Origin of the sequence: Serratia sp. BW106 (assembly GCF_002607755.1) — a bacterium.
Classification (GTDB): domain Bacteria; phylum Pseudomonadota; class Gammaproteobacteria; order Enterobacterales; family Enterobacteriaceae; genus Serratia; species Serratia proteamaculans.
Genome location: NZ_MCGS01000046.1, coordinates 1 through 56,495 on the forward strand (window position 1 = coordinate 1; position 56,495 = coordinate 56,495).

A 56,495-nucleotide genomic window follows, 5' to 3' on the forward strand; every position below is an offset into this window, starting at 1 on the left:
CAGTAAGTTGGAGTCATTACCAGAATGCCTTTACAATATCTTTGGGTTGTCGCGTTTTCAATGCTTGTTCAATCGACATGATATCTCCTTCGTTAATATTTTTGGTCCAGGTTTGAGAAACTGTGCAGATTCACGTTTGGACTCTGCGCTGAAATTCTTTCTTTTTACTGGGTCACCTTGCGTTGTTCTGAGGTGAGATATGACCCCAGTTAAGCTGCTCAAATTCAGTAAACCACTGCATTCTGGCACGATAGAGGGCACTGTAGTGCCCTCTGTTTCCTCTGTCTCACTCATATGCGATATGAGGAAATTTGCAGCGAGTATTACTTACATATCTTTCTACTTTACTGATATTTATCGAGATTTGTCTCTGGGCCATCCTTGACGACAGCCTGGGCTTTACTAAAGCTTTCCATCAGGCACTTGTACTCAGGGCACACATGCTCAGAAAGTATTTCAGCAAAGCGTGAACCTTCAGCACGGTTCCAGGTTCGCATTAACTCAGCAACGATAGCGAAGGTGTCAGTAGGGATCGCGCCAGCTTGCGTGACTCGAGCGATAGTGGTGTCAGTTGCCAACTTACTCCAGTTTCCTGAAGCATCGACGACACAATAAACATTGTAGCCCTCTTGTCTCGCACTCACCGCAGGGAAGGCCATACAAACGCTTGTAAGCGTGCCGGCGATGATCAGTGTCTTCCGACCCGTCTTCTTAATCTCTTCCACAAATAAAGGATTGTCCCACGTGTTTATCTGCCCGGTGCGCGGCACATATACTGCATGGGGTGCATACTGATGTATTTCTGGGATCAGTGGGCCATTGGGACCATCTGGTACAGAAGCAGTAGTGATCACCGGAATATTCAGCAATGTTGCTGTCTTCGCGATCGCTGTAACGTAATTGCGAAGATCGGGAATGGATACGTCACGAACCGTATTGAACAGCCCACTCTGGTGATCGATAAGTAAAATAACCGAATCATCTGGGTCTAGCATTCCATTGGTAGCAGCCATATTGTTCCTCTTAATATCCAATTTTTACGACGATGTACATCACCAGTTCGGTGAAAGTACTTGAGTCGGGCAATGATAAAATATATCTTGCACATCCAAACCACAACTACTTACATTTATGTTACTAGTTTCCAAAATGATACTGAGAACCTGAAATGTCTATAGCTAATAAAAAGGCAAGCTGCCCCGTCGAAATCACGTTGAAAGTCATTGGGGGGAAGTGGAAGGTACTGATCATTCATTTTCTTCTCGAGGGTACCAAAAGATTTGGTGAGCTGACGCGATGCCTTGGGCCCATATCGCCAAAAATTCTCGCTCAGCAACTGCGCGAATTAGAGGAGGATGGTCTTGTCATTAGAAAGGATTTTGGGGAAATACCTCCGAGGGTCGAGTACGCGATGTCTTCGCTTGGTAACACCCTCTCACCTATCTTGTATGCAATGGCGGACTGGGGCGATTTTTTTGAAGCCAGGCAAGAAACTGAAAAGCCAGAAATGGATATATGATGAAGAAGAGGTTGTTCTGTGGGTATGGAATGATTTTCGCAAATTTCAGCAGGGAAAAGTCATTTCCAGCTACAGAATGAAATTATTGAAAAATTATTCCTCCCTGGCATTAACAGCCTGATTTACACCTTTCACCACTCTGAATGATACATTTCCCTGCGCGCTGCTCTCGACTGTGGGATGATGTTATGGACAGTGAATAGGTATTTCCTCTGAGCCTGGATAATGCATGGAATAAGAGAAGAACTCATCATTGTTGCATGCATAACATATTGGGATGCCTACATTTTAAATTAAGATGTGGGCTGTATTTATTAGTTGAGCATTATGAGATAAAGATTATTGATGTGCTCAATCTGACTCACACGATCAGTTAAATGATTCAGTGCCAAGTGCAGAGATCTCTGCATCCCTTTCTATACTTTCATTGTCAGCTCGTAGAATACCCAAAGGGGATCCTCACGAGAGAGGATAAATGCGGAGAGGATCCTCCGCATTCGGCTATAGCTCAAAAGTTAAGCGCCGCTTTTACCAGCAGACAAAACCACCATCGACGACCAGATCAACACCGGTACAGAACGACGCGGCATCACTGGCGAGGAAGAGTGCCGGGCCAGCCATCTCCTCCACTTTTGCCATTCGCTGAATCGGCGTCTGGCTTTCAAATTCGCGGGTCTGATGGATCATCTCAGGGCGTGTGTTCATTGGCGTAGCGGTGTATCCCGGGCTGATGGAGTTGACGCGGATCCCTTTGCTGACCCATTCCATTGCGAGGCTTTTGGATAGGTGAATAACACCCGCTTTGGAGCTGTTGTAATGTGCCTGCTCAAGACCGCGATTAACAATAATGCCGGACATGGAGGCAATATTAATAATCGAGCCACCGCCTAATTCCTGCATCAGTTCGGCTTCCGCTTTACAGGAGTTCCACACGCCGGTGAGGTTAATATCGATAACCCGCTGCCATTGTTCGGTTTCCATCTCAAGTGCCGGGTTGGCGTTGGCGATGCCGGCCGCGTTAACGGCGATATTGAGGCGGCCGAAGCGGCTTTTGGCCAAGGCGACGCCAGCACGCAGATCGCTGAGTTGACGCACGTCCCCGGTATAAAAGCAGGCCTGCCCGCCAATCGATTCGATATTTTTAACGGTTTCGGCAAGGCCACCGTCTTCGCGTAGATCAAAACAAACCACCCGAGCGCCCGCGCTGGCGAGTCCGTAAGCAATCATCTGACCGATGCCGCTGCCTGCACCGGTCACGAAGGCCACGCGGTCCTGCAGACTAAACAGCTGTTGAGAAAAATTTTTTGTGATCATAGCCATCACTCTCTGAATTAATATCCCGTGGCGCAATACGGCGTAAACCGACGGGTAGGAGTATCCCGGGTTACGACTAACGCCTTCTGGGCCACTATTCTGGTTTTGTCGTCCCTGACGGGCATTACGACATAATCAGGCCGCCGTCGATGTTGATGGTTTGCCCGGTAAGGTAGCGTGCATCGTCGGATGCGAGGAAGGCCACCAGTCCGGCGACATCTTCCGGCTTACCCGCGCGCTTCATCGGAATACCTTCGACCCATTCCGCCATCAGTTCACCTTTGCCATAGCGTTTTTGTTCGGTACTCAGGGCCTCACCCCACACTCGGTCGTTGTAATCCCACATTTCGCTTTCGATAATGCCTGGGCAGAAGGCGTTGACGGTGATATTCCACGGCGCCAGTTCGTGGGCCAGGCTTTGCGTAATGCCTATAACGCCCATTTTGCTGGCAGCGTAATGTGGAGTGTAGATAAAGCCCTGACGACCCTGGCCTGAAGAGGTATTAATCAGGCTGCCGTGCTTTTGTTTCACCATGTATTTGGCGGCCTCGCGGCAGCAGAGCCAGACGCCGGTGGTGTTAACCGCCAGCACTTTCTCAAAATCAGATTTCGGCATGCGATCGTAATAATCGATGGTGATCACGCCAGCGTTCTGGATAGAAACATCGATAGTGCCGAAACGGGCTGCGGCTTGCTCGTACAACGATTGCACCTGCGCTTCATCAGTGACATCGACCTGCAATGACAGGATCTCGGCCTGGTAACTTTTGCGCAAGGTTTCTGCCGTTTCGTGAACACGCTCGGCGTTGGAGACCATCACCAGGTTTGCGCCATCGCGAGCAAAGCGCTCAGCAATACCAGCACCAATCCCACGGCATGCGCCGGTGATAACGACCGTTTTGTTATGGAAATTTCTTTGCATGTTTTTTCCCTTGTATAGGCCGGACGCAAGCGCGTGCGGCGGGGTAATGAAAGCGTATTAACTGGCGGCCTGGGCCGTGGCAAGTTTTTCCTCATGGCGACGCATCAGGATGACTTTGTTCTGTAATTTCTGCTGGAATTGGTCGACGACGACGGCGGTGACAATAACCACGCCCTTAATGACCATTTGCCAGAAATCGCTGACACCCATCATCACCATGCCGTCAGCAAGGAAGACGATGACGAAAGCACCAATAATTGAGCCCGTAACCCGCCCACGCCCACCTGCCAGCGCGGTTCCGCCCAGCACGGTGGCACCGATGGCGTCCATTTCGAACATATTGCCGGTCATTGGATGGGCCGTTTGCAGCTGTGAAGCGACGATCAGGCCAACAAATGCGGAACACAGGCCGGAGAAGGCGTAAACGAATATTTTTGCTTTAACGATCGGGACACCCGCCAGACGAGCAGCGGATTCGTTACCACCAATAGCGTAGATATAGCGCCCAAGTGGCGTTTTGGTCGTCAGCCAGTAACCCAGCAGCAGGAAACCAATCATCAACCAGATAGGCAGATAAATACCCATCAGCGTACCGGAGCCCAGAGTAGCGAAACCGGTATTGCCCAGCGCTTCTATACCGTTGAGGTTGGGGTAGGTGCTGCCGTCGTTGAACAGCAAGGCAGAGCCCCTGGCGACATACATCATGCCCAGCGTACAGATAAAGGGTGCCACGCCGAAACGGGTGATCACGGCACCGTTAATAAAGCCAACAACGATGCCGAAAATGGCCACGCAAAGAATAACTTCGGGGACGTTGAAGAAGATGACGCTGCCGGTCCATAAGGGCAGGCCGTTGGTCAATAATGCCCCGGCGACCATTCCGCAGATCCCGGCGACGGCACCGACAGAAAGGTCGATCCCTCCGGTCAGGATTACCAGCGTCATGCCGATGGCCAGCAGGCCGGTGATGGCCACGTGCTGAGTCATAATCAGCAAGTTAGATGTGGTCAGGAAATTCGGTACCATCACGCTGAAGAACGCGATAACCAGCAGCAGAGCGATAAAGGTTCTGGCCTTCAGCAGGTACATATAAATCATATATTTCTGGTTCATGATGGATTCCAGCCTGATTAATCTTGAGGTGTTGAAGCCGCGATTAATTTTTCGCGGGTAACCGCATGACGCGGTAAATCGGCGGTAATTCGGCCATCGGCCATCACCAAAATTCGATCCGCCAGCGCCATGACTTCATCCAGTTCCGATGAAGAGAACATCACTGCCAGACCTTGTTGGGCCATTTTGCCTATCAGGTGATAAACGTCAGTTTTGGCACCGACGTCGATACCGCGAGTGGGTTCATCGAGAAAAACAACCTGTGGACGTGTCATTAGGGCTTTGCCTAACACCACTTTTTGTTGATTGCCACCGCTTAAGGACGTAATCGGCAGTTCAGGGTCGCTGACTTTGATAGCGAGCTCGCGGATCATCTCTTTGACGCTGGCGTGTTCTTTTTGCGGGTTGAGCCATTTCCATGCCTGGCGAAAACCTTTCAGGCTAAAATCCGATAAGGTCATATTCGATTGAATCGACATAATCTGTACCACGCCTTCGCCCTGTCGGTCCTCGGGAACTAACGCCAGGCCTTTTTTAAGTCGGGCCTGAAACTGGGCTTTGCCAATATTTTCGCCATTAAGATGGACGCTGCCATTCTGGCAAGGCATCAGTCCTATCAGGCCTTTAAACAGCTCCGTGCGCCCGGCACCCAGCAGACCGTAAATACCGATCACTTCCCCTTTACTCAGCGTGAAGCTCACATCGTTGAGTTTATATCCGCCGCTGTGGTGTAGCGCTGTCAAACCTTCAACGGCAAGTACTGCCTCGCCTTTCTGCGCGGGCTGATAGTCGAAATTTTTTTTCTTATCACCCACCATCTGTTCGATAATCCAGGGAATGCTGGCATCGCTGACATTACGTTCACTGATAAAGCGTCCATCGCGGAAAATGGTAATGTGATCGCCAATTTCCATCAGTTCTTCCAGTCGATGGGAAATATAAATAATGGTGACACCGCGACGTTTAAGCTGCTCAATAACGTTAAACAGGATCTTAACTTCCGACTGGCTTAGTGCAGAAGTAGGTTCATCCATGATTAGTACGCGAGTGTCCTTCGACAGTGCACGTGCAATTTCGACCAACTGCTGGTGGCCGATACCTAATTCACCAAGTTGCGTATAGGGATCGACATTGAGCTCCAGTCTTTCCAGTAATTTTTTGGCTAACTCATATTGATATTTTTCGTTGATTTTCCCTTTCTGAAAAAACTCGTTAGCCATGAAGATATTATCCATGATGTTCATGTTCGGGAATAAATTTAATTCCTGAAAAATGATGCTGATTCCCTTTTTTTCGGCCTGGTGAGTCGAGCTAAGGGAAACCGGGGTACCATCAAGAATAATTTGACCGGAGGAAGGGGTTTCAACGCCAGCAAGCATTTTCATCATGGTGGATTTACCCGCACCATTCTCTCCGATCAGAACGTTTACTTTATTTCGATAGACCCGGTAGCTCACGTTATCTAAGGCCACGACCCCTGGATAGACGCGGGATAACTCACGGGTTTCGATAATAACTTCAGATTCGACTGGTTGGGGAGTGACGAGTTCTTGCTGTGGCATTTTATTTCCCTCCCAAACGAACAATTTTCGCTGGCGTAATATCAGGAATGGTTTGCGGAATATCCCAGGCCGAGAATACGCCATACACTTGCGTAGCTTCGCCCGTTTTAACTTGTGCCGCTTGAATCATTTTTACCGCATGTTCGTTAATGGCCTGGCCATATTCGCCAAACAGAACCTGGTCGTTAAAGTCCTGATAACTGGTACCCTGGTAGGCGTCGCGTAACAGCGTGCCGCGCAGCGTTGGGCCAATTTGCACCACAACATTGCTGCCGCCGGTATCCTGAATCGTCATTTTTCCGCTACGGGAAGTCGAGTCAATATGGGTGATATTGCCTTCAACCTTGACGTAAAAAATGCACGGATTCTCATCCTGAGCGCGATAGCCTAATGTTTTGCAAGCGCTATCAATATCTTTAGCCGCGCGTAAGGCTGTCATTAACTCGGCGACGGGACGGGCCTGAGAAACGATCTGTGGAACCACTTTGTCTTGCCACGTCTGATCGATATTCGCCATATGCGGATTGGGCGGGGATTTAAGATCGGCCAGCTCTTGCTGAGAGACTATACGACAGCCTCCAAGCGCAAGAACGGCCAGTGCCAGCCAGGTTTTTTTATACATAAACTCTCCTATACGCCCCCGAAGGGGCGCAACAACCCGAACTCAGGACTTGATGTTGAAGTCCTGAACTTTGTCTGCATTGTCTTTGGTGATCAGAATGCCGCGGAACATAACGCGTTGTTTTGCCGGTTTTTCACCTTTTTGCAGGTAGTTATCGAGGTCGGTAACACCCTGAGCAGCAATCGCCTGAGCCTGGAGCATCACCGTGGCTTGCAGGGTTCCGGCTTTAACGGCATCGCGTTCATCGTTGCTGCCATCAATACCGACAACCACAACATCGGTGCGATTCGCGGCTTTCAGCGCGGCAATAACGCCCAGTGCGACAGGGCCGTTGCCGCAAATTACGCCTTTCACGTCAGGATGCGCCTGCAGAATGCTGTCCATAATGCGTTTGCCGTCGATTAACGTCCCTTTGGCATCTTGTTTCGCGACGTTGACCATATCCGGGTATTGGTCGATGACCTGATGGAAAGATTTAGAACGGGTAACGCAGTTATTGTCAGCAAGGTTACAGGTCAGTTCGGCATATTTTCCTTTTTCCGTCATCTTCTCAACAAATACGTTGGCGACTTCAGAACCAGCCTGGAAGTTATTATGGGTGATTTGTTCAAGCGCGACGTCATCAACAGGAATTTCCCTGTTGATTAAGATCACCGGAATACCTGCTTTCTTTGCTTTCTCAATTGCCGCGACGCTGGCGGTTGAGTCGGCATTATCAAGGATAATCCCCTGAACTTTTTTACCGATGGCTGTATCAATCAGTTCATTCTGTTTTTTTACATCTTCACCATGCGACAGAATTGTGGTTTGGTATCCCAGTTCTTTTGCTTTCTCGCTGGCACCTTTGGCTTCAGAAGCGTAATACGGATTATCCAGCGAATTTACCATGATCATAATGGTGCCTTTTTCCACTGCCTGGGCAGTAAAAGAAAAAGCGGTCAGGGTAGCAACAGTTAAAAGCGTTAAACGTAATTTCATGACAATGTTCTCTCTTGGTTGTTATTGTCGGGTACGGTGAAACAACGTAAGGCCTGAATATCAAGTTTATGGGTGAGGGGCTCCTTTGGTTGATGATTAAGGTTCGTCGCACACGAAGATTCCCTGGTGGGTGTCAGGTGGACGATGCCGGTTTCCATAATGTTCTGTTCACCGCATGGCGCCACTCCTGCCATCTTTTTTGCAGGCGCTGGTGGCGGGCCATGTCGGGAATAAATTCACTGTGTTCGGTTAAAAAGCCCTTCAGGTCGGTAATCGATCCTGGCGTGAGGGCTTTGCGGGCGAGTAGGGCGGCACCAATCGCCGAAAGTTCGGCAACATTGCTGCGCATCACCGGGCAACCCAGCAGGTCTGCCTGGTACTGCATTAACCAGTCATTTTTCGTTGGGCCACCGTCGACCATTAATGCTGTTAAGTGAAAGTCTTCCTGCTGGCGCATGGCGACAACCACATCGGCGATTTGATAGGTAATTGACTCCAGTGCAGCACGAATCAGATGCGCGCGTTTGACACCACGGCTCAGGCCGCAAATCACGCCGCGAGCGCTGTCATCCCACCACGGCGCGCCAAGGCCGGTTAATGCAGGCACAAAATAGACGCCCAACGTAGATTCCACGGAGGCGGGCAGGGTATTGAGTTCGTGAGCCAGTTCGGCATCGGAAAGCTCGCTCAAGCCCGTGCTGTCAGCCATCCACGCAACGGCATCACCGGTATGTGGGATATTGCCCTCCAGCCCATAGGTGATGCGATCGCCATCGTGCCAGGCAATGGTGGTGGCCAGCGCGTCAATGTCGCATTTTGCCGATTGCACCGGTGCCATCACCGAGGAGCCTGTCCCATAGGTGGCTTTAACGCAGCCCAGTTCGCCGAGGGCGTGACCAAACAGCGCGGCATGGGAGTCTCCCACCATCGCCATCACCGGAATACCATCCGGGATCGCGTTTAGCCCGCGGGTATAACCAAATAATCCGCTGGAAGGTTTAATCTCCGGCAGTGCGGCAAGAGGGATCTGGAACAGCGCCAGCATCTCGTTGTCCCACTGCCCGGTTTGCAGGTTCAGCAACTGGGTGCGTGCGGCATTGGAGTGATCGCAATAGAACGCCTCACCCTGGGTTAAATTCCACAGCAGCCAGCTATCGATGGTGCCAAGGCAGATTTCTCCGCGTTCTGCGAGCTGGCGGCCTTCAGGAAGAGACTCCAGCAACCAGCGCATTTTTGAGGCAGAGAACAGGGGGGCGATCGGCAGTCCGGTGGCGGTTTTAATTCGCTGTTCTTTGTTCTCGCAACGCAGTTCATCGCAAAAAGCGGCGCTGCGGGTACACTGCCAGGAGATGGCGGCGTTAATCGGTTTACCGCTCTGGCGATACCAGCCAATGGCGGTCTCGCGCTGATTGCTGACAGCTAATGCAGCAACGTTTTCTGCGCCAACGTATTCAACGGCTTTAGCGATAACGTCGAGTGAGGCTTCAACCAATAGCTCGCCCGACTGCTCGACCCAGCCGTCGCGCGGCGTTTGAATTGCCAGCGGCTGAGAGAATTTCACCACAATGTGGCCGCGGCTATCGAGTACGACGGCTTTGGCGTTAGTGGTGCCTTCGTCCAGTGCAATGATGAACTCTTTACGTGTTGCCTGCATTAGGTCGTCTCCTGAGTCACACTTTGTCCTGGCGCGGAGGGGGAAGGGAAGGCATTCCTCGTTCTCGCATTGCTGCCTGGCAGGCCATGATGTGACAATTCGTTTTCACTTATTTAATCACTGAATATATATTCGATAGTGATTATTTATTTAATACCTTAGCCAGAAAGTTACCGTCGGGCTACAGGAAAAGTTATCAATTGTGCTGGCAATCACACTTATCCGATCGATGACGCTTGCGGATGTGGGTGAAAGAGAGTGAGGGTGGGGGTGATTATAACATTGAAATATATGTGTTTATTTTCTATGCCTTTACGCTCGGGATAAAGCGTAAAGGTTTTGAGAAAGTGTTTGGCTGGGAAGTTAACCGGCGACAAGCAGGCGCGCGGTTGGGTAGTCCGTGATTAAAACATCGATGTAACCACCCGAGAGCGCGCCTTTGATAGCGGCAACTTTATCGGAGCCACCGGCAAGGGCAACCACATTAGGGCACTTTTTCACTTTCTCCAGCGCCATGCCGATAACAGGATCTTCATCATCGCGTAACACAGCCTGGCCGTTCTTATCGTAGTAGTGCAAACAGATGTCGCCGACCGCCCCACGTTCCGCCAACACCTGAAGCATATCTTCGTGGTAGTAGTTTCCTGAAGTTTTGAGCAGTTGCGAGGGTTCGAGGATGCCAATACCGACGATGGCAATATCGACTTCATCGAAGCGAGCAATCACATTGGCGACATCTTTACTGGCAACGAGACGATTTTTTTCCTCCGTCGAGCCTTCAATGCTCTGGGAGGGCAGCAGCCAGGCATCACAGTTCAGATGTTGCGCCAGGGTTTGGGTGAGGATGGTAGCCTGCACGTTACCGTTAGGCCCCACGCCGCCCAGTAGTTGAATAACACCGTTAGCCTTCAGGTTTTGGGCGTGAACCTCATCGACCATGGCGCGGATTGTTGAGCTCCAGGAAGAGACGCCAATCAGATCTTTCGGCCGTAATCGCGTTTCCAGATAGTGGGCGGCGGCAGAACCGATGGCGCGCTTAATGGTGTGATCGTTGGCATCCTCTTCGGTATCCACCACGATGGCTTGTTTAATTCCGTAGCGATCCTCAAGACCTTTTTCAAGATTCAGGAAAATATTCGATGGCTGAACAACGCTAATTTTGACCACGCCTTCCTTTTGGCAACGCGTAATTGCTCGGGAGATAAATGACTGAGAAAGCGAGAGAAGTTGAGCAATATCGGACTGCTTTTGTCCTTCAAGATAGTAAAGCGTGGCAATCTTAACTAATAGCCGTTGTTCATCCTGCTTAGCCATATATTTCCCCGAAAATCATTTACGTGCAGCCATTATGTTAGAGCTCTTTATCATACGCGAAAAGAAAAGACATTTAAGTGTGATGAATATCTAACTTTCACCAATACTCAAAATCAGCTATGGACAAAAACAGAACGGCGATTGCATAATTGAATAAAGAATCGTTATTGAATATATATTCATTGGTGATTCCAGGTCAACTGAAAAAGTATCCAGGCGCAGATAAGCCTGGTGGTAAGGAGGCAGAATGTTCCTGAGTATGATGCAGCGGCGGAAGCCTTGCGATGCCTTGTCTGGGGATATCTGGTTTTTTTAGTCCCTGACGGAATAAATATTCCAAGTTGAAAATAAATTCAGAGGTATTAAATGAATCCCTATAGCTATGATGTCCCGGCACTTGAGCGTAAAGCCCGCGCCATACGTCGCCATATCGTCAGATTGAATGCCAACAGCCCTGCCGGTGGGCATACCGGAGCCGACCTGTCTCAGGTTGAACTGATCACTGCACTCTACTTTCGCATTCTGAATGTTGCGCCAGAACGTATTGCTGACGACCAGCGCGATATTTACATCCAGTCCAAAGGCCACGCGGTGGGATGCTACTACTGCGTGTTGGCCGAAGCGGGTTTCTTCCCCGTTGACTGGCTGGAGACCTATCAGCATCCGAACTCCCATCTTCCTGGCCACCCGGTTCGGCAGAAAACCCCAGGTATCGAACTCAACACCGGCGCGCTGGGCCACGGCTTGCCGGTTGCCGTGGGGCTGGCGCTGGCTGCGAAAAAAAGTAATAGCGCCCGCCGCATCTTTTTAATTACCGGCGATGGCGAACTGACTGAAGGCAGTAACTGGGAGGCGGCCTTGGCTGCAGCACACTACGGGCTCGATAACCTGGTTATCATTAATGACAAGAACAACCTCCAGTTGGCAGGGCCGACCCACGAAATTATGAACACCGATCCGCTGGCCGATAAATGGAAAGCCTTCGGCATGACGGTGACCGAGTGCCAGGGAAATGACATGGCGTCGGTGGTTGCGACGCTGGAAGGCCTGAAACAGGAAGGTAAACCCAACGTTATTATCGCCAATACCACGAAAGGTGCCGGTATCTCCTTTATCCAGGGGCGCCCGGAATGGCATCACCGGGTACCGAAAGGCGAAGAAATTGCACTGGCACTGGAGGAACTGAAAGATGAGTAATGCAGAACACCTGGCGAGCGTAATGGTTCAAGCGTTTATTGATGCAGTTGAAAGCGGTATTGATCTGGTACCGGTGGTGGCTGACTCAACGTCAACGGCAAAGATTGCCCCTTTTATTAAACAATTCCCAGGCCGCCTGGTTAACGTAGGGATCGCCGAGCAGAGCATGGTCGGAACGGCGGCCGGGCTGGCGCTGGGCGGGAAAGTGGCGGTGACCTGTAATGCCGCACCCTTCCTGATCTCTCGCGCCAATGAGCAAATTAAAGTCGACGTTTGCTACAACAATACTAACGTCAAACTGTTCGGTCTCAACGCAGGGGCCAGCTATGGCCCGCTGGCGAGTACCCACCACGCGATTGACGATCTGGCAGTGATGCGCGGTTTCGGCAATATTCAGATTTTCGCGCCCTCTTCACCGCGAGAATGTCGGCAGATTATCGATTATGCCATTCGCTATCAGGGGCCGGTTTATATTCGCCTCGATGGCAAGGCGCTGCCGGAACTGCATGATGAAAATTATCAGTTTGTGCCGGGGGCCGTGGTGACGCTGCGCGAAGGTGAAGATATTGCGCTGGTAGCAACCGGATCGACGGTACATGAAGTTGTCGATGCTGCGCAAAGGCTTGCCGACGCGGGGATTCAGGCCAAAGTGGTCAGCGTCCCTTCAATTCGTCCTTGCGATACGGCAGCGTTGCTGCTGGCACTGAAACCATGCAAAGCGGTGATCACGGTTGAAGAACATAACGTGAATGGCGGGTTGGGGAGTCTGGTTGCGGAAGTGCTGGCCGAAGCGGGTGTCGGCATTCCGCTCAAGCGTTTGGGGATCCCTGATGGAGAATATGCGGCGGCGGCCGATCGCGGCTGGCTGCGTCAGCACCACGGTTTTGATGCAGCCGCTATTGCTGTACTGGCGCAGAAGATGCACTAATTTTGCAATAACAACCAGCGCGGGCAACCGCGCGGTTTTTTGCGTTTATGACGTACAGAGTGTCCTCACAAGGTCGTCGATCTTAGCCGGTCATCGAACCAAAAAGCGCCCCGACGCCTGATGAAACCCCCATTGCCAGGGCGCTCCAGAAAGTAATGCGAATAATGCCGGGGCCTATCGGCGCCCCGCCGGCTTTAGCGGCAATACCGCCAAGAATGGCCAGAGAAACCAATGCGGAAAGGGCAATGGCGGGGATTGCCCACAGGATCGTGACCATCGCGGCGACCAACAGAGGCAGTATTGCCCCAACCGAGAAACTCATGGCTGAGGCCAACGCGGCCTGCAAGGGGCGGGCGGTAGTGATTTCCGATATGCCCAACTCCTCACGCGCGTGTGCGGCCAAAGCGTCATGGCTCATCAGTTTTTCTGCCACTTGCTTCGCCAGCGCGACGTCCAGGCCACGATGAACATAAATTGACGTTAACTCGCGGAATTCCCCCTGAAAATCGGCATCCAGCTCGGCCTGTTCTTCTGCCAGAGCGGCTTTCTCGGTGTCTGACTGAGAAGACACCGAGACATATTCACCGGTTGCCATCGACATTGCGCCCGCGACCAAACCGGCAATGCCGGTCAACAGAATACTTTGGTGGGTGACATTGGCGGATGCCACTCCCAGCAGCAAGCTTGCAGTAGAAACAATGCCATCGTTCGCGCCAAGGACAGCCGCTCTGAGCCAGCCTATCTTTTCTATACTGTGTCGTTCTCTGTGCATCATGGCGCTCCCATTTTACATCCTGCTGATTCAACCGGTCTGTTTTGCTGGGCTAAGGGGGTTGGTCAGCAAGCAAAGTTCGGAAACTCTGGTTTAGCCTGCCACGGTTTTTCGGACGATTAATGCCTGGAGAGTGGTCGCATTAATTCCAGCACTTTTAATGGTGGTGGGTTTTAGTTGCGTCTAATTGTGGTTCACCCCGTCAGATAAGTGGATGACGCCAACGATACCACTCAATTTTCGCATTAACGGCGGCCAGGCGTTGAGGCACTACTTTTCGTCAGGAAGGAAATAGTGGCCGCATTTGGGGCAAATCAGGGTGATGTTTTTACGCACTTTACGGCTATTTTGTTCAAAAGCGTGAGCGCATTCTGGACAAGTGACTTTTACCGTTGTGCTGCTGAACATCTTAAGGGCATCAAAGATAGACATATCTTTCACCGGGTAGATGTAGGGAACTTCATTCTAGCATTCGGCACCCTTAATAGCCCTTTATTGATTGTTTATTAATCATTTTTGTGAGCGCGGCGGGGGGATTGTGGTGCAGCCTGCGCAAGCGGGCATAGGGTAAAAATGTCACATTTCCATCGGGCGTTACATCTGCCAGAGCAAACTTACTCAGGGATGACAGTTCTATACATTGGGATTGGTAGTGTAGTCCTACCCGATGATGTTGTGTGTTATCCATTCCCTGTAGTGTATTACCCCATCCCTGTTAAGTTTATCCCGCCTGGTGCGGGATTTTTTTTATCTGCGCTCAATCGTCAAACCGCCAAACATAATGTCGTGTGTAGCCTGTAGCGCCAGAAAATCATGGGGGAAACCCAGTTCAATAGCGCTTGCCGTTTCCAGGCGTTGCCACTGCTCTTCTGTCAGCCTGACCTCCAGCGCCCCCAGGTTATCTTCCAGCTGTGCCAGCGTGCGTGCACCGATGATCGGGGCCGTCACTGCCGGATTGCGGAGTGTCCAGGCCAGGGCCACTTGAGAAGGGCTAAAACCCGCCTCCCTGGCCAGCGCCAATACCGTTTCGGCAATGGTAATATTGCGCTCGGTCAGCATCCCCTTGTTGCGAACCATGGCACGTCGGGTGCCGCTCTCTTCCCCCTGCGCTTGCAAATCCTGCCGACTGTATTTTCCGCTCAATATGCCACCGGACAGCGGTGACCATGGAATGACGCCAAGGCCCAGCTCTTGCGCCATCGGGACCAGTTCGCGCTCTACGGTACGTTCCAACAGGCTGTATTCAATCTGCAGGCCAATCAACGGCGACCAACCGCGCAAATCCGCCAGCGTCTGCATTCTGGCGGCCTGCCAGGCGGGCAGATCCGAAACGGCCAGATATAACACTTTGCCGGCACGCACCAGATCGTCCATGGCGCGCATGATCTCCTCCGCCGGGGTGGTGGCGTCCCAGGCGTGCAGATACAGCAGGTCGATATAATCGGTATTCAGGCGTCGCAGGCTTTCCTCCACTGAGCGCACCATGCTTTTACGGTGGTTGCCGCCAGAATTTGGATTATCGGGCTGCATGGGGAGCGTGTATTTGGTGGCGATCACCAGACGGTCGCGGCGCCCGGTGGCAAATTCTCCAATAAATCGTTCAGAACTGCCTTCGGTATAGCGGTTAGCGGTATCAATAAAATTGCCGCCACGTTCGACATAAACGTCGAACAGCCGACGAGCTTCCGCCTGTTCTGCGCCCCAGCCCCAATCGGTGCCGAAGGTCATAGTGCCGAGCGCCAGCGGCGAAACGCGCAGGCCAGAGCGGCCCAGCAGGCGGTAATGGTTCAGGGCCAGTGATGTCAGCATGGGTATTTCCTCTGTGGTTTTGTTCAATCATAGGCCCCACCGGGAGTGTATTGAATACGCTATAATCTTCATGAATTATTAAGTGCAGGAGACATAATGAGAGGAAGTGACTTCGCGGAGTTGCGCGCTTTTACCGCCATTGTTGAACATGGCAGTTTTACCCGTGCCGCAGCGCAATCTGGAAACCCGGTTGGGCGTGCGCCTGCTGAATCGCACCACGCGAAGTGTCGCGCTGACCCAAGCGGGGGAATTGTTGTTGGCGCGTCTCTCACCGGCGATGGCGGAGATTGAGGCCGCCGTGACGCAGACCGCCGCGTTGCGTTTGCAGCCGGCGGGCACCCTGCGGCTTAATGCTTCCAGTCTGGCGGCGATCCAGTATTTGGCTCCGCTGTTGGCCCCGTTCAATGCACATTATCCCGATATTGTGGTGGATCTGAGTGTGGAGGATCGGCTGGTGGATATGGTGTCCGCGGGTTTTGACGCGGGCGTGCGGCTGCATGAGCGACTGGAGAAAGATATGGTGGCCGTCGCGCTGGGGGGCGAGCAACGAATGTGCGTGGTCGCCTCGCCAGCCTATTTGGCGCGTTATGGTTCGCCGCAAACTCCCGATGCGCTACGTCAGCACCGTTGCCTGAATACTCGCTGGCCAACCAACGGCAGTCTTTATCGTTGGGAATTCGAGCGCGGTGGCGAAAAGCTGGAGATCGCGGTGGAGGGACCGCTAATTGTGAACGAGCCGCAGGTGTTGGTGCGTGCCGCCACGGATGGGCTGGGGATTGCCTATTTGTTTGAGAGTCAGGTGGCAGATGCACTGAGCGACGGCCGTTTGCTGCCGTTGCTGGCGGCCTGGACGCCACCGTTTCCCGGTTTCTATCTTTATTACCCCGCCAACCGGCAAATGCCGCGGCCGCTGCGCGCATTTATTGATTTCGCCCGGCAGCAGGGTCCGCAGGCAATGGGCGTATGATCGGCGCCCGGTTTTTTTGAATAACTCTGTCAGATAAATTTGGTATTCACCCCAAGGCCAGTTGATTAGATTGGATCAGAGTATCCTCGGGTGCCGTGGGCACCCTACTGCAACGATCAGGGAGTTCCTTATGGCGAAGACAGTGGTAATTTTTCATTCCGGCTACGGCCACACCGAGCGTTTGGCAAAGGTTGTTGCCGAGGGCGCTGAAGCGGAACTGATCGCTATCGATCAGGAAGGCAATATCAGCGACGAAGCCTGGCAGAAACTGGACGAGGCGGATGCCATCATCTTTGGCTCACCGACCTATATGGGCGGTCCGTCCTGGCAATTCAAAAAGTTTGCCGATGCCAGTTCGAAAGCCTGGTTTAGCCGTAAATGGCAGGACAAGGTTTTCGGTGGGTTTACCAACAGTGCCAGCCTGAACGGCGATAAGCAGGTCACGCTGATCGCTCTGCAAACCCTGGCCTCGCAGCATGGCGGCCTGTGGGTCAGCCTGGGACTGATGCCGGCGAACACCAAATCGGCGCAGCGTACCGATATAAACAATCTGGGGGGCTCGGTAGGGCTGCTGGTACAGACGCCTGCCGACGCTGGCGTGGATGAAATGTTGTCTGGCGATTTGGAAACTGCCAGCCTATACGGCCAACGTGTCGCGGGCTTTGCTGCCAAACTGGCTTAATCAGTATTACTCTTTCGCTCATTTTTTCTACACAATTGCCGCGTAAAGTGGCGAATGTTATTAGCCTGCTTGGGCTAACACTGCATTTCGTACAAATATTCCCGGTTCCTAGACCGGGTTTTTTGTTGCTAAGGTGGGCTTAAGCTTCCGGCGATACAATGAGCAGCAGCACAGGCATGCAATGGCTGTGTCGTAACTGTCAATTAGCTGCTCTTCAAGCGAGCCCGCACTGTGCGGGCTTTTTTTATATTTTCATTTTTAATTGCTGTCGGGAGTATCTTGCTGGAAAATAATAGCCAACAGAATAGTTTGTGCGACAAGTAAATACCCTTTTTATTATTATGGTTTTTACGGTGTGCTGATTAACGATGGTTTAGGCTATGCTGATAGATATCTTTGAACATTATTTCCGGAGGGATGAAAATTCGTTCCGTAGTAAACGATGCCGGTGAGGGGTTGAGTTAAGAACATTCCGTTAAATAGCCGAGAATGTATCTTTGTGACTGATCTTCCTGTATTTTTTAAGTCTGCTTTTGTTTTTCATGTCATTCGCATCATGCCGGGCGAGGGAATATGCATAGAATTGCTCTGGTTATTATAAATACATGGGTTAGACGATGAACGCCAGAATAAGCGACAGACATGGCTTGCCTGCTGCTATCCCGTTGATTACGCTTTTTCTACTGGCATTTTTGCTTTCCCTACTGGGTATTTTTACCCGGCCAATAGGATCACTTTCCCTGTTTTGGCCGGTGAATGCGATTTTACTCGGTTTGCTATTACGTAAACCCGCCTATGCTACGCCGGCCGGTTGGCTGATCACCTATATTGGGATGATCGCTGCCGATTTAGCCAACGGCGAGAGCCTGTCGCTGGCGATGTGGCTGAATGCCTGCAATATGTCCCTGATTGCCACCGGTTACGGCGTGATGTTGCTGCTGCCAAAGTCGCAGCGCAGGATGGGCAAGCCCCAGACGATCCTTTATATGTTTACCGCCAGCCTAAGCAGCGCGGCGGTGGCGTCGACCTTATCGATACTGCGTAGTGAAAGCCTGTATAACAACACGGCCGTTATCGCCTGGCTGGCGTGGTTCAGTGAACAGTTCTCGACCAACCTGTTGTTGTTGCCGGTATTGCTGGCTGCCCCGCGTCTCAAACAGCTGTTGCGAATGCAGATCAACTGGCAACTGCGTGCCAGTATGCCGCTGCTGGCGCTGTTATTTTCACTGGTGTTTAGCGTGTATATCGGTGGACCGGGGGCGATTGCCTTCCCGATCCCGGCATTGCTGTGGTGCGCGGTGCGTTATCAGCTGTTTACGGTGACCTTGTTGACGCTGCTGACCGGCATGACCGAGATCAGCAGTATTTCCGCCAATTTGATGCTGTATGAAACGCCGAACAACCACAATGCCTTCCTCGATACGCTGATGTCGGCGCGTCTGGGGATCGCCATGCTGGTAATGGGACCACTGATCCTTGCCAGTTCAATTGCCGTTAACCGTAAGCTGCTGCGGCGGCTGGAGCACAGTGCCAATCACGACTTTCTGACCGGCGTACTGGCGCGCAACGCGCTGACGCGTAAGGCCGGCGAGTTGCTGGAGCATAAGCATAAATCGAAAGAAGCGGTGTCGCTGCTGCTGATCGATATTGACCATTTTAAACAGATCAACGACACCCACGGCCACCTGGTGGGCGATCAGGTGTTGGCTTCATTCGCCCATATCGTGCGGCGCGAGTTACGTCACGATCAGCTATTTGGCCGTTTGGGGGGGGAGGAGTTCGCGATTATTCTGCCAAGAGCGCTAGCGGCGCAGGGCGTGGCACTGGCAGAACATTTACGGCAATTGGTACAAAAAGCCGATTTGCACCCTGGCGGTAAGGCACCGTTGAATATCACTATCAGCGTTGGCGTCGCCAGTCTGGCGATGAATGAAGTGAAATCGTGGGAACAACTGATGAATATGGCGGATATCGCGCTTTATCGCGCCAAGTCGCAGGGGCGTAACCGGGTGGAGTCGTTTAACGTGGTGAGCGGCAACAGCGTCGGGCACATCATGTTCAAATAAGCGGCTTCAGTTCTGCTTGGGTTCAAACTCGGTGCCGCAGTTTGGGCAGATCAACATGACATTTTGCCGCAGCGTCGCGCATTTTTGGGTGGTGACGTAGGCGCATTTGGGGCAGGCGATTTTGGTAGAGCGGTTGATAAAGCCTTTAACACTGCTGGTATCAGACATAATAAAATGGCCTGTGTCAGGTGAAAGCCCACGCTAACACAGGTGGTATCAAATTGCTTAGAATGTTTTTTATACGCCTGAAAAGGGTTTACAGACTTTTCAGCACTTTCAGCGTTTCATCCATGTCGATCTCATGTTCCGAGAAGGTATGGGTATCGTTCTGGAAGGTGGTGATGGTCAGCATGCGCAGCGTTTGCATGGTCTGCGGCGCTTCTTCGGACTGTGGGCGAATGCGGTTCATCAACAGGCCGACCGACAGCACGGTATTTTCTTTATCCACGTCCGCTTTCACCGGCACTTCTTTGGTGAAGGTGTTGAAGGATTTGATGCTGGTGATCTTGATTCTTTCGTTGGCGATGATGATGTACTTGCTCGACGCCAGCACCTTGACCGCAAACGCCGACGGGCCTTTGGTGTTGTTGGTCGGTTCGAAAGTCACCGCCGCGTTTTTCTTAATCAGCTCCGGGTTCTGTACTTTAATCACGTGAAAATAACGATTTTCCCCGTTCTCATCGGTAATAAAGCCGAAGCCTTTGTCTTCAAAAAAAGTCGTTATCTTGCCGTTCATCATCATTCTCATAAAGTCGCTCAATACAGTGCTTATGATAGCGCGGAATGCCTTGCAGTGACAGATTGCGTGCCCGGCATTTGATAATGCGATTACGGCATTTAGCGGGTTTGTGGCCACATGCTATTTTCTTTCTGACTTTATTCAATTCTGAAAGGGAAAATCGATGGGCATTAAACGGCTTAACCATGCGGTGCTGTATGTCAGCGACGTGCAGCAGAGTGCGGATTTTTATCATCAGGTGCTGGGATTTAAGCTCAAACCCTCCAACAGTCCGGATAAAGCGGTGTTTACCCAGGCGGCCGATTCGGATAACGATCACGATTTGGCGTTGTTCAGCAAGAATCTGGGGCAGCAACGGGCCGGGGTGTTTCGTGCCAACGGTGAGCCGCCGGCGGAAAACGAGCCACCGGCCGGGTTGTACCATTTGGCCTGGGAAGTCGACAGCCTGGACGAACTTGAACGCATTCGCGACCAGTTGGCGCAGCGTGGCATTCTTGGGCTGGAAGAAGATCATGGCGTGCACAAGAGCATTTATGGCCACGATCCGGATGGGCTACTGTTTGAAGTCACCTGGTTTATTCCTCCGGCGTTACTGACCGAGCAGGATCGCAATCAGCGTGGCATCAAACCGCTGGATTTTGCCGCCGAAAAACGCCGGTTCGCGTTGGTCTAACGGAGCGGGGCGCAGGCTGGCGCCCCGTCGGTCACAGCACTTTATTGAGGAAGTTGATGGTACGATGGTGTTGCGGATGGTTCAGCACCCGGCGGGCGTCGCCCTGCTCGACGATTTGCCCATCGACCATGAACACAATCTGATCCGCAGCCTCGCGCGCAAAGCCAATTTCATGAGTGACTACCACCAGCGTTACCCCCAGATCCGCCAGCCCCTTGATCACGTCCAACACTTCGCCGACCAGTTCCGGATCCAGTGCTGAAGTCGGTTCATCAAACAAAATCACCTTCGGGTTCAGCGCCAAAGCGCGGGCAATGGCGATGCGTTGTTGCTGGCCGCCGGACAGATGGCGCGGGTAGGCGTCTGCCTTGTGACGCAGGCCGACGGTATCCAACAGCTGATAAGCCACCTCTTTAGCCTCGGCCCGCGAGTAAATCTTATGCACCACCGGTGCTTCAATGATGTTCTCCAGTACCGTCAGGTGAGGGAACAGATTGAAGTTTTGGAACACATAGCCGACGTTGATACGCTGCTTGAGAATGGCATTCTCTTTGAGCTCATACAGCTTGTCCCCCTTGCGCCGGTAGCCCACATAGTCGCCGTCGATACGGATAAAACCTTCGTCGACACGCTCCAGGTGGTTGATGGTTCGCAGCAGGGTAGACTTGCCGGAACCGGATGGCCCGAGGATCACCGTAACGGTACCCGGCTGCAACGTCAGGCTGACGTCGTCCAGTGCCTTGTGTTTACCGAAAAACTTGCTCACGTTGCTGATTTCAATCAGGCCGCGCGCCGGTACCGGAACGATGCTGTGCACCGGCGCTTCGCGCAGGGCATAATAATCAATGGCTTCGGACATGGGATCCTCCTAACGTTTTAACCAGCCGGCCAGTTTCTGCCATGGCGTGAGTGGCAATTCGCGCAATGCGCCCCGGGCGAAATAGCGCTCAATGTAATACTGAATGACCGACAGCGCGGTGGTGATGAACAGGTACCAGACCGTGGCGACCATCAGCAGCGGTATCACCTGCTGGGTGCGGTTGTAGATCACCTGAATGGTATAAAACAGTTCCGGCAGCGCCAGCACGTAGACAATCGAGGTCCCCTTCGCCAGGCTGATAATTTCATTGAAGCCGGTTGGGATGATGGAGCGCAGCGCCTGCGGCAAAATAATGCGGAAAGTGCGGCGATAGCCCGGCAACCCGAGTGCCGCCGCTGCCTCATGTTGACCGTACTCGACCCCAATAATGCCGCCACGGATAATTTCTGCGGTATAGGCCGACTGCACCAACGTCAGTCCCAGCACCGCGACCGAGAACTGGCTGAGAATATCAATGGTCGGATAGCTGGCGAACACCAGTGAGGTAAAGGGAATGCCCAGTGAAATGGAGTCGTACAGATAAGAGAAGTTATACAGAATGATCAGCACCAGGATCAGCGGCAGCGAACGGAACAGCCAGATATAACCCCATGCCAACGACGCCAGCAGGTAAGAGCGTGATAGTCGCGCCAGTGCCAGCAGCGTACCGAAGATAATACTGAACAACGTGCCGAGCAGCGTCAGCAGCAGGGTTTGCCCCAGCCCGGACAGGACCGCAGGCGCAAAGAACCATTCGGCGAAGACCCCCCATTCCCAGCGCTCGTTGGCCGCCACTGACTGGACTATTGCCGCCAGAATAAACACCGAAAACAACGCGCCCACCAGCCGCAGCGGGTAGCGGGCGGGAACCACTTTTAATACTTCTTGCTTGGACATGACCATTCTCCTGAAACAGATAAAAGGGTTAACAAGGGGACGCGGGCCCCTAGGCAATCTTCCTTTCCGGTGCACAACAGAGTGCGTCCGCTGTTATCAGGCTTTTGCGAAATGGCAGCCGGCCATCGTAGGGCGGGCGGCTGTAAACTTCACTGTCGACGCTGGGATCGAACTGTGGCTGGTAGCCGTTGCTTAAATACAGGCCCACCGCCTCCGGCTGACGAAAGCCGGTGGTCAGATAGAGTTGGTGGTAACCCTGTTCCTGCGCCAGCGTTTCCAACTGCTGCAATACCCGTTGTGCCAGACCCTGACGACGCAGATCGGTCCGTGTCCAGATGCGCTTCAACTCGGCAGTCTGTAAATCGTAGCGTTTGAAGGCCCCCATGGCGATCGGCTCCCCGGCGCGCAGCAGCACGATAAAGGCGCCTTGCGGCGGGGCGTACAAATCCAGCGCTTCCTGTTCCTGGTCACCAAAATAGTCGCCGTAGCGTTGGCGATATTCACCGAATAGCCCTGCGATCACCGGCTGGACCAGCGGATCGTTCGGCAGCGTTTGGATAAAAACGTCGTTTGCCATCTGTGTGCTCCTAATCGCCCAGGTCGTTGCGTTTGGCGGGCAGGACGCTAAAGGTTGTTCGCATAGCGGATATCCCTGAAGAAATATTCTTGTTATTGAGTAAATTGGTTTGGTGGCAGCTTCAGGCCAAGGTGGTCACGCAAGGTGTTGCCGCTGTAATCGCTGCGGAACAGGCCGCGCTGCTGCAGGATCGGCACCACGCGATCGACAAAATGACCGAATGAATTTGGCGTGCCACCGCTAATGATGAAACCGTCGGCAGCCTGGGTGTCGAACCAGTTTTGCAGGCCGTCTGCCACCGCTTCCGGCGTGCCGCCAAATACCGGGCGTGGGGAGGCGGCTTCCAGCGCCACTTCGCGCAGCGTCAGATTGCGTTCGCGGGCATTGCGCTTAATGGCGTCGGTGGTGCTGCGGAAACTGTTTTGTCCCAGTTCGCCGACGTCCGGGAAGGGCTCATCCAACGGATGGCGGGCGAAGTCATAGTGTTCAAAGTAACGGCCAAGGTAGTTGAGGGCGTTTTCGATACTGACCAGGCGCGCGGTTTCCCAATACTGACGTTCCACGTCTTCATTGTCGTCACCGACAATCACACTGACACCCTGGAAGATCCGCAGGTCATCCGGTTCACGGCCTTGTTCCACCAACTGTTTTTTGACGTCCTGATAAAACACCTGCGCCTGTTGCTGGCTTTCATGGTGGGTGAAAATGGCATCCGCGTGTTTGGCTGCCAGCTGCTTGCCGTCTTCCGAGGCGCCGGCCTGGAACATAATCGGCCGCCCTTGTGGCGTACGGCCAATATTCAGTGGCCCCTGTACCGAGAAGAACTCCCCCTGGTGATTCAGGGTATGCAGTTTACCGGCGCTGAAAAACTCACCGCTGTTCTTGTTGCGTACAAAGGCATCGCTTTCCCACGAGTCCCATAACCCTTTGGTGACGTCGAGGTATTCGCTGGCAATGCGGTAGCGCAGGCTGTGTTCCGGGTGCTCGGTGCGCGAGAAGTTCTTTGCCGAGCCTTCCAGCGGTGAGGTCACTACGTTCCAGCCGGCCCGGCCTTTACTGAGGTGATCGAGGCTGGCGAACTGGCGCGCTACGGTAAAGGGATCGCTGTATGAGGTGGATAACGTGCCCACCAGCCCGATTTTATCGGTGGCGGCGGACAGCGCGGCGAGCAGGGTTAGCGGTTCGAAACGATTGAGAAAATGTGGAATGGATTTCTCATTGATATATAAACCGTCGGCCACAAACACGAAATCCAATTTACCCTGTTCGGCTTTTTTTGCCGTGGCAATATTAAAATCAAGATTAATACTGGCATCGGCAGTGGCATCCGGATGTCGCCAGGCAGACATATTTCCCGATGCGCCATGCAAAATGGCGCCAAGGCGCAATTGTCGTTGTTCTTTCGCACTGTTGCTCATTGCTTTCACCCTGTTAAGTGCCGGTGTGGCGCTATCTTTAGAGCCCCACTATTGACGAGCACTCTCAGGATGTAAAACAACAAAACAGCATATTCAAATGTTGAAATTAGCAAATATAACCAAAGGGGAAATAATAACTCGCAGCGCAGAATTCACTGCACCGCGAATTAAAATCAGGTGGGCTTTATGCCTTGCTGGTGGCTTTTTCCGGGGCGGTGGCTAATTGCTGCAGCGTGCGTTCTGCCAACAGATCAAAATATTGTGAGGCCGGGAAAATCGCCTGTTCATCCGGGTTGAAGCGCGGGTGGTGCAGGCCGAACTCACTCGCCGAGCCGATACTGACAAACACCCCTGGTACGTGGTGCAGATAAAGCGCAAAGTCTTCTCCGCCCATCTGCAGTTCAGCCTCTTCTACCCGGTAACCGGCTTCGGCGGCGACGGTTTTACTGAAGGCGGCCCAGCGTGCATCGTTGACCACCGCCGGTGGCCCGGCCTGCCAGCGCAGTTCTGCCTGTGCGCCCAGCGAAGCGGCTACGCCGTTAATCACCTGACGGATTTTATCCGGCACCTGGCGACGGACCTGATCGTTATGGGTACGTACCGTACCTTCCAGCTCCACGGTCTGTGGCAGGACATTCCAGGTATTCCCCCCCTCGATGCGCGTAACACTGACCACCAACGACTCTAGTGAACTGAAGCTGCGGCTGGGCAGGGTTTGCAACGCGTTGACAATCTGGCTGGCGGTGACGATGGTGTCCACCCCTTGCTCCGGCTTGGCGGCATGGGCACCTTTGCCGGTGATCAGGATTTGGAAACGATCGACGTTAGCGTAAAACGCGCCGGCGCGGGTGGCAAAAGTACCGGTGGGCAGTTCCGGCGCGTTGTGCAGACCGAAGACCGCAGCCACGTTATCCAGTGCCCCGGCGTCGATCAGGTGCTGGGCACCGTTGAAGGTTTCCTCCGCTGGCTGGAAGAATATACGCACCGTGCCGGGCAGGGAGGCCTCACGCGCTTTCAATAAATGCGCGGCCCCCAACATCACCGAGGTATGAAAGTCATGTCCGCAGGCGTGCATCACGCCGCTGTTTTGCGAAGTGAATGGCACACCGGAAATTTCTTCTATCGGCAGGGCATCAATATCCCCACGCAACGCAATGATCGGCCCTTTACCACTGCCGATTTCGGCCACCACGCCGGTTTTCAGCCCCAGCGGCAGAATACGGATACCGGCCTCTTCCAGCCAACGGGTCAGGCGGGCGGTAGTGGCAAATTCGTGGTTGGACAGCTCAGGGTTCTGATGCAGTTCACGGCGGTAGGCGACGATTTTTTCGGCCAGTTGGCTGGTCATAGTCTTGGCTCACAGTGGTTAGTAAGCTCTAACCCTAGTGCAGGGCAGCCGGAAGCAAAAAGACTATCTGGTTATATTTCATAGCGATTGTGTCTGCATCGCGTCGTCAATGCGCGTTGACGGTAGATGAAACAGGCGTTCGACCGCTGTTCGCCGGGGTTTAAAGAGGATTGGACTGCCCGGGAGCCGATGACCCAGAGGGTGAACGCTTTACAGCGGAGGTGGCGGACTTTTTCACTTTTTATCGTTTTTATGTGATCCAGGTTGTGGACAAAAACCCGTCTAATTGCTGTACTGTATTGGACACACGTTTTGTGTCTTTCATTCACGTTAAAGGTAAGTTTGATGTCTAAGATTAAAGGTAGCGTTAAGTGGTTTAATGAATCCAAGGGCTTCGGCTTCATTACTCCGGAAGATGGTAGCAAGGACGTTTTCGTTCACTTCTCTGCCATCGCTAGCAATGGTTTCAAAACTCTTGCTGAAGGCCAGCGTGTAGAATTTGAAATCACGAACGGTGCCAAAGGCCCATCTGCTGCTAACGTTATCGCTATCTAATGCTACAGCCGAAATTCTTAAAACCCGCTCACTGAGCGGGTTTTTTATTGCCTTTTTTACCGTCGTTCTATGCCTGCGTTTTGCGTACCAGCAGGGTAAACAGCGTAATGGCGACGGCGTAACAGCCGACAATGGTCAGCGCCATCGACACGCTGGAAGTGCCCCCCAGACCGGTGAGCGGCACGCTGCAGGCGCCGAGAGCAAACATGCTCACGCCAATCAGCGCAGAGGCGCTACCTGCTTTGTCGCCCTGGCTTTGCATCGCCAAAGACGAGGCGGTAGGGCCGACAATGCCGATCACCGCCACCGAGAAGAACAGCGGTACCATCAACAGCGCCAACGGCGCGTGCAGACCGGCGGCCAGCAGCAACAGCAGCGAAGAAACCGCCGCCAGGGTTAATCCCCCTTTCAGTACCTTCCTTTCGCCAAAATGGATGCTCAGGCGGCTGGCGATCTGCGCCGAGATAATCAGCCCGACGCCGTTAATGGCGAAGCACAGGCTGAACATCTGCGGGCTGAGGCCATAAATCTGCTGCAGCACGAAGGGAGAGGCGCCGATATAGGCGAACATCCCGGCCATCACAAACCCTTGCGTCAGGCACAGGCCCATAAACTGGCGCTGGGTCAGTAATCCGCCCAATGACCGCAGCATGGCTAAAATGCCGCCCTGGCTGCGACGCTCGGCGGGCAGTGACTCTTGTAACTTCAGGCTGGCGAGAGTAAACAGCAACACGGCGATAGCCGCCAGTACGCCGAAAATTCCACGCCAGTCCATAAACTGCAACATGGCGCCACCCAGCACCGGTGCAATGATCGGTGCCAGACCGTTGACCAACATCAGCAGAGCAAAAAAACGCGTCAGTTCGTGTCCGGAATAAAGGTCACGGGCAATCGCACGAGAAATAACTGCACCGCCGGCACCGGCCAACCCTTGCAACAGGCGAGCGATCAGTAATTGGTCGATATTCGGCGCCAGTGCGCACCACAGCGAGGCGAACAGCAGCAGCGCCAGTGACAGTAGCAGTGGGCGCATACGGCCGAGCTTGTCGCTGTAGGGGCCGAAAATCAGCTGACCGACGCCCAACCCGAGCAGGCCCGCAGTCAGGCTGAGCTGAGCGGTGGCAGTAGAGGTATTCAGCTCACCGGCCATTTCCGGCAGGGCGGGCAGGTAGAGATCGATGCACAGCGGGCCCAGTGAGGCGAGCAGGCCAAGCACCAGCGCGTACACCAGACGTTGTCTGGCGAGTTGTTTGGTCATGAGGATTAAGGTTTCCTGAACAGGTGAGAGATAGCTTGTTGGTATAAGCCGTTCAGCAGGCTGACGTCGGCTTTTTGTGTGGTGAGTATGCGATAACCGGTGCCTTCGCTTAACACGGCGATAAACTCCACTCTGGCGGCGATTTCCTGCTCGCTGAAGTGCGGGTAGATCCGCCGCAGGCTTTGGCAAACATGGTGGAATAACCGGGTTTCGGCATCGCTGAGCATTTTTGCCACTGTCGGGTTACGGGTGGCTTCGGCGGTGACCTCCAGCATCAGCATATGGTCGGTTTCGCTTTCTCCGGGCTGTTGAAACAGGGTGCGCGCCGCCAGGGTGCCAGCGATCAGGTTGATATGATCGCCAAGATCTTCCAGCCGCCGCATTTTACTGGCGATGATGCGGTTAACGATCTCTTCGATAATCGCATCTTTGTTGTCGAAATAGCGGTAGATCTGACCAACGCTAAGCTGAGAACCCTGTGCGATTTCCGCCATGCTGGCGGCGTGAAAACCGTGCTGGCGAAAACAGAGTTTTGCGGCTTCGACAATCTGATCGCGGCGGGCCTGTACTTTGGCCTGCCTGCTGTCGCTGGTGGATATCATGTCCCGGTCCTTTGCCAAATGAAATGCGGCTCGCTTTCTGGGTGCGAACGTTCATTCTCAATTGTAATGCAACCATGGCAATAGGCAAGAGCGCAACTGTAAAGGTGGGATTTGCGGGCCCGAACTTAGGCGAACAGATAAACCTTGATGAAGGCACCCACAATCAGCAGGCACAGCAGGGTGGCGGTCACTTCAGCGGCAGTTTTCGGCAGGCTAAACATCTGAGTTCTCATCCAGTGGGGATACTGGATGAGATTATGCTCAGTGCAGATTAAGGAAACATTAAGAAGCCGAAATTAATTATTGCCCGTTAATCCAGACCACCAGCATAAACGCCAGCAGGGTCATCGCCAGCGAGCCCGCCAGATTGAGCAGCATATTGGTCAGCGCCCAGGCGAAGCGGCCATCCTGCAGTAAATACACCACCTCCAGAGAAAAGGTGGAAAAGGTGGTCAACCCGCCGCAGAAACCGGTGGTGATCAGCAACTTCCAGGTGGGATCCAGGTGTGTCATACGGGTGAAGATGGCGATAGCCAAACCAATAATAAAACCGCCCAGCAGATTCACCGCCAGCGTCCCCAGCGGGATGTGCGCGTTAAGCGGATTCATCTTCATGCTTATGGCCCAGCGCAGGACGCTACCCAAACCGCCGCCAATAAAAACTGCCAGTAAAGAACTCAACATGGTCGAAACTGCCTTTCATTAATTAGGGAGTCAAACTCAGAAAGGTTCAGGCGCAATGCTACGCACCTCTCTGAGAGGTTACGTAGACATCATCAGCCTGTGAAGGCGGTTTTGGAGGAATGTCATCTCCGTCGATCGGCGCTGCTGTTTGCCGCGCAGGCGGGATCTTACACCCGGTGCCGTCTGTTTTGTAGTATCAAAAGTGACGAGACAGCAGAAATTGTCACTCCTGGCCTCAGTGGCCGGGCACGGCCAGCTCCAGGCGGTTGCGACCGTTGTTCTTCGCCCGGTACAGCGCGTTGTCGGCGGCTTTTAACCAGTCCAGATAGCCGTTCATATCGCCGTGATAATCCGCAATACCGGCACTGATGTTCAGTTTTAGCTGTGGCGCTTCGCGGAAAATAATGTCGTTTAGCCGTTCCTGAATACGCAACAGCGCAATGCTGGCCTGTTCGGCGCTGGTGTTCGGCAACACGGCACCAAACTCGTCGCCGCCGTAGCGTCCGACAATATCCACGGCGCGCAGGCCAATTAGCAACTCCTCCGCCAGTACCGCCAGTGCCTCGTCACCCAGCGCATGGCCGAAGGTGTCGTTGATGGTTTTAAAGCGATCGATATCCATCAGGATCAGGGTCGCGCTGTGCTGATAGCGGCGACAGCTGTCAAATTGGTGATGCAGTAGATGCTCCCAATGACGGCGGTTGTACAGCCCGGTCAGGCCATCACGCATACTGATACGCAGCAATTCCTGCTTTTTCTCCGCCAGGCGCTTGGCGGTGCGGTAGGTCACTAATCCCAATAGGGTCGGATAGAGATAGATCATGGGCAGACATAGATAAATCTGCAGCGGCGTGCTTTGTGGCTGAAAAGGGAAACCCAACAAGGCGCTGATTGCCAGCGCGCTGATGGCTTGAACAATCAATCCTTTAAAGAACAAAGATTTGCCAGCGGAAGCGATATTGTTCATGCCCATCATCGACAGGATGACCACCGACGGTAAGGCATTGAAGGCCATTGTCGCCACCCACAGCCCACCGAAAAACGAATCGATCAGCAGGTTACGGATTTCAGCCTTGAAGGGCATGGCGGAACGGCGTGCCCATTGGTAGGCGAGGTGCGGCCAGACAAAACCGTGGAAAATCAGCAGCCCCCACAGCCAGGGTGCGGTCTGCTGTGAGGAGAGCACCGAGAACACGCAGATAAAACCGACCCCCAGGCCGACGATGCGTGGCAGGTAAGTGCGTCTGGCGAAGCTGAGGCCGGAACGTCTGGTATCAATGACTGATGGCGTATACATCCGGCAACTCCATAATGAGCAGGAGGACAGCGTACCATGCAGCCGGAAAACTCAGAATAGTCTGAAGCGTGTGCGACGTATTTAACCTTGCTTATTGGCGCAGGATCTCACTCTGTTACATGTTGCTGTTGTTTTGGCACAGGGAAAGTAGGTAAATATCCTCAGGCAAGGTTTGTTTTCTCGCTGCGTCCGCAGCGCTATATGAATAAGAAGGTGAGTATGGAAGGGATCAGTATTACCAAACTTCTGGTGATTGCGGTGTTGATCGTTTTGCTGTTCGGTACCAGCAAACTGCGTACTTTGGGCGCTGATTTGGGTGCTGCACTGAAGGGCTTCAAAAAGGCCGTGGGCGATGACACGACTCCGCCAGCGGCAACCACGGCTGAAAGTCAGCCCAACCCGCAGAGCGTCGAAAAGAAAGACGTTTAATTTCGTCTTCTGCCAGGCAATAAAAAACGGATGCCGCATGGACATCCGTTTTTTGCCGTTCCCGTCGTTGAAAACGTAACAAATAATTACTTCACTTCCATCCCTTTTGCCTGCAAGTCGGCATGGTAGGACGAACGGACAAACGGGCCGCAGGCGGCATGGGTAAAGCCCATCGCCATCGCTTCTTCTTTCATTTCATCGAATTCGGCCGGGCTGACGTAACGCTGTACCGGCAGGTGATGACGGCTTGGCTGCAAGTACTGACCCAGGGTCAACATGGTGACGCCGTGGCGACGCAGATCGCGCATCACTTCAACGATTTCCGCATTGGTTTCCCCCAGACCGACCATCAGGCCTGACTTGGTTGGAATGTGCGGATGGGCTTCTTTAAACCGCTCCAGCAGCTTCAATGACCACTCGTAGTTAGCGCCAGGGCGAACCTGACGGTAAACACGCGGTACGTTTTCCAGGTTGTGGTTGAACACATCCGGTGGCGTTTCGGTCAGGATTTCCAGTGCACGATCCATACGGCCGCGGAAGTCTGGTACCAGCGTTTCAATCTTGATGGTCGGGTTCTTGACGCGGATAGCCGCGATACAGTCGGCAAAGTGCTGGGCACCGCCGTCGCGCAGATCGTCGCGGTCAACCGAGGTGATCACCACATAACGCAGGCCCATATCGGCGATGGTCTGAGCCAGTTTTTCCGGCTCGTTGGCATCTGGCGCCACCGGGCGGCCGTGGGCCACGTCGCAGAACGGGCAGCGGCGGGTACAGATAGCGCCCAGGATCATAAAGGTGGCGGTACCGTGGTTGAAGCACTCAGACAGGTTCGGACAGGAAGCTTCTTCGCACACCGAATGCAGACCGTTTTTACGCATTGCGGCTTTAATGCCCTGAATGCGCGTAGAGTCGGCAGGGAGTTTGATTTTCATCCACTCGGGTTTACGTAACAGCTCCTGCCGTTCTGTGACCACCGTTTTTACCGGGATCAACGCCATTTTGTCTGCATCGCGGTATTTGACGCCGCGTTCCATCTGAATTGGTTTACTCATAATCGTGCAGGTTCCAGTTACGAAGCTCGACCTTCGGGTAGCCGAGTAAATGAACAAATTCCTGTACCAGGACTGGGTGTACGTCTTCTATGCCAACACCGGGCACCAGCGCGCTGACCTGCGCCATCTGCATACCGGCGTAACCGCAAGGGTTGATACGCTGGAAGGGGGTGAGATCCATGGCCACATTCAGGGCCAGGCCGTGGAATGAACTGCCTTTACGGATCCGCAAACCCAACGAACAGATTTTTTGCTCCCCCACATAAACACCGGGCGCATCAGGACGGGCACGCGATTCAATGTGAAAGTGGGCGAGGGTATTAATAACGGTATCTTCGATAGCCGTGACCAGTTGGCGAACGCCAACCTTGTTGCGTTTCAGATCGACCATCACATACATCACCTGCTGGCCCGGCCCGTGATAGGTCACCTGGCCACCGCGATCGCTCTGGATCACCGGAATATCGCCCGGCATCAACAGATGCTCCGCTTTCCCGGCCTGGCCCTGGGTAAACACGGGCTGATGCTGAACCAGCCACAGCTCATCGGGCGTGGTTTCGGTGCGGCGATCGGTGAAGTTGTGCATGGCTTGGGATACAGGCTCATAGGGCTGCAACCCCAGCTGACGCAAAATGATCTTGTCTGGTTGCAAAAGAGTCATCGTCAGGTTACAGAAGTGGTGTTGCCATTATACCGGGCGCTCTGGCCGGCGACCAGCGTTTCGCTGACCAAAAATGCGCAACCCGGGCAGAGAATGCTCTGTCCCGGGCTGAAATGCAGGGGTTTGTGCTGGAATTACAGCACCATGCGGACAATTTCAATGTTGCCCAACTCATCATATAAGGTTTCCACCTGGTCGATATGGGTGGCGGTGATGGTGATGGACACGGAGTGGTAATTGCCTTTGCTGCTAGGTTTAACCTGCGGGTTGTAATCCCCGGGAGCATGGCGCTGCACCACTTCAACCACCTGGTCTACCAGCTCGGGTTGTGCCAGGCCCATTACTTTGTAGGTAAATGAGCAAGGGAATTCGAGCAGTTCGTTCAGTTTAGTTTTCATGTGCGCTCCAGAGTGCGGCTATCGATATAGCGATTCTATAAATTATAACTCCCGCCGGAGCGGGAGTTAATGTTAATCAGTATATGGGGGCGATTTCGCCCATTTCAACTGTTAACCGAACCAGTGGTGGAACATCAGTTTGATGTAATCCACGATACGGCTGAAGAAACCGCCTTCTTTCACTTCGTTCATCACCACCAGTGGGCGCTGATCGATGGTTTTGCCATCCAGCTGGAAGTTGATGCTGCCGACAACCTGGTTTTTCGCCAGTGGCGCATGAATTTCCGGGGTGTTCAATACGTAGCTGGCTTTGAGATCTTTCATCCGGCCGCGTGGGATAGTCAGGTAAACGTCTTTGTCTACGCCAAGCTCAACGCGATCCGCATCGCCGAACCATACCGGCTCAGAGGCAAACTCTTTGCCTACTTTCAATGGCGCAACGGTTTCGAAGAAGCGGAAGCCCCAGGTCAGCAGTTTCTTGCTCTCGGTTTCACGGCCTTTATAAGTACGACCGCCCAGCACCGCAGAGATCAGACGCATCTGGCCTTCGGTGGCAGATGCGACCAGGTTGTAGCCTGCTGCATCGGTATGACCGGTTTTGATGCCGTCGACGTTCAGGCTGGTATCCCACAGCAGACCGTTACGGTTCATCTGGCGGATATTGTTGAAGGTGAATTCTTTTTCTTTATAAATCGCGTACTCGTCCGGCACGTCGCGGATCAGCGCCTGGCCGATCAACGCCATATCGCGCGCCGAGCTGTACTGACCCTGTGCATCCAGGCCATGTACCGTCTGGAAGTGGGTGTTCTGCAGGCCCAGCTTACTGACGTAGGTGTTCATCAGGTTAACGAACGCGTCCTGGCTGCCGGCCACATAGTCGGCCATCGCCACACAGGCGTCGTTACCGGACTGCAGGTTGATACCGCGGGTCAGCTTGGAGACCGGCACGCGGTCGCCTGGCTTCAGGAACATCAGTGAAGACCCTTTGAATACCGGGTTGCCGGTTGCCCAGGCATCTTGTCCCACGGTAACCAGATCTTCCTGACCGATCTTGCCTGCTTTCAATGCCTGGCCGATGACGTAACTGGTCATCATTTTGGTCAGGCTGGCAGGATCGCGGCGGGCGTCGGCGTTCATTTCCGCCAAAACTTTACCGGAGTTGTAATCAATCAGGACGTAGGCTTCCGCATCGATCTGCGGTACCCCTGGGATCATGGTTTTGATATTAACGTCATCGGCATGCGCAACGGAGGTTGCACTCATCGCGATAACGGTGCCGAGCGCTATGCTCTTGATTAAGCTGAAAGAGGTTACTTGTTTCATGATCGAGACTACAACATCCATGAGGGTAAAATTAAAAACGAGCCACACTATAACAGATGAGATCCCGGCAGGCATTAGCCAATCCTCTGACTAATCGCGCTTTATTGGCTTTAGCTGAAAGAAAATGTTTCAGCTATAGGAACGCTTATCAACCGCGTTCGCCTGCCGGAGAGTTGTTTTAAGGTGCGGCAGTGACAAAAGATTGTTGCTGCGCTTCGCTGGCCAGACGCTGCTGCAGTTCGGCAGCTTGCTGACGGCTGCTGAACGGGCCTAACTGCACGCGGTAAACGCTGCCGTTGGCGGCGACTTTACCCGGTACGCCAAACTTTTGGCTCAGGCTTTGTTGCCAGCTTTGGGCGCGTTCGGCACTGCTCAATGCGCCAACCTGCACCACATAGCTGCCACCCGTAGAAGCATTGGCGGCGACGGCGGCGGTCGCTGCAACCGGTGCGGCAATGGCTGCGGCACTGACGGCAGGTTCAGGCTCTGAGCCCTCCAGTACACCGACCGGGACGGCGCTTGGCGCACCCAGGAAACCGCTACGGCTATTGCCGGCAGTGGCGGCCGGGGCGTTGTCGCCGGTGTTCAGGCTGCTGTTGTCAATCGGGTGTACTGCAGCACCGTTGGGAACCGGAACATCCTGTTGCATCGGGGTTCCCATGCTGCTGGCTCCGAGTTCCGGGCGTGCGGGCAGAGCATAGCTTTGTTTGGCGACGGTAGTTCCAATGGTGCCTGGGCCGCTCAGAGTACCGTCCGGTGCCACGTTGATGAAATCAACCTTGACCTTGGTGTTGTTGGACAGGTTCAGACGGTCGGCGACGGCTTTCGACAGATCGATAATGCGGCCCTGGGTGTACGGCCCGCGATCGTTAACTCGCACCACCAGTTGGCGGCCGTTGGCCAGGTTGGTCACACGCACGTAACTAGGAATTGGCAACGTCGGGTGTGCGGCCGTCAGGCCGTTAGGATCGAACTGTTCCCCTAGCGCAGTGGTGTTGCCCCGGGCTTCTTCACCATAGGAGCTGGCCAGACCGGTCTGTGAGAAGTTCTGCGGATCTTTGACGATGCGGTAAGTGTCGCCATTAACCTTATAATCCTGCATGTTATTAGGGTTATAGGGTTCATATTGAGGCTCAACGCCACCGATTTCCACCACCGGCCCGTTATACGGCTGCTGCGGTGGTGCTTGCTGTTCCGTGGTCGGGGCGGTACAGGCGGAAAGCAATACCGCGACGACGCCGACCCAAAGCCATTCCTTACGCATTACTCACCCCTTATAAACTCTTGGACATCATTTTTCGATGCGTGTGGATCGACATGATAATGCCGAACCCAGCCATAAGCACAATCAGCGCCGAACCCCCGTAGCTGACCAGAGGCAAAGGTACGCCAACTACCGGCAAAATACCACTGACCATACCAATGTTAACAAACACATAAACGAACAAAATCAGCATCAGACCGCCGACCATAACCCGGCCGAAGGTGGTTTGTGCCTTGGCGGCGATCATCAGCCCGCGGATAATCACCAGCAGGTATAGCGCCAATAACACCAGCACCCCGATCAGCCCCAGCTCTTCGGCCAATACCGCGAAGATAAAGTCGGTGTGACGTTCCGGCAGGAATTCCAACTGTGACTGGGTGCCGTGCAGCCAGCCTTTGCCGGACAGGCCGCCGGAGCCGATGGCGATTTTTGACTGAATAATATGGTAACCGGCACCAAGCGGGTCGGTTTCCGGATCGAGTAGCATCATGACGCGGTCGCGCTGATAGCCGTGCATCAGGAAGAACCACAGCACCGGGATAAAGGCCGCCAACAGTACGGCGGCCACGGCGATCAGCTTCCAGCTCATACCGGACAGGAACAGCACGAACAGGCCGGAGGCGGCGATCAGAATCGAGGTCCCCAGATCCGGCTGTGCGGCCACCAGCAGGGTCGGCAGGAAAATCAGCACCAGTGCAATGGCGGTATTCTTCAGTGAAGGTGGGCAGACGTCGCGGTTCATAAAGCGCGCCACCATCAGCGGCACGGCGATTTTAGCGATCTCGGACGGCTGGAAGCGCACAAAGCCAAGATCCAGCCAGCGCTGTGCGCCTTTACTGATCTGGCCGAAAGCGTCCACCAAAATCAGCAGGATCACGCAGAAAATATATAAATACGGTGCCCAGCTTTCATAAACTCGCGGTGGGATCTGTGCCATCACGGCCATCACGATCAGCCCCATCACGATCTGGCCGATCTTGCGCTCCATCATGCCGATATCCTGACCGCTGGCGCTCCACATCACGAACGCGCTGTAGACCAGCAGGGCCAGAATTAATACCAGGAATGTGGGGTCGATATGGATTTTGGTCCAGATCGAGCCCTTTTGTTGGCTTTCAGTCATGTTCTACCTTAATCACCTTCTACACCAGGCGGCAGTGGGGCCGCATCCGGTAATTGCGTATTGTTGTCGCCCAGCAAAATATGGTCGAGGATCTGACGAGTAATCGTCCCGACCGCCGGACCTGCGCCGCCGTTTTCCAGAATGATGGCGACCGAGACCGTCGGATTATCGTAAGGTGCGAAGGCCGTCATCAGTTTATGGTCACGCAGGTGCTCTGCGAGTTTGTGGGCGTTATAGGTTTCGTAACCGAATACCTGTGCGGTACCCGATTTCGCCGCGGCTTTATATGGCGTACCTGCAAAGTACTTGCGTGCCGTGCCGTTCGGACGGTTGGCCACGCCATACATGCCATCTTTGGCAATTTCCCAGAAGCCGGAATGAATATCGCCGATCTGCTTGCTTTCTTCCTGAATGAAAGGCACCAGCGCACCATTGATTCTGGTGCTCTGCAGCAGGTGCGGCGTTTTGACATTACCGTCGTTAATCAGTGTGGTCAGTGCCTTGGCCATCTGGATCGGTGTTGCGGTCCAGTAGCCCTGGCCGATGCCCACAGGAATGGTGTCGCCCTGATACCAGGGTTTTTTATAGCGCTTGAATTTCCAGTCGCGGGTCGGCATCAGGCCTGAACGCTCTTCGGACAGATCAATGCCGGTATATTCGCCATACCCGAACTTGGTCAGCCAGGTCGACAGGCGATCGATACCCATATCGTAGGCGACCTGATAGAAGAAGGTATCCGCTGACTCTTCCAGGGCTTTGGTGACGTTCAGGCGGCCATGGCCCCACTTTTTCCAGTCACGGAAGCGTTTTTCCGAGCCGGGCAATTGCCACCAGCCGGGATCGAACAGGGTGGTATTTTTGGTGATCACCCCGGCGCTGAGCGCCGAGACGGAAATGTAGGGTTTCACCGTTGAGGCCGGTGGGTATAGCCCCTGCGTGGCGCGGTTAATCAACGGCCGGTTCGGATCGTTGAGCAGCCCCTGATAGTCTTTACTGGAGATGCCATCGACGAACAGGTTCGGATCATAGCTGGGGTTGGACACCATCGCCAGAATGCCGCCGGTGCGCGGATCGCTCACCACCACTGCCGCGCGACTGCCGACCAGCAACTGCTCGATATAGCGTTGCAGGTTGAGATCCAGCGTCAGGTAAACGTCCTGACCGGCGGACGGGGGTTGTTCATGCAGTTGGCGGATCACCCGGCCGCGGTTGTTGACTTCAACCTCTTCGTAGCCGGTTTTGCCGTGCAGGGTATCTTCGTAATAACGTTCGATACCCAGCTTGCCGATATCGTGGGTGGCGGCGTAGTTGGCCAGCTTGCTCTCTTTATCCAGGCGTTCGACATCGCGGTCGTTGATCTTCGACACGTAGCCGATCACGTGGGTCAGGGCGGAGCCATACGGGTAGTAGCGACGCTGGTAGCCTTTGACCTCGACGCCGGGGAAGCGGAACTGGTTAACCGCAAACCGTGCTACCTGAACTTCATTCAGGGCGGTTTTCACCGGAATGGAGACGAAACGGCGCGAGCGCTTGCGCTCTTTCTCGAAGTTGGTGATGTCTTCGTCGGTCAGATCGACCACCGGACGCAGTGCCTGCAGCGTGGCCTTCAGGTCATCGACCTTTTCCGGCATCAGCTCCAGTTGGTAAATGGTGCGGTTGAGCGCCAGCGGAGTGCCGTTGCGATCATAGATAATGCCGCGACTGGGCGCGATCGGCACCAGTTTGATGCGGTTTTCGTTGGAACGGGTGCGGTAATCCTCAAAGCGGACGATTTGCAGGTTATACAGATTGGCGATGAGGGTGCCGGTCAGCACCAGGATGACAAAGAACGCCACCAGGGCGCGGCGTACAAACAGGGCGGATTCAGCCGTATAGTCGCGAAAAGGGTTACGTTCTATTTTCATCCCGCTGCTTTATTTCACTCTGTCACGGTTACCACCGGTTATTCCCGGTGGTAAGGATGATTTGTTGTAATACTCCAGGCGCGATAGAGGCTTTCAGCCACCAGAACGCGCACTAAAGGATGCGGCAATGTCAATGGTGAGAGCGACCAACTTTGTTCTGCTGCGGCCTTGCACGCCGGTGCCAGCCCTTCCGGGCCGCCAATCAGCAGGCTGACGTTGCGGCCGTCCTGCTTCCAGCGTTCGAGCTGCTGCGCTAACTGCGGCGTTTCCCACGGCGTACCGGGGATATCCAGCGTGACAATGCGATTGCCTTTGCCTACCGCCGCCAGCATCTGTTCGCCTTCCTTTTCCAGAATGCGTTTGATATCGGCATTCTTGCCGCGCTTGCCCGCCGGGATTTCGGTCAGCTCAAACGGCATATCTTTCGGAAAGCGATGCAGATAATCCATAAAGCCGGTCTGCACCCAGTCTGGCATTTTAGTGCCGACCGCTACCAGTTGCAGTTTCACCGCTTAGCTCCAGAGTTTTTCCAGCTCGTACAGACGACGGCTTTCTTCTTGCATTACGTGGACGATCACTTCGCCCAGGTCAACCACTATCCAGTCGGAAGCTTCCTGGCCTTTCATGCCAAACAGTTCCATGCCCGCAGAACGGGATTCTTGTACCAGATGGTTGGCGATCGACATCACGTGACGGGTAGAAGTACCGGTGCAGATGATCATGCAATCGGTGATGCTGGATTTACCCTGTACATCCAGAGCGATAATGTCTTGGCCTTTCAGGTCATCAATTTTATCGATGACGAAATCTTGGAGCGCTTTACCTTGCAAAGGTTCCCCCTCGGGAGTGTTCTGTTCATTCGACTGCGGCGGGCAACTGCCCGTTTTGCGGCCTGAATCAATGATAAGTCGGCAGGATGCCGCTGAAAGCCAGCTGGTGACTGCCCGGCCAGCTAAGGTTTCCGGGGTTTTCAGCGAATACCTGAAAAATAGCGGCGCAGTATATCATGCGGCTCTCGCTAGCGATATAAACCCTGTAACTCGATATAGCGCTGTACCGAACGCGGCAACAGGTCGTCGCAGTCGAGGCCCTGATGGCGTCGCTGGCGGATTTCCGTCGCTGAAATTTCCAGCTGCGGCGTATCGGCCAGGTAGATATAGCCCTGTGGTTGCAGGCTCAGCAGCGCAGCATCGGTCACCTGATGCTGTTCCAGCCACTGCTGCAGTTCCGGTGTGTCCATCCGGTCGTTGTAGCCAGGGCGCGCCAGCACCAGCAGGTGACAGGTCTCCAGCAGCGATTGCCAGCGGTGCCACTTGTGCAACGTCAACAGCGAGTCCTGGCCAATAATAAACGCCAGCGGCAATGCAGCGCCACGTTCTTTACGAATGGCTTCCAGCGTCTCTATGGTGTAGGACGGCGTGGTGCGGTGCAGTTCGCGATCGTCAACCGCAAACAGCGGGTTGCCGGCGATCGCCAGTTCAACCATCTTTAACCGTTGCTGAGCGTTAGCCTCGGGCTGAGGGCGGTGCGGCGGCACGTGGTTGGGCAGCAGTGTGACCCGGTTCAGGCCAACCTCGGCGGCCAGCGCTTCCACCGGCCGCAGATGGCCGTAATGGATCGGGTCAAAGGTGCCGCCAAACAGGGCGTGCAGGACGGTGGTGTCTTGCGGATTAGTGGGCATCTGAAAAACTCGTGGCCAGAGGTTTGCCGCACAGCAGCATCGACAGGGTTTCCAGTTCCGACCAGACCGACTGGCCGTAATCCTGCTTAAGGGTAATTTCAATCTGCGCCAGCAGATGAACCGCTTGCCGCAGCTGGGCAGCGGATAACCGTTGTAATGCCTGGGTGACCAGGTTACGGCGGTTTTGCCAGACCTTGTACTGGTCAAACAGCGTACGCAGCGGCACTGACGCCATGCGCCGTTGCAGGTTCAGTAACTGCAGCAATTCACGCTGCAGGGTGCGCAGCAGGATCACCGGTTCGACATCTTCCTGCTGCATCTGCTGCAGGATATGCCAGGCGCGCTTGCTTTTGCCCGCCAGCAGGGCGTCCAGCCAGTGGAATGGCGTGAAGTGCGCGGCGTCATTGACCGCCAGTTCAACGCGCGGCAGGGTAAGCTTGCCGTCCGGGTGCAGCAGCGACAACCGTTCCAACGCCTGCGACAGCGCCAGCAGGTTGCCTTCGTAGCAATAACACATCAGTTGATTGGCCGCGTCGTCCAGTTCCAGCTTCATGGCTTTGGCGCGTTGCGCTACCCAGCGGGGTAACTGGGCCTGTTCCGGCGTCTGGCAACTTACGTAAGCGCCATGCGGGCTGAGTGCTTTGAACCAGGCGCTGTTTTCCTGCGCTTTGGTCAGGCGTGGCCCACGCAGCATCAGTAAAATGTCGTCATGCAGCAGAGCGGCCAGCTTAATCAGCTGTTCGCCGATCGGGGCGGTCGGTCCGTTATCGGGGAAGATCAGCAGCAGCGTCTGACGGCTGGCGAACAGGCTCATGGCCTGACAGATGCTGAAAATGGCGTCCCAGTCGGTATGGGCGTCGAGCGAAATGCTGTAGTGCTCGGTGAATTGCTGTTGCTGTGCCGTTTGGCGGATCAGATCCTGACTCTCCTGCAACAGCAGCGGCTCATTGCCACTCAATAAATAACAAGCGCGCAGCCCCTCTCGGAGCTGCGCGGCAAGTTGTTCAGGGTAAATACGGATCATTGATCGACGCGACTTGCCGCTTTTTCACCAGCGGCAGCAGCTTTTTGCTGAGTTTCTTCTTCCGCTGCGTGTACCGTTAGCAGTTTACGCACCAGTTGCTGGGCGGCCTGGTCACGCATTTCCTGGCGAATAATGTCCTGTTCGGAATCTTTTGCCAGTGCGGTCAGCGGGTTATCGAAGAACGAACGGAACACTTTCACGTTCAGTGGATACAGATCGTGACCCGGGATCAGCACCTGTGCCTGGACCGACAGTACCATCTGGTACTCAGCGGTTTTACCGTCCTGGAAGATCGAGGCGGTATCCTGGCTTTCAGTGGCGCCAATGATGCGCAGGGAAGGGAGATCCTTACGTTTTGCATCTTTGACAATGGTCACGTCGCTCAGACGTAATTGTTCACGCACCGAGCGGGTCAGCGGACCATAAGGGTCTGAGCTGTCCAGAATCAGCGTTTTCATTTCCGAGGGTACCTGCGTGGTGCCACGCAGGTGAAAACCGCAGCCGGCGGTGACCAGCACCGCCAACCCCAGCAACAGCGTCAGAATACGTTGTCGCACAATTCCTCCTTGTGTTAACCCACAACCAGGTTAAGCAATTTGCCCGGAACATAGATCACTTTACGAACCGTAACCCCGTCCAGATATTTAGCGACCAGATGTTCCTCAGCGGCGCGCGCACGCACCTGTTCTTCGGTTGCATCGGCTGCCACAGTGATTTTAGCGCGAACCTTGCCGTTGACCTGTACCACCACCAGCTTGGAGTCTTCGACCATGGCTTGCTCGTCGGCTTGCGGCCAGGCTGCGGTATCCACATCGCCTTCACCGCCCAACGCCTGCCACAGTGAGAAGCACACGTGCGGGGTGAACGGATACAGCATGCGAACCACAGACAGCAGCGCTTCCTGCAGCAGGGCGCGATCTTGCTCGCTTTCTTGCGGTGCACGGGCCAGCTTGTTCATCAGTTCCATCACGGCGGCAATCGCGGTGTTGAAGGTCTGACGGCGGCCGATATCGTCGGTCACTTTGGCGATGGTTTTGTGCAGATCGCGGCGCAGTGCTTTCTGGTCTTCGGTCAGCGTTGCTACGTTCAGCGGCTGCACTGCCCCTTTCTCCAGGTGTTCGTAGGCCAGTTTCCAGACGCGTTTCAGGAAGCGGTTTGCCCCTTCTACGCCGGACTCTTGCCATTCCAGCGTCATTTCTGCCGGCGAGGCGAACATCATGAACAGACGCACGGTGTCTGCACCGTATTTCTCAACCATCACCTGTGGGTCGATGCCGTTGTTTTTCGACTTCGACATTTTGCTCATGCCAGCATAGACCAGTTCACGACCTTGTGGATCGGTGGCTTTGATAATGCGGCCTTTGTCATCGCGCTCAACGGTGGCGTCGACTGGGGAAACCCAGACGCGTTCGCCGCTGTTGCCGCTGTAATAGAAGGCGTCTGCCAGTACCATGCCCTGACACAGCAGGCGTTTTGCCGGCTCGTCGGAATCGACCAGGCCCGCGTCACGCAGCAGCTTGTGGAAGAAGCGGAAGTACATCAGGTGCATGATGGCGTGTTCGATACCCCCGACATACTGATCCACCGGCAGCCAGTAGTTGGCGGCGGCTGGATCCAGCATGCCCTCGTCGTACTGCGGGCAGGTGTAGCGCGCGTAGTACCAGGAAGACTCCATAAAGGTGTCGAAGGTGTCGGTTTCACGTAGCGCCGGCTGGCCGTTAACGGTGGTTTTCGCCCACTCGGGATCGGCCTTGATTGGGCTGGTAATACCGTCCATCACCACGTCTTCCGGCAGGATCACCGGCAGTTGGTCTTCCGGGGTTGGCATTACGGTGCCGTCTTCCAGCGTGACCATGGGGATTGGTGCACCCCAGTAACGTTGGCGAGAAACACCCCAGTCACGCAGACGGTAGTTAACCTTGCGCTGGCCGACGCCTTTGGCGACCAGTTTGTCGGCAATGGCGTTGAAACCGGCCTGGTGATCCAGGCCGTCAAACTCGCCGGAATTGAACAGCGCGCCTTTCTCGGTCATCGCTTCGGCCAGGACATCCGGTTGGCTGCCGTCGAGTGTGAGTACGACCGGCGTGATCGGCAAACCGTATTTGGTGGCGAACTCCCAGTCACGTTGGTCGTGAGCCGGAACCGCCATGACCGCGCCGGTGCCGTATTCCATCAGCACGAAGTTGGCGACCCAAATCGGCACTTGCTCACCGGACAGCGGATGGATGGCGAACAGGCCGGTCGGCATGCCTTTCTTCTCCATCGTCGCCATTTCGGCTTCGGCCACTTTGGTGTTGCGGCATTCTTCGATAAATTCAGCCAGCGCCGGGTTGTTCACCGCGCCTTGCTGCGCCAACGGGTGACCCGCAGCGACGGCGACATAGGTGGCACCCATAAAGGTGTCTGGACGGGTGGTGTAAACGGTCAGTTTCTCTTCGCTGCCCGCTACATCAAAGGTGATATCCACCCCTTCGGAACGGCCAATCCAGTTACGCTGCATGGTTTTCACCTGCTCTGGCCAGCTTTCCAGCGTATCCAGATCGTTCAGCAGTTGGTCGGCGTAAGCGGTGATTTTGATAAACCACTGTGGGATCTCTTTACGCTCTACCTTGGTGTCACAGCGCCAGCAGCAGCCGTCGATAACCTGTTCGTTGGCCAGCACGGTCAGATCGTGTGGGCACCAGTTCACCGCAGAAGTCTTCTTGTAGACCATGCCTTTTTCGTACAGCTTGGTGAAGAACCACTGTTCCCAACGGTAGTAATCCGGATCGCAGGTAGCGATCTCGCGATCCCAGTCATAGCCGAAGCCCAGCAGTTTTAGCTGGTTCTTCATGTATTCGATGTTGTCGTAGGTCCACGGGGCCGGTGCGGTGTTGTTCTTGACCGCAGCGCCTTCCGCCGGCAGGCCGAACGCATCCCAGCCGATCGGCTGTAGTACGTTTTTGCCTAGCATGCGCTGATAGCGCGAGATCACGTCGCCGATAGTGTAGTTACGAACGTGTCCCATGTGCAGACGGCCTGATGGGTATGGCAGCATGGATAGGCAGTAATACTTTTCCTTGCTCGCATCTTCGGTAACCTTGAAAGTCTGCTTCTCTTGCCAGTGAAGCTGTACGTTCGATTCTATGTCTTCTGGACGGTATTGCTCTTGCATGGCGGCTGGTGGTCCTGTAGGTGTAAAACAGCTACATCCGTAGCATTCTGTTGAGTACTTATAGATCCGCATAGCATAGCTGATAAGACCTCCCGGCAACAACACCAAGCGCCCGACTCGACGTATTTAAAAAATCCCCGCCATGATATGACTCACATCTTGAGGATCCCGTGCCTTGCCAAGTGACATCAGCAATTTACGGCTAAAATGATAAGGGATAGTTTGAAGAGGTAAGTCCCGTCACGTAAGTTCATCGAGGAGAGATTATGAACAAGGTTGCTCAGTACTACCGCGAATTGGTGGCATCTCTGACCGAACGCTTGAAAAATGGCGAACGTGATATTGACTCGCTGGTCGCGAGCGCTGAAAAACGGCTGAACGAAGCGGGTGAGCTGACGCGCGATGAAGTGGAGCTGGTGACCCTGGCGGTACGGCGCGATCTGGAAGAATTCGCTCGCAGTTATCAGGAAAGCCGGGAAGAATTTACCGACAGTGTTTTTATGCGGGTGATTAAAGAGAGCCTGTGGCAGGAACTGGCGGACATTACCGACAAAACCCAGTTGGAATGGCGCGAAGTGTTCAAGGACGTCAGCCATCATGGCGTTTACCACAGCGGTGAAGTGGTTGGGCTGGGGAATCTGGTGTGCGAGCAGTGCCACCATCATATGGCGTTTTACACGCCGGAAGTGCTGCCGCTGTGTCCGAAATGCGGCCACGACCAGTTTCAGCGTCGGCCTTTCGAACCTTAAGTTCTCCGCACCCTGGCCTTCTCCTGAGTGGAAAGGGCCGGGGCAGGGAGATCGTCATTAACCGAAAAGCTTTTTCATCAGGTTACTGAGAAAACCGCCGCCAGTCGGGGCCGTTGCCCGTTCAGGCTCGCTTGTGAGGGCGGTGTATACGGTTGCAGGGACTTTCTGTGCCACCGCGATACGGCTGTCCTGTGCCGCTTTTTCTGCCGCTTCCGGCCCGTAAGCAAACCCTTCCGCCAGCACGAATTCCACGTCCGTAATACCGATAAAGCCCAAGAACAGCTTCAGATAAGGCGTGATCAGGTCGGTTGGCGTCTCGGCGTGGATACCGCCACGGCTGGAGATTACGATCGCTTTCTTGCCGGTGACCAGGCCTTCGGATCCTTCAGAGGTATAACGGAAAGTTTGGCCGGCGCGTGCTATCAGGTCGAAGTAAATTTTCAACTGGGTCGGGATGTTAAAGTTGTACATCGGTGCGCTGATGATCAGGGTGTCATGCGATTTCAGTTCGGCAATCAGCTCATCGGAAAGTGCCAGCGTCTGTTGCTGATAGGGGGTTAAGGGTTTATCCCCGGCACTAAAACCGCCGATCACTTCACCGTTCAGTTCTGGCAGAGTGGGGTTGGCCAAATCGCGGAAGGTAAAGGTGTCACTTGGGTGCGCTTCTTGCCACTGTTGAACAAAAAAATCGACCAATTTTCCAGACTGGGAGTAATCGCCCAGAATACTTGATTTCAGGACCAGTATACGACTCATGCGGTTATCTCCAGGCTTGTTCTAAGGGCGTCAGCAATGCTGTGCGTTTAACAGCATCTTAGAGGCAAGCCGGGATCAGTGATAGCGTAAAAATTCGCTCAGTTAAATCAAAAAAATTGAACATTAGGGCGCATCTTGCGCCCCAGTGGGTCAGTAACGCGCAACGCGTTCAGCCAGCAGGCTGATAAACCCTTCACGATCGATAGCGGTCAGCACTTCCACGTTGGCCGCTTTGCCGGTTTGCTGGAATACATCTACTACCGTCATGCCCTGGGTGTATTCCCCTTTGGTTTCCACCCCGACCCAGCGTTCGATACTGCTAAACAACTGAGGGGCCAGCAGCCAGGCGATGGTGCAGGGGTCGTGCATTGCGGCACCCGGTAACCCACGTGGGTGGCTGAGATACAGCGGCAGGTAGAAGTCGAGCATTTCGGCCACCGCCTGTGCCACCGGGTTGTCAATTTGGCGGATACGTTCGATATCTTGTGGTAGCACCAGAGCCTGGTGGGTGACGTTCAACCCGGCCATGGTCAAGGGCACGCCGGACTTCAGTACCATCTCGGCGGCTTCGGGATCGACAAAAATATTAAATTCCGCCACCGGGGTGGTATTACCGGCGTTCATGCCACCGCCCATAAAGACGATGCGCTCGATGTTGCCTTTCAGTTCGGGGTGCTGGGCCAGCAGCAGGGCGATATTGGTCATCGGGCCGGTGACCACCAGGGTGATCGGTTCCGGGCTGCTGCGCAGTAGGCTGGCGATCAGCTCGACGGCGCTTTGCCCGACCGGCTTGATGGTGGGCGTCGGCAGGTGGGTATTGCCCATGCCGGTTTTGCCGTGGACGTAGTCGGCAATCACCAGCTCACGCATCAGTGGGGCGGCGGCACCGGCCGCGACAGGGATGTCTTCACGCTTCATCAGCGTCAGCAGGCCGAGCGCGTTATGCAGGGTTTTCTCCGGCGTCTGGTTGCCGGCAGAGGTGGTGATGGCTTTAACGTCCAGTTCCGCTGAGCTCAGTGCCATGGCGAGGGCAATGGCGTCGTCGAGGCCGGGATCGCAATCGATAATGATAGGGCGTGGCATATGTATCTCCTTGTAGTTATGCTGCGAGCATCGGATCAAAACCAGGGAGAAACAAGCGCTTTTAGTGCCGGGAAGGGGGAGATGCGCCCCGAATGGAGCGCATGCATATTGAGGCAAGTGTTGTTTTTTTACCTGAGATACCCGGGCCTAGCGCACCGAGGGGCGCTCCGGCAGCTAAAGCTGCTACGACCCCTTCGGCACGCTCTCCCTAATAACGGGCACGAGCGCATCAGATAAATCAGTGCAGGATTTTTGCCAGGAAGTCTTTGGCGCGCTCAGACTCAGGGTTGTTGAAGAAGTCGTCTTTATTGCGGTCTTCGACAATTTTGCCTTCATCCATAAAGATCACCCGGTTGGCCACCTTGCGGGCAAAGCCCATTTCGTGGGTCACCACCATCATGGTCATGCCTTCGTTCGCCAGTTCGACCATCACGTCGAGCACTTCGTTGATCATTTCCGGATCGAGTGCCGAGGTCGGTTCATCGAACAGCATGGCGATGGGATCCATACACAGCGCACGGGCGATAGCCACACGCTGCTGCTGACCACCGGAAAGCTGCCCAGGGAACTTGTTGGCGTGGGCGGTCAGGCCGACGCGCTCCAGCAACTTCAGGCCTTTCTCGCGGGAAGCGGCTTTATCACGCTTGAGCACTTTTACCTGTGCCAGCGTCAGGTTGTCGATGATCGACAGGTGCGGGAACAGCTCAAAGTGCTGGAACACCATGCCGACCTTGGAACGCAGCTGCGCCAGGTTGGTTTTCTTGTTGTTGACCGGCGTCCCGTTCACCTGGATATCGCCCTGCTGGATTGGCTCCAGGCCGTTGACGGTTTTGATCAGGGTAGATTTGCCCGAGCCTGAAGGACCGCAGACTACCACCACTTCGCCTTTTTTGACTTCGGTGGTGCAATCGGTCAGAACCTGAAAGTGACCGTACCACTTAGAAACATTTTTCAGGGATATCATCAAACAGTCCTTTTCTTCAAATAGCTTACCAGCGCCGAGGCGGCGAGACTGATAACAAAATAGACAAAGCCGGCGAACAGGATCATTTCAACCTGGGTGCCGTCGCGCTCGCCGATGGTTGAGGCGGTACGGAAGAAGTCAGCCAGGCTCAGTACGTACACCAGCGAGGTATCCTGGAACAGTACGATGCCCTGGGTCAGCAGCAGTGGCACCATGGCGCGGAATGCCTGCGGCAAAATAACCAGCTTCATTGACTGCCAGTGGGTCATGCCCAGAGCCAGTGCGGCGGAAGACTGGCCGCGCGAGATGCTGATAATACCGGCACGGATAATTTCCGAGTAATAGGCCGCTTCAAACAGGGAAAAGGCTACCATAGCCGAGATCAGGCGAATATCAGTTTTCGGCGACAGCCCCAGAACTTGTTGTAATAAGCTTGGAACCACCAGATAAAACCACAGCAGTACCATCACCAGCGGCACTGAGCGGAACAGGTTGACGTACAGGGCGGCGAACCAGCTGATTGGCTTGATCGGCGACAAACGCATTACCGCCAAAATGGTGCCCCAAAGGATACCGAAGACGATGGCGGTCACGGTGATCTTCAGCGTGATGAACAGACCCTGCAGCAGATAAGGGAAGCTTGGGACAATCGATGCCCAGTCAAATTCGTACATTATTTACTCCCCATATTGCCGGGCAACTGCACTTTTCTCTCTACCAGCCGCATAAACAGCATGATCACGGCGTTGATGGCGATATAAGCCAGCGTAATCGCGGTAAAGGATTCATAGGCGTGCGCCGAGTAATCCAGCAATTTACCGGCCTGGGCAGCCATGTCGACCAGTCCGATGGTGGAAGCGATGGCGGAGTTTTTCACCAGGTTAAGCATTTCCGAGGTCATCGGCGGCACAATCACCCGGTAGGCGTTCGGCAACAGCACGTAGCGATAGGTTTGCGGCAGCGTCAGGCCCATGGCCAGTCCGGCGGCTCTCTGACCGCGTGGCAGTGACTGAATGGCAGCACGTACCTGTTCGCACACGCGAGCAGCGGTGAACAGCCCGAGGCACAGCATCGAAGAAACGAAGAACTGCACGTTAGGATCGAGTTCGGTTTTGAACCACATGCCGATATTCACCGGCAGCAATTCAGGGATCACCAGATACCAGGTAAAGAATTGCACGATCAGCGGCACGTTACGGAAAAGTTCGACGTAACAGGTACCGAGGGTGGAAAGAAAGCGGTTAGGTACGGTACGCAAAATACCGAATAGCGAACCGACAAAGAAAGCGATAATCCATGCACAGACGGAGAGGGCCACCGTGACCTGAAAGCCGGACCAAATCCAGCCGAGGTAGGTGGTATTCCCAAACGGGGCCTGCTGCAGGAAGATACCCCAGTTCCAATCTATTGACATAACAAACTCCGTTAAGCGGGCGCAGAGCGCCTAAAGATTGATGACTATTCAGCGCCAATGGCACCGCGGCCAGTCGGGCTGACTTATCTGTGCGGGCATCGGTGGTGCGTTATGGGGAAAATGCGGGAGGGGAACGACCTCCCGCATGCCTGTCTGTCCCAGTCATCAACAGAGCCAGGTTGGCCTGGCGCCTGTTTTATTAGTTCAGTGCTTTGTCGTTAGGCTCTTTGAACAGTTGCTTCATATCGTCTGACAGTTCGAAGTTCATGTTGAGGTTCTTCGGTGGGATAGGCTGTTTGAACCACTTATCAAACCATTTGGCCGCTTCACCTGAAGTCTGAGCCTGAGCGATGGTGTCATCGACCAGTTTTTTGAACTCAGGATCGTCTTTACGCAGCATACAGCCGTAGGCTTCTTTCGACTGTGGCGTGGCGATGATTTCCCATTGGTCCGGTTTCTTCGCTTTCGCGCGTTCACCCGCCAGCAGAGCGTCATCCATCATAAAGGCGACGGCGCGGCCGCTTTCCAGGGTGCGGAATGAATCACCGTGGTCTTTGGCGCTGATGATGCGCATGTTCATTTTGTTGCTGTCGTTCAGTTTATTCAGCAGTACTTCTGAGGTAGTACCGGATGTCACCACCACGGCTTTACCGGCCAGATCTTTGAAATCTTTGATGTCAGACCCTTTTTTCACCAGCAGACGGGTACCGACCACGAAGATGGTGTCAGAGAAGGCGGCCTGTTTCTGGCGTTCAAGGTTGTTGGTGGTCGAGCCGCACTCGAAGTCAAAGGTGCCGTTTTGCAGCAGTGGAATACGGTTCTGCGAGGTGATCGGCAGCATTTTGACCTGCAGATCCGGAGCGTTCAGTTTTTTCTTAACCGCTTCAACGATTTGGTTGGAGTAGTCCTGGGAGTAACCCACAACTTTCTGCTGGTTGTCGTAGTAGGAGAACGGCACTGACGATTCGCGGTGGCCGACAACGATCACTCCGTTGTCTTTGATTTTCTTCAGCGTACCGGTCAGTTCTTCCGCATGGGCTACGTTAGCCGCCATACCGATCAGCAGTAACGATAACGCCAATTTACGCATTTGCATGGTCCAACTCCTTTGCTGTTGTGGTAGCTCAAATTCAAAGAGCATCAGATTCTAAATGGAGATTTATTGCTCAAGTATAAAGATAGTCCTAGAACAGATAACCGTTAGAAAATAGCCGATTGTGAACAGATTGAAACTAAAATGTTTCATTTTTTGAGACGCCACGCGCACCAAATTAATGCAACAAAATATCAATGCACCCTTATGGTGCCAGTGATGCTCTCAGGTTGTGCACGGATGCGACGAAACGTCAGCAAAAGTAAATCGGTTCTAAATCACGGAGTAATTAAAGCAAGGAGTGTGCCAGAAGCATTGATTTGGCAATGATTTTGGACCGGTGGGGGAAACAGCGGGGCGCGCGGATGGCAACGCCCCGGGGGATTATTTACGACGCAGGCCGAGGACCAGCGCCAGACCGCCGAGCAGCAGGGTGATGATCCACAATGGCGTGGCGCCAAAGCGGGCATAAGGGGTAATGCCGGTGGTTGGGGTCATTTTCACCTCCAGCACCTTGCGAGTGAACTGAGGGATCTCTGCAATCACTTCACCATTGGCATCGACAGCGGCAGTCACGCCGTTGTTGGTGCTGCGCAACAGGGGTCTGCCCAACTCCAGTGCACGCATGCGCGCCATCTGGAAGTGCTGCCACGGGCCGATGGAATGGCCAAACCAGGCATCGTTGGAGATGGTCAGCAGGAAGTTGGTGTCCGGGCGGAAGTTATCGCGCACCTGCTGGCCGAGGACAATTTCATAACAAATCGCCGCCGTCAGGTTATAGCCCTTCACGCTGAGCTGTGGCTGGACGTAATCGCCGCGGCTGAATGAGGACATCGGCAGGTCGAAGAAGGGGGCCAGTGGCCGCAGCAGCGTTTCCATCGGCACAAACTCGCCGAACGGCACCAGATGGTGCTTGTTATAGCGGTCTTTGGCCGGATAAGTGTACGGCGTCGGTTCACCCAGCACGATGGCACTGTTGTAAATTTGCTGGCCCTGTGGGGTGGCGCGGACGTCAACAATGCCGGTGATCAGACTGCTGTTTTTGGCTCGCATCAGGTCGTCCATCATGGTCAGGAAACCGTTCTGGCTGGCTTCGTAATCCGGGATGGCAGATTCCGGCCAAATGATGATCGGCGCTTTGCCCATATAAGGACGGGTTTCATCCAGATAGGTTTGCAGCGTACTGACCAGCGCTTTGGGATCCCACTTCATCGACTGAGCGATATTGCCCTGCACCATGGCGACGTTGACCGCCTTGTCCGGCTGTGGGGTATACCAGTGCAACTGGCGCAGCGGCCACGGTAACAGCAACAGGGCGACAGCTACCACCGCCGGCGTGATGCGGCGTTGATTGATGGCATATACCAGCAGCCCGGCGATCGCCATCAGCATAAAGGTGATGGTATCTACTCCCAGCAGCGGCGCCACGCCTTTCAGCGGGCCGTTGAGCTGGCTGTAGCCGAACTGCAACCAAGGGAAACCGGTCAGCACCCAGCCGCGCAGAAACTCAGTGACCTGCCACAGCACCGGTGCGGCAATCGCCAGACGGTACCAACTGGTGGTTGGCCAAAGGCGTGCCAGCAAGCCGGCGAACAGCCCGGTATACAGCGACAGATAGGCGGCGAGCAGCGCCACCAGGAAAATATTGACGGAGAACGGCATGCCGCCGAAGTCGGCAATGCTGACGTAAACCCAGTTGATCCCGGTACCGAACAGGCCGAAACCCCAGCAGAAGCCGAGCAGAGCAGACTGTTTGGTGGTGCGATTGAGGGTAACTGCCAACAGGCCGAACAGGGAGACAATGGCCGCTGGCCAGATATCGTAAGGAGAAAACGCCAGCGTGCCGCTGGCACCAGTCAACAGCGCCAGCAGGGCGCGAACCCACTGGCGATCAAGGTAAGAGGCTTTAGCCATGTTCGATTTATTCTTCCAGTTTCGGTTGCGGAGAATCGTCCGGAATTTTTACATGAACCTGGATGATACGTCGACTGTCGGCCATCGCAACTTTAAATAAGTAACCTTCGATTTCAATGGTTTCCCCCCGTGCTGGCAGGTGACCGAAGGCTTGCATGACCAGGCCACCGATGGTGTCGACCTCGTCATCGCTGAAGTGGGTACCGAAGGCTTCGTTGAAGTCTTCAATCGGTGCCAGCGCGCGCACGGTATACATATGACGGCTGAGCTGGCGGATATCCACATCGTCCTCGTCGTCATACTCATCTTCAATTTCGCCGACAATCAGTTCCAGAATGTCTTCGATGGTGACCAGGCCGGACACACCGCCGAATTCGTCAATGACAATCGCCATGTGATAACGCTGGGAGCGGAACTCCTTCAGCATCCGATCGACCCGCTTGCTTTCCGGCACCACCACTGCGGTACGCAGCACCTTGTCGATGCTGAACTCCTCGGTTTCTGCGCGCATAAACGGCAGCAGATCCTTGGCCATCAGGATGCCTTCGATGTGATCTTTATCTTCGCTGATCACCGGGAAGCGCGAGTGGGCGGATTCGATAATCACGTCCAGGCACTCTTCCAGCGTTTGGTTACGCTTGAGCGTCACCATCTGGGAGCGCGGGATCATGATGTCGCGCACGCGCTGTTCGGCGATATCCATCACGCCTTCCAGCATGTCTCGGGTATCGGGATCGATCAGGTCGTTTTGCTCGGAATCACGGATCAGCTCTACCAGATCGCCACGGTTTTTAGGTTCGCCGTGGAACAGCTGGTTAAGGATAAGAGTAAAGAACCCCTTCTTGGGACTGGGGCTGTCATTGCTTTGTGAATGGTCGTCGCTCATGGCGTTTTAGTTAATATCACTCATGTCAGAGTTAGGGGAGTCAGCGACAGCCCCATACAGGGGCTGTGGGGAAATCAACTGACGTCAGAGGGGGTCTTTTTCCGCCAGGTACGGGTCCGGGTAACCCAGTCCGTGCATGATTTCGGTTTCCAAAGACTCCATTTCTTCGGCTTCATCGTCTTCGATGTGGTCATACCCTAGCAGATGAAGGCTGCCGTGAACAACCATATGCGCCCAGTGGGCCTCCAGCGCCTTGTCTTGCTCAACGGCTTCACGCTCAACCACCTGCCGACAGATGATCAAATCGCCCAGCAGCGGCAGCTCGATGCCCGGAGGGGCTTCGAAGGGGAATGACAGCACGTTGGTCGGTTTGTCCATGCCACGATAGGTCAGGTTCAGTTCATTGCTTTCGGCCTCGTCCACCAGGCGAATGGTCACCTCGGCCTCTTCCTGAAACTGCGGCAGCACGCCTTCCAGCCAGTGCTGGAAGGTGGCTTCGTCCGGCAAGCCGCTGTTGTCTGCACAGGCCAGCTGCAGATCCAAAATCACCTGACTCATCGTGTCTCCTGCTCGGAGGCGAGGGTCGCCTCACGTTGACGTTGTTCTGCAATCGCATCTTTGCGCTTTTGTTCGGCGGCTTCCCAGGCTTCATAGGCGATTACCACGCGGGCGACCACCGGATGACGCACCACGTCTTCGCTATGGAAGAAGTTGAAGCTCAGTTCTTCGACGTCCGATAGCACTTCTATCGCGTGACGCAGGCCGGATTTTTGGTTGCGCGGCAGGTCTATCTGCGTCACGTCACCGGTAATCACCGCCTTTGAGTTAAAGCCGATGCGCGTCAGGAACATTTTCATCTGTTCGATGGTGGTGTTCTGGCTCTCATCAAGGATGATAAACGCGTCGTTCAGGGTGCGACCGCGCATATAGGCCAGCGGCGCAACTTCAATCACGTTACGTTCAATCAACTTCTCCACGCGCTCGAAGCCCAGCATTTCAAACAGGGCGTCGTACAGCGGGCGCAGGTAAGGATCGACCTTCTGGCTCAGATCCCCCGGCAGGAAGCCCAGTTTTTCACCGGCTTCGACCGCTGGGCGGGTCAGCATAATGCGCCGTACGTCCTGGCGTTCCAGCGCGTCTACCGCAGCGGCAACCGCCAGGTAGGTCTTGCCGGTACCGGCCGGGCCAATGCCGAAGGTAATGTCATGGTCGAGAATATGGGCGATGTACTGCGCCTGGTTTGGCGTCCGTGGTTTCACCATGCCGCGTTTGGTTTTGATGGTGACCGCTTTGCCGTAATCCGGCACGCTGTCGGCAACCTGTTCCTGCACCCGGCTTTCTTTGATCGCCAGATGGATCTGTTCCGGATCGATATCCGGGATCACGCCGCGAATGGGGGAAGTGTCCACATACAGGTGGCGCAGAATATCGGCGGCGGCTACCACGCACAGGTTCTTGCCAACCAGCTTAAAACGATTGTCACGACGGTTGATCTCAATGCCCAACCGGCGTTCGAGTTGTTTGATATTGTCATCAAACGGGCCGCACAGGCTGAGCAATCGCTGATTGTCTGCCGGCTCTAACAAAATTTCTTGTGTTGCGACGTTCAAACTATTCCTCAAGGCTCATATCGGGCCTGGTTGATTTTCGGTACGCGCATTCAGGGCAAGCCCTGAGGTTCTCTACCTTGAATTATTCATGGTGCGAAGCACGGGCGCAAGTTTACCCATGATCTATCTGTGCGCCGACGGTGTAATTCAAGGGGCGGCAGAGGAAAAACGCGGCCAAAACAGCCGCGTACTGACTTGAGAATAGGGGCCGGGGATCAGTTCTTTTTCACGAACTCGGATTTCAGCTTCATTTGGCCAAAGCCATCGATCTTGCAGTCGATGTTGTGGTCGCCTTCCACCAGACGGATGTTCTTCACCTTGGTGCCAATTTTCAGCATCGAAGAGCTGCCTTTGACCTTCAGATCTTTCACTACGGTCACGGCGTCGCCGTCGGCCAGCAGGTTGCCGTTGGCATCTTTGACAATCAGGGCATCGTTGTCTTCTGCCGGGGCGCTGTCGCTCCACTCATGGGCGCACTCAGGGCAGATAAACAGGTTGTTGTCCTGATAGGTGTATTCGGAATTGCACTTCGGGCAGTGTGGGAGTTGCATGCTATGTCGCCTCTTTAATCATCAAAAAAATAAAAAAAAGAAAAATTGCCGGGCGTATGGCCCGACAGAGAAATAATAAGGATAACCGTTATCGTGGCGGCGGGAAGCGCGGCCGCCACGTTTAGCGCCAGGAGGAAACTGCGTCAGGGTTGGTAAATGCCGACACCCAGCGCATTCTCTTTGCGGGTACGGGCAATCACCGACTGCGGGGATTCATGTACGCGCAGGTCCATCTGCTGTTCGGTACGCACCACTGCGCCACGCAGTGAATTGGTCAAGATTTCGGTGATTTCCACATCAACGAACTGGCCGATCATATCCGGCGTGCCTTCAAAGTTGACCATGCGGTTACAGGCGGTACGGCCCGCCAGCTCCATCACGCTTTTACGTGAGGTGCCTTCCACCAGAATGCGCTGTACGGTGCCGAGCATCCGGCGACTGAACTGCAGCACCTGCTGGTTGATGCGATCCTGCAGGATATACAGGCGCTGTTTCTTTTCGTCTTCGCTGACGTCGTCCACCATATCGGCCGCCGGGGTGCCAGGGCGCGACGAGTAGATAAAGCTGAAGCTGGTGTCGAAGTTAATCTCGGCAATCAGGTTCATGGTCTGTTCGAAGTCGGCCTGGGTTTCCCCTGGGAAGCCGATAATAAAATCAGAGCTGAGCTGGATGTCCGGCCGCGCCTTGCGCATTTTGCGAATGATCGCTTTGTATTCCAGTGCGGTGTGCGCGCGCTTCATCATGGTCAGTATGCGGTCTGAGCCGCTCTGTACCGGCAGATGCAGGAAACTGACCAACTCCGGAGTGTCTTCATACACCGCGATGATATCGTCGGTGAATTCAATCGGATGACTGGTGGTGTAACGGATACGGTCGATCCCGTCGATGGCTGCCACCAGGCGCAACAGTTCGGCAAATGAACAGATGTCGCCGTCGTAGGTAGCACCGCGATAGGCATTAACGTTCTGGCCAAGCAGGTTGACTTCACGCACGCCTTGCGCCGCCAGTTGGGCGACTTCGAACAGCACGTCATCGCTTGGACGGCTCACTTCTTCACCGCGAGTGTAAGGCACCACGCAGAAGGTACAGTATTTGTTGCAGCCTTCCATAATGGAGACAAAGGCGGTTGGGCCTTC

General features: G+C 54.4%; 57 protein-coding genes, 1 pseudogene and 1 riboswitch (1 of these 59 running past the window's edge). Of the genes and pseudogenes, 10 read left to right on the forward strand and 48 right to left on the reverse strand.

Annotation, left to right across the window (positions count from 1 at the left end; all coding sequences use genetic code 11):
• Nucleotides 1–344 precede the first annotated feature (344 nt).
• Nucleotides 345–1,013: an isochorismatase family protein gene (locus BEI65_RS23905; RefSeq protein ID WP_099065383.1), complete on the reverse strand. Its 669-nt coding sequence runs from the start codon at nt 1,011–1,013 to the stop codon at nt 345–347.
• Nucleotides 1,014–1,168: 155 nt separating this feature from the next.
• On the opposite strand from BEI65_RS23905, the gene BEI65_RS23910 reads away from it, so the two are divergent.
• Entirely contained in the window at nt 1,169–1,519 is a 351-nt protein-coding gene (locus BEI65_RS23910) for a helix-turn-helix domain-containing protein (RefSeq protein WP_099065384.1), read from the forward strand.
• Between the two features lie 528 nt (nt 1,520–2,047).
• Here BEI65_RS23910 and BEI65_RS23915 read toward each other — a convergent pair.
• The 8 genes from BEI65_RS23915 to BEI65_RS23950 form a co-directional block, all read right to left on the reverse strand.
• The gene (locus tag BEI65_RS23915) at nt 2,048–2,833 is read right to left on the reverse strand and encodes an SDR family oxidoreductase (protein WP_099065385.1); all 786 of its coding nucleotides are present in this window, start codon (nt 2,831–2,833) and stop codon (nt 2,048–2,050) included.
• 124 nt (nt 2,834–2,957) lie between these two features.
• Nucleotides 2,958–3,755, reverse strand: a complete 798-nt coding sequence (locus tag BEI65_RS23920) for an SDR family oxidoreductase (protein ID WP_099065386.1) — start codon at nt 3,753–3,755, stop codon at nt 2,958–2,960.
• A 57-nt stretch (nt 3,756–3,812) separates the two neighbouring features.
• Nucleotides 3,813–4,868: an ABC transporter permease gene (locus tag BEI65_RS23925; RefSeq protein WP_099065387.1), complete on the reverse strand. Its 1,056-nt coding sequence runs from the start codon at nt 4,866–4,868 to the stop codon at nt 3,813–3,815.
• 17 nt (nt 4,869–4,885) lie between these two features.
• Nucleotides 4,886–6,430 carry a sugar ABC transporter ATP-binding protein gene (locus BEI65_RS23930; protein WP_099065388.1) on the reverse strand — a complete coding sequence of 515 codons (1,545 nt, stop codon included), beginning with the start codon at nt 6,428–6,430 and terminating at the stop codon, nt 4,886–4,888.
• Nucleotide 6,431: 1 nt separating this feature from the next.
• Complete coding sequence (locus BEI65_RS23935) at nt 6,432–7,052, reverse strand: DUF2291 family protein (RefSeq protein WP_099065389.1); 621 nt, start codon at nt 7,050–7,052, stop codon at nt 6,432–6,434.
• 42 nt (nt 7,053–7,094) lie between these two features.
• Nucleotides 7,095–8,030 (reverse strand): D-ribose ABC transporter substrate-binding protein, encoded by a 936-nt coding sequence (locus BEI65_RS23940; protein ID WP_099065390.1) that lies wholly within the window; start codon nt 8,028–8,030, stop codon nt 7,095–7,097.
• A gap of 133 nt (nt 8,031–8,163) precedes the next feature.
• Nucleotides 8,164–9,684: an FGGY family carbohydrate kinase gene (locus BEI65_RS23945; RefSeq protein ID WP_099065391.1), complete on the reverse strand. Its 1,521-nt coding sequence runs from the start codon at nt 9,682–9,684 to the stop codon at nt 8,164–8,166.
• A 363-nt stretch (nt 9,685–10,047) separates the two neighbouring features.
• Nucleotides 10,048–10,998 (reverse strand): sugar-binding transcriptional regulator, encoded by a 951-nt coding sequence (locus BEI65_RS23950; RefSeq protein WP_099065392.1) that lies wholly within the window; start codon nt 10,996–10,998, stop codon nt 10,048–10,050.
• Nucleotides 10,999–11,364: 366 nt separating this feature from the next.
• Here BEI65_RS23950 and BEI65_RS23955 point away from each other — a divergent pair, with 366 nt between their 5' ends.
• Both BEI65_RS23955 and BEI65_RS23960 read left to right on the forward strand, forming a co-directional pair.
• Nucleotides 11,365–12,195 carry a transketolase gene (locus tag BEI65_RS23955; RefSeq protein ID WP_099065393.1) on the forward strand — a complete coding sequence of 277 codons (831 nt, stop codon included), beginning with the start codon at nt 11,365–11,367 and terminating at the stop codon, nt 12,193–12,195.
• The gene (locus BEI65_RS23960; protein WP_099065394.1) at nt 12,188–13,123 is read left to right on the forward strand and encodes a transketolase family protein; all 936 of its coding nucleotides are present in this window, start codon (nt 12,188–12,190) and stop codon (nt 13,121–13,123) included. Before BEI65_RS23955 ends, BEI65_RS23960 begins: the two co-directional genes overlap by 8 nt.
• An 82-nt stretch (nt 13,124–13,205) precedes the next feature.
• On the opposite strand, the gene BEI65_RS23965 is transcribed toward BEI65_RS23960, so the two are convergent.
• The 3 genes from BEI65_RS23965 to BEI65_RS23970 all read right to left on the reverse strand — a co-directional run bounded on the left by BEI65_RS23965 (nt 13,206) and on the right by BEI65_RS23970 (nt 15,704).
• The gene (locus BEI65_RS23965) at nt 13,206–13,895 is read right to left on the reverse strand and encodes a VIT family protein (RefSeq protein ID WP_099065426.1); all 690 of its coding nucleotides are present in this window, start codon (nt 13,893–13,895) and stop codon (nt 13,206–13,208) included.
• Between the two features lie 270 nt (nt 13,896–14,165).
• Complete coding sequence (locus BEI65_RS27285; RefSeq protein WP_218165635.1) at nt 14,166–14,327, reverse strand: YnfU family zinc-binding protein; 162 nt, start codon at nt 14,325–14,327, stop codon at nt 14,166–14,168.
• A 315-nt stretch (nt 14,328–14,642) separates the two neighbouring features.
• Nucleotides 14,643–15,704 carry an aldo/keto reductase gene (locus BEI65_RS23970; protein WP_099065395.1) on the reverse strand — a complete coding sequence of 354 codons (1,062 nt, stop codon included), beginning with the start codon at nt 15,702–15,704 and terminating at the stop codon, nt 14,643–14,645.
• A gap of 96 nt (nt 15,705–15,800) precedes the next feature.
• Here BEI65_RS23970 and BEI65_RS23975 point away from each other — a divergent pair.
• The 3 genes and pseudogenes from BEI65_RS23975 to BEI65_RS23985 all read left to right on the forward strand — a co-directional run bounded on the left by BEI65_RS23975 (nt 15,801) and on the right by BEI65_RS23985 (nt 19,419).
• Nucleotides 15,801–16,671, forward strand: a pseudogene (locus BEI65_RS23975) (LysR family transcriptional regulator).
• 130 nt (nt 16,672–16,801) lie between these two features.
• Complete coding sequence (locus tag BEI65_RS23980; protein WP_099065396.1) at nt 16,802–17,353, forward strand: flavodoxin family protein; 552 nt, start codon at nt 16,802–16,804, stop codon at nt 17,351–17,353.
• 617 nt (nt 17,354–17,970) lie between these two features.
• Complete coding sequence (locus BEI65_RS23985; RefSeq protein ID WP_099065397.1) at nt 17,971–19,419, forward strand: GGDEF domain-containing protein; 1,449 nt, start codon at nt 17,971–17,973, stop codon at nt 19,417–19,419.
• Between the two features lie 6 nt (nt 19,420–19,425).
• Here the strand turns inward: BEI65_RS23985 and BEI65_RS27040 are convergent, their stop codons facing one another.
• Nucleotides 19,426–19,587: a YnfU family zinc-binding protein gene (locus BEI65_RS27040; protein ID WP_165366374.1), complete on the reverse strand. Its 162-nt coding sequence runs from the start codon at nt 19,585–19,587 to the stop codon at nt 19,426–19,428.
• 88 nt (nt 19,588–19,675) lie between these two features.
• A complete protein-coding gene (locus tag BEI65_RS23990) occupies nt 19,676–20,155 on the reverse strand; it encodes a cold-shock protein (protein WP_017891897.1) in 480 nt (159 codons plus the stop codon).
• A gap of 166 nt (nt 20,156–20,321) precedes the next feature.
• Between BEI65_RS23990 and BEI65_RS23995 the strand changes: the two genes are divergently transcribed.
• A complete protein-coding gene (locus tag BEI65_RS23995; protein WP_099065398.1) occupies nt 20,322–20,831 on the forward strand; it encodes a VOC family protein in 510 nt (169 codons plus the stop codon).
• 31 nt (nt 20,832–20,862) lie between these two features.
• Here the strand turns inward: BEI65_RS23995 and BEI65_RS24000 are convergent, their stop codons facing one another.
• From BEI65_RS24000 to BEI65_RS24020, 5 genes are all read right to left on the reverse strand, one after another.
• The gene (locus BEI65_RS24000; protein WP_272931547.1) at nt 20,863–21,690 is read right to left on the reverse strand and encodes an amino acid ABC transporter ATP-binding protein; all 828 of its coding nucleotides are present in this window, start codon (nt 21,688–21,690) and stop codon (nt 20,863–20,865) included.
• 9 nt (nt 21,691–21,699) lie between these two features.
• On the reverse strand, nt 21,700–22,587 hold the full coding sequence (locus BEI65_RS24005; RefSeq protein ID WP_085115558.1) for an amino acid ABC transporter permease: 888 nt from the start codon (nt 22,585–22,587) through the stop codon (nt 21,700–21,702).
• A gap of 49 nt (nt 22,588–22,636) precedes the next feature.
• On the reverse strand, nt 22,637–23,164 hold the full coding sequence (locus BEI65_RS24010; protein ID WP_085115559.1) for a GNAT family N-acetyltransferase: 528 nt from the start codon (nt 23,162–23,164) through the stop codon (nt 22,637–22,639).
• A gap of 92 nt (nt 23,165–23,256) precedes the next feature.
• On the reverse strand, nt 23,257–24,582 hold the full coding sequence (locus tag BEI65_RS24015) for an LLM class flavin-dependent oxidoreductase (RefSeq protein WP_099065399.1): 1,326 nt from the start codon (nt 24,580–24,582) through the stop codon (nt 23,257–23,259).
• A gap of 184 nt (nt 24,583–24,766) precedes the next feature.
• Entirely contained in the window at nt 24,767–25,930 is a 1,164-nt protein-coding gene (locus BEI65_RS24020) for a M20 peptidase aminoacylase family protein (protein WP_099065400.1), read from the reverse strand.
• 345 nt (nt 25,931–26,275) lie between these two features.
• Here BEI65_RS24020 and cspE point away from each other — a divergent pair, with 345 nt between their 5' ends.
• Nucleotides 26,276–26,485 (forward strand): transcription antiterminator/RNA stability regulator CspE, encoded by a 210-nt coding sequence (gene cspE / locus BEI65_RS24030; RefSeq protein WP_002210315.1) that lies wholly within the window; start codon nt 26,276–26,278, stop codon nt 26,483–26,485.
• Between the two features lie 67 nt (nt 26,486–26,552).
• On the opposite strand, the gene BEI65_RS24035 is transcribed toward cspE, so the two are convergent.
• The 4 genes from BEI65_RS24035 to BEI65_RS24050 form a co-directional block, all read right to left on the reverse strand.
• Nucleotides 26,553–27,743: a multidrug effflux MFS transporter gene (locus BEI65_RS24035; RefSeq protein ID WP_099065402.1), complete on the reverse strand. Its 1,191-nt coding sequence runs from the start codon at nt 27,741–27,743 to the stop codon at nt 26,553–26,555.
• Nucleotides 27,744–27,748: 5 nt separating this feature from the next.
• Nucleotides 27,749–28,345: a TetR/AcrR family transcriptional regulator gene (locus BEI65_RS24040; RefSeq protein ID WP_099065403.1), complete on the reverse strand. Its 597-nt coding sequence runs from the start codon at nt 28,343–28,345 to the stop codon at nt 27,749–27,751.
• 300 nt (nt 28,346–28,645) lie between these two features.
• On the reverse strand, nt 28,646–29,029 hold the full coding sequence (gene crcB, locus BEI65_RS24045) for a fluoride efflux transporter CrcB (RefSeq protein ID WP_099065404.1): 384 nt from the start codon (nt 29,027–29,029) through the stop codon (nt 28,646–28,648).
• Between the two features lie 76 nt (nt 29,030–29,105).
• Nucleotides 29,106–29,168: riboswitch (Fluoride riboswitch) on the reverse strand.
• A gap of 96 nt (nt 29,169–29,264) precedes the next feature.
• Nucleotides 29,265–30,326, reverse strand: coding sequence for a diguanylate cyclase (locus tag BEI65_RS24050; RefSeq protein WP_099065405.1), 1,062 nt, complete (start codon nt 30,324–30,326; stop codon nt 29,265–29,267).
• A 219-nt stretch (nt 30,327–30,545) separates the two neighbouring features.
• Between BEI65_RS24050 and tatA the strand changes: the two genes are divergently transcribed.
• Nucleotides 30,546–30,755, forward strand: a complete 210-nt coding sequence (gene tatA / locus BEI65_RS24055; protein ID WP_099065406.1) for a Sec-independent protein translocase subunit TatA — start codon at nt 30,546–30,548, stop codon at nt 30,753–30,755.
• Nucleotides 30,756–30,841: 86 nt separating this feature from the next.
• Here the strand turns inward: tatA and lipA are convergent, their stop codons facing one another.
• From lipA to leuS, 13 genes are all read right to left on the reverse strand, one after another.
• Nucleotides 30,842–31,807: a lipoyl synthase gene (gene lipA / locus BEI65_RS24060; protein WP_062869912.1), complete on the reverse strand. Its 966-nt coding sequence runs from the start codon at nt 31,805–31,807 to the stop codon at nt 30,842–30,844.
• A complete protein-coding gene (gene lipB, locus BEI65_RS24065) occupies nt 31,800–32,468 on the reverse strand; it encodes a lipoyl(octanoyl) transferase LipB (RefSeq protein ID WP_198404505.1) in 669 nt (222 codons plus the stop codon). Before lipB ends, lipA begins: the two co-directional genes overlap by 8 nt.
• 134 nt (nt 32,469–32,602) lie before the next feature.
• The gene (ybeD, locus tag BEI65_RS24070; protein ID WP_009636895.1) at nt 32,603–32,866 is read right to left on the reverse strand and encodes a DUF493 family protein YbeD; all 264 of its coding nucleotides are present in this window, start codon (nt 32,864–32,866) and stop codon (nt 32,603–32,605) included.
• A gap of 111 nt (nt 32,867–32,977) precedes the next feature.
• Entirely contained in the window at nt 32,978–34,189 is a 1,212-nt protein-coding gene (gene dacA / locus BEI65_RS24075; RefSeq protein WP_099065407.1) for a D-alanyl-D-alanine carboxypeptidase DacA, read from the reverse strand.
• A gap of 178 nt (nt 34,190–34,367) precedes the next feature.
• Nucleotides 34,368–35,453, reverse strand: coding sequence for an endolytic peptidoglycan transglycosylase RlpA (rlpA, locus tag BEI65_RS24080; protein WP_099065408.1), 1,086 nt, complete (start codon nt 35,451–35,453; stop codon nt 34,368–34,370).
• Nucleotides 35,454–35,463: 10 nt separating this feature from the next.
• A complete protein-coding gene (mrdB, locus tag BEI65_RS24085) occupies nt 35,464–36,576 on the reverse strand; it encodes a peptidoglycan glycosyltransferase MrdB (protein ID WP_099065409.1) in 1,113 nt (370 codons plus the stop codon).
• An 8-nt stretch (nt 36,577–36,584) separates the two neighbouring features.
• On the reverse strand, nt 36,585–38,480 hold the full coding sequence (gene mrdA, locus BEI65_RS24090; protein WP_099065410.1) for a peptidoglycan DD-transpeptidase MrdA: 1,896 nt from the start codon (nt 38,478–38,480) through the stop codon (nt 36,585–36,587).
• A gap of 38 nt (nt 38,481–38,518) precedes the next feature.
• The gene (gene rlmH / locus BEI65_RS24095; protein WP_004949595.1) at nt 38,519–38,989 is read right to left on the reverse strand and encodes a 23S rRNA (pseudouridine(1915)-N(3))-methyltransferase RlmH; all 471 of its coding nucleotides are present in this window, start codon (nt 38,987–38,989) and stop codon (nt 38,519–38,521) included.
• Between the two features lie 3 nt (nt 38,990–38,992).
• Nucleotides 38,993–39,310 carry a ribosome silencing factor gene (rsfS, locus tag BEI65_RS24100; RefSeq protein ID WP_085115571.1) on the reverse strand — a complete coding sequence of 106 codons (318 nt, stop codon included), beginning with the start codon at nt 39,308–39,310 and terminating at the stop codon, nt 38,993–38,995.
• 188 nt (nt 39,311–39,498) lie between these two features.
• Nucleotides 39,499–40,161 (reverse strand): nicotinate-nucleotide adenylyltransferase, encoded by a 663-nt coding sequence (gene nadD / locus BEI65_RS24105; RefSeq protein ID WP_099065411.1) that lies wholly within the window; start codon nt 40,159–40,161, stop codon nt 39,499–39,501.
• The gene (gene holA, locus BEI65_RS24110) at nt 40,151–41,185 is read right to left on the reverse strand and encodes a DNA polymerase III subunit delta (RefSeq protein ID WP_099065412.1); all 1,035 of its coding nucleotides are present in this window, start codon (nt 41,183–41,185) and stop codon (nt 40,151–40,153) included. The genes nadD and holA overlap by 11 nt, the downstream gene beginning before the upstream one ends.
• Nucleotides 41,182–41,742: an LPS assembly lipoprotein LptE gene (gene lptE, locus BEI65_RS24115; protein ID WP_099065413.1), complete on the reverse strand. Its 561-nt coding sequence runs from the start codon at nt 41,740–41,742 to the stop codon at nt 41,182–41,184. The genes holA and lptE overlap by 4 nt, the downstream gene beginning before the upstream one ends.
• 14 nt (nt 41,743–41,756) lie before the next feature.
• Nucleotides 41,757–44,339 (reverse strand): leucine--tRNA ligase, encoded by a 2,583-nt coding sequence (gene leuS / locus BEI65_RS24120; RefSeq protein WP_099065414.1) that lies wholly within the window; start codon nt 44,337–44,339, stop codon nt 41,757–41,759.
• A 266-nt stretch (nt 44,340–44,605) separates the two neighbouring features.
• On the opposite strand from leuS, the gene BEI65_RS24125 reads away from it, so the two are divergent.
• Complete coding sequence (locus BEI65_RS24125; protein WP_099065415.1) at nt 44,606–45,088, forward strand: zinc ribbon-containing protein; 483 nt, start codon at nt 44,606–44,608, stop codon at nt 45,086–45,088.
• A gap of 57 nt (nt 45,089–45,145) precedes the next feature.
• Here the strand turns inward: BEI65_RS24125 and BEI65_RS24130 are convergent, their stop codons facing one another.
• From BEI65_RS24130 to miaB, 12 genes are all read right to left on the reverse strand, one after another.
• Complete coding sequence (locus BEI65_RS24130; RefSeq protein ID WP_099065416.1) at nt 45,146–45,844, reverse strand: FMN-dependent NADH-azoreductase; 699 nt, start codon at nt 45,842–45,844, stop codon at nt 45,146–45,148.
• 150 nt (nt 45,845–45,994) lie between these two features.
• Nucleotides 45,995–46,927, reverse strand: a complete 933-nt coding sequence (rihA, locus tag BEI65_RS24135) for a pyrimidine-specific ribonucleoside hydrolase RihA (protein ID WP_099065417.1) — start codon at nt 46,925–46,927, stop codon at nt 45,995–45,997.
• Between the two features lie 238 nt (nt 46,928–47,165).
• Nucleotides 47,166–47,891, reverse strand: a complete 726-nt coding sequence (locus BEI65_RS24145; protein ID WP_099065419.1) for an amino acid ABC transporter ATP-binding protein — start codon at nt 47,889–47,891, stop codon at nt 47,166–47,168.
• Nucleotides 47,891–48,565 carry a glutamate/aspartate ABC transporter permease GltK gene (gene gltK, locus BEI65_RS24150; RefSeq protein ID WP_085115580.1) on the reverse strand — a complete coding sequence of 225 codons (675 nt, stop codon included), beginning with the start codon at nt 48,563–48,565 and terminating at the stop codon, nt 47,891–47,893. The genes BEI65_RS24145 and gltK overlap by 1 nt, the downstream gene beginning before the upstream one ends.
• Nucleotides 48,565–49,305, reverse strand: a complete 741-nt coding sequence (locus BEI65_RS24155) for an amino acid ABC transporter permease (protein WP_099065420.1) — start codon at nt 49,303–49,305, stop codon at nt 48,565–48,567. Before BEI65_RS24155 ends, gltK begins: the two co-directional genes overlap by 1 nt.
• A gap of 199 nt (nt 49,306–49,504) precedes the next feature.
• Nucleotides 49,505–50,401 (reverse strand): amino acid ABC transporter substrate-binding protein, encoded by an 897-nt coding sequence (locus BEI65_RS24160; RefSeq protein WP_099065421.1) that lies wholly within the window; start codon nt 50,399–50,401, stop codon nt 49,505–49,507.
• 381 nt (nt 50,402–50,782) lie between these two features.
• On the reverse strand, nt 50,783–52,312 hold the full coding sequence (gene lnt, locus BEI65_RS24165; RefSeq protein WP_099065422.1) for an apolipoprotein N-acyltransferase: 1,530 nt from the start codon (nt 52,310–52,312) through the stop codon (nt 50,783–50,785).
• 7 nt (nt 52,313–52,319) lie between these two features.
• A complete protein-coding gene (gene corC, locus BEI65_RS24170) occupies nt 52,320–53,198 on the reverse strand; it encodes a CNNM family magnesium/cobalt transport protein CorC (RefSeq protein ID WP_099065423.1) in 879 nt (292 codons plus the stop codon).
• Nucleotides 53,199–53,282: 84 nt separating this feature from the next.
• Entirely contained in the window at nt 53,283–53,756 is a 474-nt protein-coding gene (gene ybeY, locus BEI65_RS24175) for an rRNA maturation RNase YbeY (protein ID WP_085115585.1), read from the reverse strand.
• On the reverse strand, nt 53,753–54,808 hold the full coding sequence (locus tag BEI65_RS24180) for a PhoH family protein (RefSeq protein WP_099065424.1): 1,056 nt from the start codon (nt 54,806–54,808) through the stop codon (nt 53,753–53,755). Before BEI65_RS24180 ends, ybeY begins: the two co-directional genes overlap by 4 nt.
• Nucleotides 54,809–55,023: 215 nt before the next feature.
• On the reverse strand, nt 55,024–55,359 hold the full coding sequence (locus BEI65_RS24185) for a zinc ribbon domain-containing protein YjdM (RefSeq protein WP_085115587.1): 336 nt from the start codon (nt 55,357–55,359) through the stop codon (nt 55,024–55,026).
• Between the two features lie 143 nt (nt 55,360–55,502).
• A protein-coding gene (miaB, locus tag BEI65_RS24190; protein ID WP_099065425.1) for a tRNA (N6-isopentenyl adenosine(37)-C2)-methylthiotransferase MiaB crosses the window boundary here: on the reverse strand, nt 55,503–56,495 show its 3' portion. It continues 432 nt past the right edge of the window; 993 of the gene's 1,425 nt are visible here — the last part of the coding sequence; its start codon lies off the right edge, out of view; it ends in the stop codon at nt 55,503–55,505.

Coding starts and splice junctions, on each gene's coding strand:
- BEI65_RS23905 (WP_099065383.1), bottom strand. CDS start 1,013: ATGGCTGCTACCAATGGAATGCTAGACCCAGATGATTCGGTTATTTTA.
- BEI65_RS23910 (WP_099065384.1), top strand. CDS start 1,169: ATGTCTATAGCTAATAAAAAGGCAAGCTGCCCCGTCGAAATCACGTTG.
- BEI65_RS23915 (WP_099065385.1), bottom strand. CDS start 2,833: ATGATCACAAAAAATTTTTCTCAACAGCTGTTTAGTCTGCAGGACCGC.
- BEI65_RS23920 (WP_099065386.1), bottom strand. CDS start 3,755: ATGCAAAGAAATTTCCATAACAAAACGGTCGTTATCACCGGCGCATGC.
- BEI65_RS23925 (WP_099065387.1), bottom strand. CDS start 4,868: ATGAACCAGAAATATATGATTTATATGTACCTGCTGAAGGCCAGAACC.
- BEI65_RS23930 (WP_099065388.1), bottom strand. CDS start 6,430: ATGCCACAGCAAGAACTCGTCACTCCCCAACCAGTCGAATCTGAAGTT.
- BEI65_RS23935 (WP_099065389.1), bottom strand. CDS start 7,052: ATGTATAAAAAAACCTGGCTGGCACTGGCCGTTCTTGCGCTTGGAGGC.
- BEI65_RS23940 (WP_099065390.1), bottom strand. CDS start 8,030: ATGAAATTACGTTTAACGCTTTTAACTGTTGCTACCCTGACCGCTTTT.
- BEI65_RS23945 (WP_099065391.1), bottom strand. CDS start 9,684: ATGCAGGCAACACGTAAAGAGTTCATCATTGCACTGGACGAAGGCACC.
- BEI65_RS23950 (WP_099065392.1), bottom strand. CDS start 10,998: ATGGCTAAGCAGGATGAACAACGGCTATTAGTTAAGATTGCCACGCTT.
- BEI65_RS23955 (WP_099065393.1), top strand. CDS start 11,365: ATGAATCCCTATAGCTATGATGTCCCGGCACTTGAGCGTAAAGCCCGC.
- BEI65_RS23960 (WP_099065394.1), top strand. CDS start 12,188: ATGAGTAATGCAGAACACCTGGCGAGCGTAATGGTTCAAGCGTTTATT.
- BEI65_RS23965 (WP_099065426.1), bottom strand. CDS start 13,895: ATGCACAGAGAACGACACAGTATAGAAAAGATAGGCTGGCTCAGAGCG.
- BEI65_RS27285 (WP_218165635.1), bottom strand. CDS start 14,327: ATGTCTATCTTTGATGCCCTTAAGATGTTCAGCAGCACAACGGTAAAA.
- BEI65_RS23970 (WP_099065395.1), bottom strand. CDS start 15,704: ATGCTGACATCACTGGCCCTGAACCATTACCGCCTGCTGGGCCGCTCT.
- BEI65_RS23980 (WP_099065396.1), top strand. CDS start 16,802: ATGGCGAAGACAGTGGTAATTTTTCATTCCGGCTACGGCCACACCGAG.
- BEI65_RS23985 (WP_099065397.1), top strand. CDS start 17,971: ATGAACGCCAGAATAAGCGACAGACATGGCTTGCCTGCTGCTATCCCG.
- BEI65_RS27040 (WP_165366374.1), bottom strand. CDS start 19,587: ATGTCTGATACCAGCAGTGTTAAAGGCTTTATCAACCGCTCTACCAAA.
- BEI65_RS23990 (WP_017891897.1), bottom strand. CDS start 20,155: ATGAACGGCAAGATAACGACTTTTTTTGAAGACAAAGGCTTCGGCTTT.
- BEI65_RS23995 (WP_099065398.1), top strand. CDS start 20,322: ATGGGCATTAAACGGCTTAACCATGCGGTGCTGTATGTCAGCGACGTG.
- BEI65_RS24000 (WP_272931547.1), bottom strand. CDS start 21,690: ATGTCCGAAGCCATTGATTATTATGCCCTGCGCGAAGCGCCGGTGCAC.
- BEI65_RS24005 (WP_085115558.1), bottom strand. CDS start 22,587: ATGTCCAAGCAAGAAGTATTAAAAGTGGTTCCCGCCCGCTACCCGCTG.
- BEI65_RS24010 (WP_085115559.1), bottom strand. CDS start 23,164: ATGGCAAACGACGTTTTTATCCAAACGCTGCCGAACGATCCGCTGGTC.
- BEI65_RS24015 (WP_099065399.1), bottom strand. CDS start 24,582: ATGAGCAACAGTGCGAAAGAACAACGACAATTGCGCCTTGGCGCCATT.
- BEI65_RS24020 (WP_099065400.1), bottom strand. CDS start 25,930: ATGACCAGCCAACTGGCCGAAAAAATCGTCGCCTACCGCCGTGAACTG.
- cspE (WP_002210315.1), top strand. CDS start 26,276: ATGTCTAAGATTAAAGGTAGCGTTAAGTGGTTTAATGAATCCAAGGGC.
- BEI65_RS24035 (WP_099065402.1), bottom strand. CDS start 27,743: ATGACCAAACAACTCGCCAGACAACGTCTGGTGTACGCGCTGGTGCTT.
- BEI65_RS24040 (WP_099065403.1), bottom strand. CDS start 28,345: ATGATATCCACCAGCGACAGCAGGCAGGCCAAAGTACAGGCCCGCCGC.
- crcB (WP_099065404.1), bottom strand. CDS start 29,029: ATGTTGAGTTCTTTACTGGCAGTTTTTATTGGCGGCGGTTTGGGTAGC.
- BEI65_RS24050 (WP_099065405.1), bottom strand. CDS start 30,326: ATGTATACGCCATCAGTCATTGATACCAGACGTTCCGGCCTCAGCTTC.
- tatA (WP_099065406.1), top strand. CDS start 30,546: ATGGAAGGGATCAGTATTACCAAACTTCTGGTGATTGCGGTGTTGATC.
- lipA (WP_062869912.1), bottom strand. CDS start 31,807: ATGAGTAAACCAATTCAGATGGAACGCGGCGTCAAATACCGCGATGCA.
- lipB (WP_198404505.1), bottom strand. CDS start 32,468: ATGACTCTTTTGCAACCAGACAAGATCATTTTGCGTCAGCTGGGGTTG.
- ybeD (WP_009636895.1), bottom strand. CDS start 32,866: ATGAAAACTAAACTGAACGAACTGCTCGAATTCCCTTGCTCATTTACC.
- dacA (WP_099065407.1), bottom strand. CDS start 34,189: ATGAAACAAGTAACCTCTTTCAGCTTAATCAAGAGCATAGCGCTCGGC.
- rlpA (WP_099065408.1), bottom strand. CDS start 35,453: ATGCGTAAGGAATGGCTTTGGGTCGGCGTCGTCGCGGTATTGCTTTCC.
- mrdB (WP_099065409.1), bottom strand. CDS start 36,576: ATGACTGAAAGCCAACAAAAGGGCTCGATCTGGACCAAAATCCATATC.
- mrdA (WP_099065410.1), bottom strand. CDS start 38,480: ATGAAAATAGAACGTAACCCTTTTCGCGACTATACGGCTGAATCCGCC.
- nadD (WP_099065411.1), bottom strand. CDS start 40,161: ATGCCCACTAATCCGCAAGACACCACCGTCCTGCACGCCCTGTTTGGC.
- holA (WP_099065412.1), bottom strand. CDS start 41,185: ATGATCCGTATTTACCCTGAACAACTTGCCGCGCAGCTCCGAGAGGGG.
- leuS (WP_099065414.1), bottom strand. CDS start 44,339: ATGCAAGAGCAATACCGTCCAGAAGACATAGAATCGAACGTACAGCTT.
- BEI65_RS24125 (WP_099065415.1), top strand. CDS start 44,606: ATGAACAAGGTTGCTCAGTACTACCGCGAATTGGTGGCATCTCTGACC.
- BEI65_RS24130 (WP_099065416.1), bottom strand. CDS start 45,844: ATGAGTCGTATACTGGTCCTGAAATCAAGTATTCTGGGCGATTACTCC.
- rihA (WP_099065417.1), bottom strand. CDS start 46,927: ATGCCACGCCCTATCATTATCGATTGCGATCCCGGCCTCGACGACGCC.
- BEI65_RS24145 (WP_099065419.1), bottom strand. CDS start 47,891: ATGATATCCCTGAAAAATGTTTCTAAGTGGTACGGTCACTTTCAGGTT.
- gltK (WP_085115580.1), bottom strand. CDS start 48,565: ATGTACGAATTTGACTGGGCATCGATTGTCCCAAGCTTCCCTTATCTG.
- BEI65_RS24155 (WP_099065420.1), bottom strand. CDS start 49,305: ATGTCAATAGATTGGAACTGGGGTATCTTCCTGCAGCAGGCCCCGTTT.
- BEI65_RS24160 (WP_099065421.1), bottom strand. CDS start 50,401: ATGCAAATGCGTAAATTGGCGTTATCGTTACTGCTGATCGGTATGGCG.
- lnt (WP_099065422.1), bottom strand. CDS start 52,312: ATGGCTAAAGCCTCTTACCTTGATCGCCAGTGGGTTCGCGCCCTGCTG.
- corC (WP_099065423.1), bottom strand. CDS start 53,198: ATGAGCGACGACCATTCACAAAGCAATGACAGCCCCAGTCCCAAGAAG.
- ybeY (WP_085115585.1), bottom strand. CDS start 53,756: ATGAGTCAGGTGATTTTGGATCTGCAGCTGGCCTGTGCAGACAACAGC.
- BEI65_RS24185 (WP_085115587.1), bottom strand. CDS start 55,359: ATGCAACTCCCACACTGCCCGAAGTGCAATTCCGAATACACCTATCAG.